Below are 50,917 nucleotides of genomic sequence, written 5' to 3'. Positions count from 1 at the left end.
AGCGCCGTGGAACCACCTGATCCCATGCCGAACTCAGAAGTGAAACGCGGTAGCGCCGATGGTAGTGTGGCATTCGCCATGCGAGAGTAGGACACTGCCAGGCACCCAATTTCAAGATTACGCCCAGCGTGGTCTTTACCGGTTAGTGTGCTGATATGGCTCAGTCGGTAGAGCGCATCCTTGGTAAGGATGAGGTCCCCAGTTCGATTCTGGGTATCAGCACCATTAAATAGAAAGCCTCCCTGAAAAGGGAGGCTTTTTTGCATCTGTCAGTTTTCTTATATCCCCCTACATTCCCTATTCCCGCAACCCCCCTCTGCTTGCAGTCGACACAGTTTATCTGCTATTTGAGTCCCTGTGTGTTACTCATTTGACTGCTATTGATGGTTTTATCCAGAGATTTAACCATGATTGATTGACGTAAAACGTTTTACATGTAAAATCCGGCGCGTTTTGCCTATTACGTGGAGAGAGAGCATGGCGCAGGATAACGAATACTGTTTGGGGGCGGTACCCGCCAAAGGGCGCAAAGGTGTGCTTTCGCTGATGCTGGTGATGCTCGGCCTGACCTTCTTCTCTGCCAGCATGTGGACCGGTGGTGCGCTTGGTACCGGGCTGGTATTCGATGACTTCATCAAGGCAGTACTTATCGGCAACTTGTTGCTGGGTATCTACACCGCTTGTCTCGGTTATATCGGTGCCTCAACCGGCCTCTCTACCCATCTGCTGGCTCGTTATTCCTTTGGGGTGAAAGGTTCCTGGCTGCCATCCCTGCTGCTCGGCGGTACTCAGGTCGGCTGGTTTGGTGTTGGCGTGGCGATGTTTGCCCTGCCGGTGCAGAAGGCGACCGGCATAGATGTGAACTGGCTGATCGCCATTTCGGGCATGTTGATGACGGTGACCGTCTACTTCGGCATCTCCGCCCTGATGGTGCTGAGCTTTGTGGCCGTGCCAGCTATCGCCCTGCTCGGTGGCTACTCGGTCTGGCTGGCGGTGACCTCGACCGGTGGCATGGCTGCACTGCAGCAGGTACAACCAAGCAATCCCATCGAGTTCACCACGGCGTTGACCATGGTGGTCGGTTCCTTTATCAGTGCAGGAACCCTGACCGCCGACTTTGTTCGCTTTGGTCGCAAACCCTGGGGCGCCGTCATGATTACCATGGTGGCGTTTTTTTTGGGCAACACGCTAATGTTCGTCTTCGGTGCTGCCGGTGCGGCCGTGACCGGTCAGGCCGATATCTCGGAAGTGATGCTGATGCAGGGGCTGTTGATCCCCGCCATTCTGGTGCTGGGCCTCAATATCTGGACTACCAACGACAACGCTCTCTACGCCTCCGGCCTCGGTTTTGCCAACATTACCGGTCTCAAGAGCAAGCCACTCAGCGTGATCAACGGCCTCATCGGTACGGCTTGCGCCCTCTGGCTTTACAACAACTTTGTCGGCTGGCTGGCCTTTTTGAGTACGGCAATTCCGCCGATCGGTGGCATTATCATCATGGATTTCCTGCTCAATCGTGAGCGTTACCGTCAATTTGCCGATCAGCAGTTCGAGACGGTGCGCTGGCAGGCGCTGGTCGCCACGGCAGTCGGGGTGGCTGTCGGCAAGTGGCTGCCGGGCATAGTGCCACTCAACGCGGTATTGGGCGCCGCCTTCACCTATTTCATTCTGGTTCGCCTCACCCAGCGGCCGGTTCTGGTACAGGAAGCTAGCAAATGCTGATTCAACATATTCGTTTGGCCGATCGGGAAGGGTTTTGGCAGATCCGCTGTCAGGATGGGGTCATCACCGCCATCGAACCCGATGACGAGCATGCCGTCGCCGGTCGGGTGCTGGACGGGGAGGGCGGTCTGGCGATCGCCCCCTTTATCGAACCCCACATTCACCTCGATACCACCCAGACGGCGGGTGAGCCGAGCTGGAATCTCTCCGGCACTCTGTTCGAGGGGATCGAGCGCTGGGCCGAGCGCAAGGCGCTGCTGACCCATGAGGATGTGAAACAGCGCGCCATCCAGACGCTGAAGTGGCAGATCGCCAACGGCATCCAGTTCGTCCGTACTCACGTCGATGTCTCCGATCCCAATCTGGTGGCGCTCAAGGCGATGCTGGAGGTGCGGGAGGAGATGAAGGAGTGGGTGGAGCTGCAGATCGTCGCCTTCCCGCAGGAGGGGATCCTCTCCTACCCCAATGGCAAGGCACTGCTGGAGGAGGCACTCAAGCTGGGTGCCGACGTGATTGGCGCGATCCCCCACTTCGAGTTTACCCGGGAATATGGGGTCGAAAGTCTGCACTACATCTTCGATCTTGCCGAGAAGTATCAGGTTCTGGTCGATGTGCACTGCGACGAGATCGATGACGAGCAGTCCCGCTTTATCGAGACGCTGGCAACCCTGGCCTACGAGCGGGGTATCGGCCATCGGGTGACGGCCAGTCACACCACCGCCATGCACTCTTACAACGGCGCTTATGCTTCCCGCCTGTTCCGGCTGCTGAAGATGGCGGACATCAACTTCGTGGCCAATCCGCTGGTGAACATTCACCTGCAGGGGCGGTTCGATACCTATCCCAAACGCCGTGGCATTACCCGGGTGAAGGAGATGCTGGAGGCGAACATCAACGTCTGCTTCGGTCACGACGACGTGTTCGACCCCTGGTACCCCATGGGCACTGCCAACATGTTGCAGGTGCTGCACATGGGGCTGCATGTCTGCCAGATCATGGGTTACGAGCAGATCAACGACGGTCTGAAGCTGATCAGCAGCCACAGCGCCCGCACCCTGAATGTGCAGGATCGCTATGGTATCGAGGTGGGCAAACCGGCCAACCTGTTGATCCTGCCTGCCGAGAACGGCTTCGATGCGGTGCGCCGTCAGGTGCCAGTGCGTTATTCAATTCGTCACGGTAAGGTGATTGCCCAGACCCGCCCGGCCCAGACCGAAATCGTGCTGGGTCAGCCCGAGCCCATCGATTTTCGCCGCTGAGATTTCAATCAGGCTGGATGTCGATTAGTTCCGCCTCTGGGCACAAGGGCCGCCATTGCGACATAATGGCGGCCTGACCCTGAGGGAGTGACACCATGCAAACCTGGTTCTATGTTGCTGCAGGGGGCGCCATCGGCGCCTGCCTTCGTTTTGGAATTGCCGAACTGATGGCCTTGCTGCTGGGGCGCCACTTTCCTTACGGGACTCTGGTGGTCAACGTGGTGGGCTCTTTCATCATGGGGGTGGCGTTCGCCCTCATCAGTCATGGTCATGTGGTAGAACACCCGATGAAGCCGCTGCTGATGGTGGGGATCCTCGGTGCCCTGACTACTTTCTCTTCCTTTGCCCTCGATACGGTAGTGCTGGCTCAACATGGAGCCTATCTGAAAGCGCTGCTCAATATCGGTCTCAATCTCTTCCTCTGTCTGGCCATGGTGGTGCTGGGCATGCAGTTGGTTGCGAGCCGGGTTTAAGGTGTCCGGACGCCAGTGGCTCTGGTAAACTGGCGGCCATTCTTTGCTCTATGGGTGTTTAAGGGATGTCAGAACAAGCAACGACAACGCATTTTGGCTTTAAAACCGTGGCCGCGACCGAGAAGGAAACTCTGGTAGCAGGTGTCTTCCATTCGGTGGCAGCCAAGTATGATCTGATGAACGATCTGATGTCGTTCGGCATCCACCGCCTGTGGAAGCGCTTCACCATCGACTGTTCCGGTGTACGCAAGGGCCAGAAGGTGCTGGATCTGGCCGGTGGTACCGGTGACTTGACCGCCAAGTTCTCCCGCATCGTCGGCGAGACCGGTCAGGTGGTGCTGGCGGATATCAACGACTCCATGCTGAAAGTGGGCCGCGACAAGCTGCGCAATCTGGGGGTCGCCAACAACGTCTCCTACGTGCAGGCCAATGCCGAGGCGCTCCCCTTCCCGGATAACCACTTCGACGTCATCACCATCGGCTTCGGCCTGCGCAACGTCACCGACAAGGACAAGGCGCTCGCCTCCATGTTCCGGGTGCTCAAGCCGGGTGGCCGTCTGCTGGTGCTGGAGTTCTCCAAGCCGGTCAGCGAAGTGATCGCCAAACTCTATGATCTCTACTCCTTCAAATTGCTGCCGAAAATGGGCGAAATCGTCGCGAACGACAGTGAAAGCTACAAATATCTGGCAGAGTCCATCCGCATGCACCCGGATCAGCAGACCCTGGCTGGCATGATGGAAAATGTCGGGTTCGAGCAGGTGGAGTACTTTAATCTGACTCAGGGTGTGGTCGCCCTGCACCGCGGTTACAAGTTTTAAGGTTGCCTATGCCGATGGATGCCATGGTCACCGCGGTGATCGAAACCAGCCTCAACCAGTTGCTGGCGCTGGACAAACAGAGCCCGGAGCGGCTGCGCAAACTGGTGGGCAAGGTGCTCAAGCTGGAGCTACGTGAACTCAAGCCGCTCTGGTTTGTCTTCTCCGAGCGTCGGCTGGATGTGCTGGCCCAGCATGAAGGGGAGGCCGATGCGGTGCTTAGCCTGTCGCTGACCGCCCTCGGTCTGCTGAAAGACCCGTCCGCCCTGACCCGTTATATCCGCGAGGAGAAACTGGATCTGAGCGGTGATCCCCAGCTGGTACAGGCATTCAGCGTGCTGCTGGGTGAGCTGGATATCGACTGGGAAGAGGAGCTGTCGCGCTATACCGGCGATGTCGTTGCCCACACCCTGTTCAGCGGTGCCCGTCAGGCGCGTCGTCTGGTCGGCCGCGAGCTGTGCCGTACCCGCAGCCAGCTGGCGGAATATCTGACCGAAGAGGCCCGCCTCGCCCCCGGCCCGCTGGAAGTGGCGAGTTTCAATGATGATGTCGAGGTGCTGGCCCAGCAGCTCAAGGCCGTCGAACTGCGGCTGGCCCGCTTCGAACAGCAGGTGACCTGATGACCCCGAAGGAGTTCAAACGCCTCTATCGCATCATCACCATCCTGCTGGAGCAGGGCATCGACGAGCTGGTGCCCGCCCGCTATCAACCCTGGCCGGGTCGTCTGGCCCGTCGCTCCCTGTTCTGGCTCAAGAACAAACAACCGGATCTCAGCCGCGGTGCCCGCATCCGCCTCGCCTTCGAGGCCCTTGGCCCCATCTTCATCAAGTTTGGCCAGATGCTCTCGACCCGCCGCGACCTGCTGCCGCCGGATATCGCCGAGGAGCTGGCCCTGCTGCAGGACAGGGTGCCCCCCTTCTGTGGTCAGGCGGCGCGTCAGCAGATTGAGCTGAGCCTGGGTTGTCCCATCGAAACCCTGTTTGACGACTTCGACGAGACGCCGCTGGCATCGGCCTCCATCGCGCAGGTGCATACCGCCCGGCTGAAGGAGAGTGGCCGCGAGATCGTCATCAAGGTGATCCGTCCCGACATCGAGCCTGTCATCGAGGCTGACCTGCGGTTGATGCAGGCGCTGGCCCGTCTGGTGGCCCGCTTCGTGCCCCAGAGCGCGCGACTGCGCCCCATCGAGGTGGTGGAGGAGTATCGCAAGACCATCCTCGACGAGCTCAACCTGATGCGCGAAGCGGCCAACGCCATCCAGCTACGGCGCAATTTCACCGGCTCCGAGGCGCTCTATGTGCCTGAAATCATCACCGACCTCTGCCGCGAGCAGGTGCTGGTGATGGAGCGCATCTACGGTATTCCGGTCTCCGACATTCCAGCGCTGGAAGCCAACGGCACCAATATGAAGCTGCTGGCCGAGCGCGGGGTCGAGGTCTTCTTCACTCAGGTGTTCCGCGACAGCTTCTTCCACGCCGATATGCACCCGGGCAACATCTTCGTCTCTTACGAACATCCGGAAAACCCGCTCTGGATCGGCATCGACTGCGGCATCGTCGGTACCCTCAATCGGGAAGACAAACGCTATCTGGCGGAGAACTTCCTCGCCTTCTTCAACCGAGACTATCGTCGGGTGGCGGAGCTGCATGTGGAGTCGGGCTGGGTACCGGCAGACACCAAGGTGGACGAGTTCGAGTTTGCCATCCGCACCGTGCTGGAGCCCATCTTCGAGAAGCCGCTCTCCGAGATCTCGTTCGGTCACGTGCTGCTCAACCTGTTCAACACCGCGCGTCGCTTCCATATGACGGTGCAGCCGCAGCTGGTGCTGCTGCAAAAGACCCTGCTCTATGTGGAAGGGTTGGGGCGTCAGCTCTACCCGCAGCTCGATTTGTGGCAGACCGCCAAGCCGTTCCTCGAAAACTGGATGCATGAACAGGTCGGGCCCAAGTCGGTATTGAACGCCATCAAGGAGAAGGCGCCATTCTGGGCGGAGAAGCTGCCGGAGCTGCCGGAGCTGGTCTATGAGACCCTGCGTCAGACCCGTCATCAGCAGCGTCATTTCGACCAGATGTTTGCCGAGTTCCGCCGTCACAGTCGTCGGCAGGGGCAGGCCCGCTACCTCTTAGGGGTTGGAGCCAGCCTGCTATTGGCGGGTGTATTCTTGCTGACCCAAAAACAACACATTGAGTGGGGACAAGCCAGTCTCGCCGGTGCAGCCCTCTGCTGGCTGGTCGGCTGGTTGCGAACCCGTTCCCATTAATCAACAACCGCGCCGTCAGGCGCCTGTTCTGGAGAGAAAATCATGGGTGGTATCAGTATTTGGCAATTGTTGATCATTGCAGTCATCGTCGTGCTGCTGTTCGGTACCAAGAAACTGCGCGGCATTGGCGGTGATCTGGGCGCGGCGGTCAAAGGGTTCAAGAAAGCCCTCTCCGACGAGCCGGCTGATGCCAAGGCCGAGCAGAAAGATGCCGAGTTTCCCCCGAAACAGCTGAACGAAGCGGCCACTCAGAGCAGTGAGACCGCCAAACAAAAAGACAAAGACCAGGCCTAAGCCATGTTCGATATCGGTTTTTGGGAGCTGGTCGTTATCGGTGTGGTAGCACTGGTGGTATTGGGGCCCGAGCGGCTGCCGGTTGCCATCCGCACGGCTACCCACTGGATCCGCCTCATTCGTTCGACCGCGAACTCGGTCAAGTCCGAGCTGGAGCAGGAGCTCAAGTTGCAAGAGCTGCACAACGACCTCAAGAAGGCGGAGCAGTTGCAGATGAGCAATCTGAGCCCAGAGCTGCAGGAGTCCATCGAACAGCTCAAGGCGGCGGCCCAGTCGGTCAATCGCCCTTATCAGGTGGAGAACGAGATCCGTCCGCCGCGCCCCGATCCGGTCGCCCAGGCTGAGCCTGCCACGCCGGTTGAGCCTGCGGTGCAGCTGAGCCACGACGTGCCGCCGGTCAACAGCCAGCGGGAGAGCGAGCCGGTGCCGGTCAGCGACTCCGCAGTAAAAGGGGAGGTGAAGCCATGAGTCAGGCCGAACAACCCTTGATCAGCCATCTGGTTGAGCTGAGAACCCGTTTGCTGCGCTCCATTACCGCCATCCTCGTGGTGTTTCTGGCGCTGATCTACTTCTCCAACAACATCTACGACTTCGTGGCCCAGCCGCTGCTCAGCCAGCTGCCGGAAGGGACCAGCATGATCGCGACGGATGTGGCGACCCCCTTCCTGACGCCGATCAAGCTGACCCTGGTGGTCTCCTTCTTCGTGGCGATCCCCTATCTGCTCTATCAGGCCTGGGCCTTTATCGCCCCCGGTCTGTACCAGCACGAACGGCGCCTGATCATGCCGCTGGTGGTCTCCAGTGCCCTGCTGTTCTATGCGGGGATGGCGTTTGCCTACTACGTGGTGTTCCCGCTGGTGTTCGGTTTCTTCACCAGTACCGCCCCTGCCGGGGTGACGGTGGCGACCGACATCGCCAGCTATCTGGACTTCGTACTGACCCTGTTCTTCGCGTTCGGGGTGGCGTTCGAAATTCCGGTGGCGACCATACTGCTCTGCTGGACCGGCGTGACCACACCGCAAAACCTGAAGGAGAAACGTCCCTACGTCGTCGTCGGGGTGTTTGTGGTCGGCATGCTGCTGACGCCGCCTGATGTCTTCTCCCAGACCCTGCTCGCCATCCCGATGTGGGCGCTGTGGGAGATTGGTCTGTTCTTCGCCCGCTTCTACGTGAAGAAAGAGGATGAAGAGCAACAGGAACAACCGGATGTGGAGAGCTGAGGCTCTGTTCGTCACCTGTTTGCCGGACGGCGAGAAGATGACGAAGTCCGCAGGAATAGCAGAACGAGGGGAGCTGAGGCTCCCTTCCTCTTTTCATGCTCCCGTTCGAGGCGTATGGTAAGACCCCATTCGGTAGATGGTTTTCAAATACCTGATATGCATTCCTTTTGTTCGGAACGTCTCATCCCATGATCGATATCGGCTTAAATCTGACCAGCAGCCAGTTCGCCGGTGAACAGCCTGAGCTGGTGGCCCGTGCCCGCGCCGCCGGAGTGGACGCGCTGATCCTCACCGGTACCGATCTGGCTGGTAGCCGCGAGAGCGCCGAGTTGGCCGCCCGCTGGCCGGGCTACTGCTTCTCCACCGCCGGGGTACACCCTCACGATGCCAAGAGTGTCGATGCGGCGACCCTACCCGCCTTGCGCGAGCTGGCAGCCTTGCCGCAGGTGGTGGCTATTGGCGAGTGCGGCCTCGACTACAACCGCGACTTCTCACCCCGTCCGGTGCAGGATGCGGTATTCGACGCCCAGCTGGCACTGGCCGCCGAGCTTGGGATGCCGGTGTTTCTCCACTGCCGCGATGCACACGCCCGTTTTATCGAGATCCTCCGTCCCTGGTTGCCGAAACTACCGGGAGCCGTGCTGCACTGCTTCACCGGCTCCGATGAGGAGCTGGACGAGTGTCTGGCGCTGGGGCTGCATATCGGGGTGACTGGCTGGCTCTGCGACGAGCGCCGTGGTCAGCTGCTGCGCGAACAGGTGGCCCGCATTCCGGCCGGTCGGCTGATGATCGAGACCGATGCCCCCTATCTGGTGCCGCGGGATCTGAAACCGCGCCCGAAACGCAATGAACCCGCTTTTTTGCCGCACATCGCCCAGGTGGTGGCGGCCTGTCGTGGTGAAGCGCCCGAGGCCTTGCTGGCCCATACCCGGGCCACCTCCGCCGCGTTCTTCCAACTTCCTCTCCAGGAGTGATTCATGGCTACAACTCTTCCGGGCGCCTTTCCGGGCCGCCGCCTGCGCCGTCTGCGCAAACATGATTTCAGCCGTCGTCTGGTGCGCGAGAACGTACTGACCGTCAACGATCTCATCTATCCGGTGTTCGTGCTGGAGGGGGAGAACCGTCGGGAAGCCGTTCCCTCCATGCCGGGGGTGGAGCGTCTTTCCATCGATCTGCTGCTGGAGGAAGCCGCCGAGCTGGTGGCGCTGGGCGTACCTGCTATTGCCCTGTTCCCGGTCACTCCGCTGGAGAGCAAGAGCCTGATGGCGGAGGAGGCCTACAACCCGAACGGGCTGGCCCAGCGAACCGTACGTGCCCTCAAGGCCCGCTTCCCGGAGCTGGGGGTCATCACCGACGTGGCGCTCGATCCGTTCACCACCCACGGTCAGGACGGCATCATCGATGATGAAGGCTATGTGCTGAACGACATCACCACCGAGATCCTGATCAAGCAGGCGCTCTCCCACGCCGAGGCCGGGGTCGATATCGTCGCGCCGTCCGACATGATGGATGGCCGCATCGGCGCCATCCGCGCGGCGCTGGAAGAGAATGGCTTCATCAACACTCAGATCATGGCCTACTCGGCCAAGTACGCTTCCTGCTACTACGGCCCATTCCGCGATGCGGTTGGCTCTGCCGGCAACCTCGGCAAGAGCAACAAGGCCACCTATCAGATGGATCCGGCCAACAGTAACGAAGCCCTGCATGAAGTGGCGCTGGATATTCAGGAAGGAGCCGACAGCGTGATGGTCAAGCCGGGCATGCCCTATCTGGACGTGGTTCGTCAGGTGAAGGATCAGTTCGGTGTGCCGACCTTTGCCTATCAGGTCAGCGGCGAGTACGCCATGCACATGGCGGCGATCCAGAATGGCTGGCTGAAAGAGAAGGAGACCATCATGGAGTCTCTGCTCTGCTTCAAGCGGGCCGGGGCCGATGGCATCCTCACCTACTTCGCCAAGCGCGTAGCGCAGTGGTTGAAGGAAGATGCCCGTTAAGCCGGGTTGAAGAGAAAAACGAGAGGGGGAGCCGATGGCTCCCCCTCTGTCGTTATGGCTCTCTTTTGGTAACGAGCGGCTGATTACAGCTTGATCCAGGCATCGCTCCAGGCGCTGCCGGTACCCGGTGCATAGTGGCTGGTCGAGCCGCTACACCAGCCGCTGTAGGGCCAGGGTTTGCACTCGTAGTTGCCACCGGCATTGCTGACCCGTTCGCCACTCTGATAAGCGGTGCCCGCAACATAGGCCGGGTAGCTGCCGTTACCACCGTCACTGTCACCACCCGGAGCCTGTTCCACCAATGCCAGGGTGAAGCGGCGCTCGAAGCCCTGCTTGCTCCCCTCAGCCATGCCCGCCAGCAGCAGCTCGTAACTGCCGGCCGCTAGGCCCGACTGTGCCAGCTGCAGGGAACCCTGACCATCGATCAGGGCGCTGCCGGTGGCGACCGGATTGCCATCCTGCAACAGGGTCGCGGTGACGGTCACCGGGTTGGCGGTGGTCAGCGTCAGGCTGAAGTCGATCGCGCCGTTGACGATGAGATATTCGGCCGCCAGATCGGTGACGGTGAAGTCACTGCTGCTACCGGTCGTGGGCAGAATGAAGTCTCCGCTCAGGTAGGTCAGACCGGTCCAGCCGGAGCTGGTCAGCCAGTGCTTGCCATTGGTCTGATAGACGTTGGGCAACTGGGTGCACTGTTTGTTGTCATTGACGAAGCCGATACCGTAAAAGCCCGCCACATTCTTGTAGCAGAGCTGGCGACCATTCTGGTGCAGCACTGGCTGATCCAGCTTGCCCTTGTGGTGGAGTGACAGCCAGTCAAACTGGTTGATGGCCGAGACCAGCGGCACAAACTGGCCATCGGGCTGACGATAACGGATCAGGGATCCGGCATCACAGAGCAGACCATCAGCCTGCTGTTCGACGTAGCCGTAGTACTGCTCGCCATCCTGGAAGGTGAACCGGCAGAGATTGCCTTTCTCCGACTCCTTGGGGATCCAGCCCATCAGCAGTCGCTCCTGATTGTTCAGGGCTGCCAGCTGCCCGGCACTGAAGTCGCTGCCGTTGGCTACCCAGCCTTGCGGCATGGTGGAGAATTGCATGAAGTAGTGGTCGGTATAGTACATGTGGCTGTCAGCGCGGTGCTTGCGAGCCCCCTGGCTGACCGAGTTGTAGCGATAGATGTCGTTTTCCGGCTTGTGGAAACCGTTGAGATCATCGTCCAGATAGGGCAGGTCGCCCTTGCGGATATGGTAGTTGGCCATGCCCGTCATCAGGGGATGCCAGCCATGGCTGCCACGGGCAAACGCGCTCTCATGGCTGTAGGACTTCCCATCGAAGCCGTGGCCAAATTCGTGGGCAATGATGCCCCAACTGCCGTAGTAGTGGCTGACAAAGTTAAAGGTATCGACCCCGGTGATGCCACCACTCCCCAGCCCGCCCCCCATGGCGGTGATCCCCAGGTTGAGGTAGGGGCGCTTCATCAGGCTGTGGTAGTAGTAGTCATAATCGGCGGCCGTAAAGATCCCGTTCGGCACATAGCTGTTGCCGCCATTGCCGAACATCTCGTAGCCGTTCACCGCCTTGAAGTTGTACCAGACGTGTTTGAACTCCTCGGTCGAGACCATGTAGGCCAGGTTGGTGGCGATGATCAGCCACTCGCGTGCGTAGAGGGCATTGATGGGGCGCTAGGAGCCGCTGGTGTTGGTGGCGAAGCGCACGTTCCAGCTTGGCTTGAGGCGTGCCAGCTTCTGGGCAAACGGATCCGAGTTGGAGCTGAACCTGTGCTCGAACTGGGCAGGCAGATTGATGCTGTTGTCGAGCAGGTTGTTGAGATCAAACACTCCGTCGCGGCTGGCGCTGTTGAAGCGTCCCTGCTCGCTAAAGGCGCTCAGTGGCAGGGTGATTTGGGCATAGGCGGGCAGGCGATCGAGCTGGCCCAGGATCAGCCACTTGTTGATACCGTTCAGGCGTGACTCGATATTGATGTCATGCAGCTCTCTGGCGGCATAGTTGGTGATGCGCACCGTGTCGTTATCAAGCAGCTCGGTCTTGACCAGCGAATTGATGTTGACCGAACGCTGGGCGCGATCGATCAGCACCTCGTAGGGTTCGTCATTGCGCAGTATGTAGCTGACTGCGGCCGGCATCAGCTGATCGAAGATCAGCGGGCGAGCCGGCAACTGCTCGTCGGCCGTGAAGCTGATCTCCTTGCTCAGCAGCTGGTTGAAACCCAGGCCGCGTTCGTTGGCGGTGACAAGCGCCGAGCCCGCCAGCTGGAGATCTTTCAGCGCCGCCACAGGCTGCTGGTTGATCTCCCGGACAGTAAAGGTCGGGTTCTTGAACTGAAAGTCGTTGGCGATCAGGGTATCGACATCATGCCATTCGATGCGGTCCTTGAAGTTCACCACCAGTCGATCGCCATCCATGTCGATTTTTTGCAGATTGCTGTCGGCGATCACCTGCTCAGGCGCCAGCGGGGTGTTGCTGGCGATGGCATCAGCCAGTTTGCGCAGGTCATAGATGTAGTAGTTTTTGCCGGCGGTGTGGGCCAGCAGATAGTCACCCACCTGATGGAGTTGCACCAGACGGTGGCTGTATTTTCCTTCAAAGGCGAGCCGACCGGCGATGGGGGTCTTGAGGCTGTTCTCCGGCGTCACATCCTGCTGGCGGTAGACCTTGATCTCGCTCAGCGCATCGGCCACCAGCACGTAATCCTGATTGGCAAAGATGGCCTGGGCGCGGTGCAGGCTGTTGCTGCCGGAATCCCGACCGGTTCCCAGGGTGGTGACATAGCGATGCTCGTCGGCCAGATCGAAGATATCGACCCGGTGCGAGTAGCGCGAGACCACGTAGAGCAGGTTGTTGCGGACAAACAGTTCGCTGACCTGGTTGTAGGCCGTGGCACTGCCGGTTTCGGTGCCGCGGATCTCGCCAATCTGCTGGCGGCTCGGGATATCGATAATGGCCACATGGCCCGGATTGCCGTTCTGGCTGACATAGAGCCGATCCTGATAGCGCTCGACCGCCGTGATCAGGCTGGCGTCCAGCCCCAGCTGGTCGGCCGTCAGCTCCTCGCCTTTGTCCAGATATTGCAGCGAGGTGGCAAACGAGTTGACGCTGCAGGAGCTGGTCTCCATCACCACCCGGGTGCGTTCGCCATTCTGGATCTGGCCGTGGGGGAAGTACTCCAGCAGACAGCCGTTGCCGTAGTCATAGTTGCCAAAGCGTTTGTTGACCGCTACGACCCCACCGTCGTACCAGGTCAGCTCCCACTCCTCATCAAAGAAATCAAAGACGTTACGAATGGCTGTTTCGTCGAAAAAGTGGGGTTTGGGCAGATCAAACAGGATGTGGTTATCCGCCGTCAGCGGGTAGAGCAGGCCGTTGATGGCAAGGTGGCGCTTGCCATCCTTGATGATCACGTTCTGCTCGTCAGCCGCACTCTGATGCAGCGCGGCGAGGCGCGCCGTCATCTGCTCGTAGTGCTCCTGATAGGTTTGTTTGAAATAGGCTTGTTCGCGCTCATCGGCCACGACATGGGCCGACAGCAGCAAACCGAGCAGGGTGGCAAGCTTGGTGGTTCTTGGCATGGTGATTTCCTTATCTTGGTTGTTGTTGGATGTTTTTTTGGTGGTTGGCAAGCATGTAAAAGAGAGGGGCTAACCCGTCCGGGTCAGTGCATCCTGCCCATCGGCAGCGTGGCCGACGGGCAGGATATGGGCGGGGGCCTGTCGGCCCCCGTTAGTGGTTGGGGCAAGGTCAGAGCTTGATCCAGGCATCGCTCCAGGCGCTGCCGGTACCCGGTGCATAGTGGCTGGTCGAGCCGCCACACCAGCCGCTGTATGGCCAGGGTTTGCACTCATAGTTGCCACCGGCATTGCTGACCCGATCACCGGCCTGATAGCCGGTGTTAGGGGCATAGGCCGGGTAGTCGCCATCGCTGCCGCCGTTGTCGCTCTCTTCGGTCAGGGTGACCGGGAAGCGTTGCACCACCGGCTGCTGGCCATCTGCCAGACCGGTGATGACCACGTCGTAGCTGCCATCGGTCACATTGCTGCCCTGTAGTACCAGGGTGCTGGAGCCGTTCACCTGGCTGCTGCTGGTACCGTGGCTGTGGCCGCTCTGCTCCAGAGTCGCGGTGATTTGGACCGGGTTGGCGGTCGTCACGTTGAAACGGATGCTGACCTGACCGTTTACTATTGTGTAGTCGGAGCCCATGGCGCTGACGGTGAAGTCGCTGCTGCCTTCCGCGGGTGGCGTTGTGCCGCCGCAGTCGCTGTCGCCCTGTACGCGCCAGACGCCCCAGTCACCCGTGGTGCCCGGCTCTTCGTTCTGGGTCCACCAGCCTGCCAGCCAGTTCTTGCCGTTGTGGCTGACGATGTCGCCGCCCACGTAGACCTTCTTGGCATCCCAGCTGTTTTCACAGACGGCGCCCTGCTCCCTGACAGTCACGTTGCGCTGCTGGGTTACCTGCTGACCGGCGCTGTCGCTCACCTGATAGGTGAGGGTGTAGCGGCCGACCTTGCTGCTGTCGACGCTGCCGTTGACCTTGATTTGGGCGGTCAGGTCGCCATCTTCTTCATCATGGGCGCTGACGCCTGTCATCGGATCGAAGGGGGTACCCAGTTCCAGCGTGGTGTCGGTGACGCCGCTGAACACCGGCTTCATGCTGTAGACCTCGATGGTACGTACCTGCTCGGTGACGTTGTTGTCGCGATCGCTCACCTTGTAGGTGAGGGGGTAGAGGCCGATGCGCTGGCTGTCTACCGAGCCTTCCACCTGGATTTGGCCAGTCAGGTCGCCATCTTCCTTGTCGTTGGCGCTGACACCGGCCAGCGGATCAAAGGCGGTGCCCTGCTTGATGCGGGTATCGCTCAGGCCGCTGAACACCGGCTTGCCGTTGTCGACCGGGGGCGTGATCTCCTGATCGTGGATGAAGGGGCCGTAGCTCTTGATGAAGGATTCGTTGTAGGACTGACCGGCGGCGTTGCGGCCCATGTCCCAGTTGATGGACCAGGTCATCACGCCACGCAGCGGTTGCCCCTCGCTCTTCAGGCGGTTGAAGGCGTTGTAGAGCTTCTGCGGATCCTGCACATAGCCGGTGGCGGCGGCGTCGATGTTGGTCGGAATGCCGAACACCAGCTTGTCATGGGGGATCTTGTAGAAGCCGCGGGTGCCGTTGCTCAGCGAATCCGCCATGTAGTAGATGAACTCTTCTTTCAGGGCATCGTTGTTCTGGGCAATCCAGCCGATCCCATCGATGTAGATACCATCGCCACCCTGGTTGTAGAACTGGGGGTTGATCCAGTCGTAGTATCCTTCCAGATTGCGGATATAGGGGATGTAGGCGCCAGTCTGGGTCAGATAGGGGAACTCCGGCGCCATGGTGATGAGGAAGTTTTTCCCCTGGGCGCGGTAGTGATCCTTGACCAGACGCAGGGCCGCCGGGATCACGGTCTGGTTGTCGGCGGCAGTGATGGCGGCCTGTTCCAGATCGATATCCAGCCCGTCGAAGCCATAGGTCTCCACCAGACGGATGATCTCGTCGGCAAAGGCCTGCTCCTGACCCTTGCGCAGCTCGATGTGCGCATCGGCACCGCCCAGCGCCAGCAGCACGGCACGGCCCTGACGGTTCAGTTCGGCGATCTGCTCGATAAACTGGCTTTCGCTCATGCCGATGGCCGGGTCGAGTTTGAAGGTGGGGATGGGATCGCTGCCATAGACCTTCATGAAGGAGACATCGACCACGTTGTATTGCGGGTTGACCTGATCGAGCTTGACGCAGGGGGCGATACCGCCCTTGTAGCCCGAGCCGTCACACCAGTTGTGCCAATAGCCGACCACTACGCCGGACTGGGGGTTGACCATCGCCTGACCGGCACTGGTGGCATATGCCATGGGGGCGCCCATGCCGAGCAGGCAGCCAAGCAGGGATAATTTGAGTTTGTTCATCGTCTCTCCGTACGGTGCAAATGGGGCGTCGGTTGTGACCGGACGTCCCCGGGGGCAGCCCCGCTGTCATAGGTGTTTTCCCTTAGACCGGTGGCTTTGCGTCGCGCCCTTTCGGGTCACTTTGCCTTTTTCACCCGATTTCTGTGCAGCACAGAGAATCAAGTGACCTGCATGGCAGGTTGCCTATGATAGATGCTTGAAAATAAATTAATCAATAGTTGGTTTTGATTCTAATTAACTGAAAAATATTGATAATTTGTTACAGCTACCACATTTTGTCAGTTTCCATGATTGAGCATGACGGTACTTGGCTGGCAGCTGTGGCGCCGGTAAATGGCGACTTTTTGCCCCTTGAAAGTAGCGGTAAGAGCCAAAAAAGGCCCACAGATTCATTCTGTTACTGGCTGTTGATGGCAAAACTGCAGCAACGGCAGAGATCCGGGTCGCAATGGCTGGAAAAGTACAGGGTTGCGGCGGATTCCCGCTTGATTATTGCGTGGCTTGGCCACATGTTAGAAAGCCATACAGAGCTGCTAAAGCGGTCTGTTCAAGACCAAACAAGAGGTAACCGGGATGAATAACCCTTTGCTGACAATGGATTCGCTGCCCCCTTTCAGCCAGATCAAGCCGGAGCAGGTTCAGCCTGCCGTGATTCAGGCGATTGCTGACTGCAAGCAGAAGATCAGCGATGTGCTGGCCCAGCGTGATCCCCATACCTGGGATAGCCTGATTGCCCCGCTGGAAGAGGTAAATGACCGCCTGTCACGGATCTGGTCACCGGTCAGCCACCTCAACTCCGTACTCAACAGCGAAGCGCTGCGCGAGGCCCATGATGCCTGCCTGCCGCTGCTCTCCGAATTCCAGACCTATGTCGGTCAGCATGAAGGGCTCTATCAGGCCTATCTGGCCCTCTCCCAGAGCGATGATTTCCCGCTGCTGAGCGGCGCCCAGCGCAAGGAGATCCAGAATACCCTGCGTGACTTCCGTCTCTCCGGCATCGGTCTGCCTGCCGAGGCGCAGCAGCGTTACGGCGAGATTCAGGCCCGCCTCTCCGAGCTGGCCTCCCGTTTCAGCAACAACGTGCTGGATGCGACCCAGGGCTGGCACAAGCTGGTGGTCGATGAAGCCGAATTGGCCGGTCTGCCCGATAGCGTGCGTGCCGCTGCCCGTCAGATGGCTGAACTTAAAGGCAAAGAGGGGTGGCTGTTCACGCTGGATATCCCCTCTTATCTGCCGGTGATGATGTATGCCGACAACCGCGAGCTGCGGGCAGAGATGTATGAGGCCTTCACCACTCGCGCCTCCGATCAGGGCCCCAATGCGGGCAAGTGGGACAACTCCGCCATCATGAGCGAGCTGCTCACCCTGCGCCGCGAACTGGCTCAGTTGCTGGGGTTCGCCAACTATGCCGAGCTCTCCCTGGCCACCAAGATGGCGGACAAGACCGAACAGGTGGTGAGCTTCCTCACCGATCTGGCGGCCAAATCCCTGCCACAAGGCAAGGCCGAGCTGGAGGAGATCCGCGCCTTCGCCGCCGAGCAGCACGGTCAGAGCGAGCTGGCCGCCTGGGATCTCGCCTACTACGCCGAGAAGCTCAAACAGCACAAGTTCTCCATCTCCGATGAGCAGCTGCGCCCCTACTTCCCCGCCAGCAAGGTGGTGAAGGGGTTGTTCGAGGTGGTGAAGCGGGTGTTCGGCATGAAGGTGCGCGAGCGCCTCGGCATCGACACCTGGCACCCGGACGTGCGCTTCTACGACATCTTCGATGCCGACGACGAGCTGCGCGGCAGCTTCTACCTCGACCTCTACGCCCGCGAGCACAAGCAGGGCGGGGCCTGGATGGATGTCTGTCTGGGTCGTCGCTACCGTCAGGATGGCTCGCTGCAAAAGCCGGTGGCCTACCTGACCTGCAACTTCAACGGCCCGGTGGATGGCAAGCCTGCGCTGTTCACCCACAACGAAGTGGTCACCCTGTTCCATGAGTTTGGCCACGGCATCCACCACATGCTGACCCGCATCGATGTGGCCGGCGTGGCCGGTATCAACGGCGTGGCCTGGGATGCGGTCGAGCTGCCGAGCCAGTTCCTGGAGAACTGGTGCTGGGAGTCCGAGGCGCTGGCCTTTATCTCCGGCCACTACGAGACCGGCGAACCGCTGCCAGCCGATCTGCTGGAGAAGATGCTGACCGCCCGCAACTTCCAGGCCGCCATGCAGATGCTGCGCCAGCTGGAGTTCGCCCTGTTCGACTTCCGCCTCCATCAGGAGTTTGATCCGGCCAATCCGGCACAGCTCCCGGTGCTGCTGGATGAGGTGCGTAGTCAGGTAGCAGTGATGACGCCACCGGCGTTCAATCGCTTCCAGCACAGCTTCTCCCACATCTTCGCTGGTGGCTATGCGGCGGGCTACTACAGCTACAAGTGGGCCGAGGTGCTCTCTGCCGATGCCTTCTCCCGCTTCGAGGAGGAGGGGATCTTCAACCCGGCGACCGGCCAATCCTTCCTGAAGAATATTCTGGAGAAGGGGGGATCGAAGGAGCCGATGGAGCTGTTCCGAGCCTTCCGTGGTCGTGAGCCCAAGGTGGATGCACTGTTGCGACACAGCGGGATCGCTGCCTGAGATTCCTGACCCGCCGCCTGTGTGAGCTTCAAGCAGGTACACTGTTTTGCGGCATAGTGGGATCGAGTCGTGATTTCTGCGACAAAAAGGGACCTTTTGGTCCCTTTTTTCAAGGCTTTTTAATATCTTGCTGATTGCATATTTGCACTGATCACAGCTCTTCAGTAGAGTCGTGTTCTAACCTTCAAGGAGAGAAAGCCACTTGCCATGAGGCGAGCACTCGATTCCGTCTATCAAATCATCTCAAGTCTGGCTCATTCGAGCGGCCAGGGATATTTCGATACCTTTGTGAGTGAAATCGCCGCTGCTGTGATGGCTGATGTCGTCCTTATCGCCAGCAGGGAATCAAATGCTTCCCATCTTACGGTTCAGGCTGCCCATCCCTCCTCTCTTGACCCCGATACCCTGACGCTGCCACTGACTGACTCTCCTGATGCCATTACCTGGCAGGAGGGGGAAGCATGGTTCAGCGATCGTCTGTTGCAGCTGTTCCCCGCGATGCCACTTGCCGATGCGTGGCAAGCCCAGGCCTACGCCGGGATCGCCCTCAAGGATGCGGATGGCGAGACCATAGGCATCTGCTGCCTGCTCTATCGTCAGCCGCAGGCCAATATGACCAAGGTGATGGGGCTGCTCCGGTTGCTGGGGCCGCTGGCCGGTCGCGAACTGGCGTTGATGCTGCAACGCCAGCTGCCGCAACTCTTGCCTGATACCCCTCATGTGCTGCAGAGCATGCTGTTTCAGGCCCCGGTGGGGATCGGCAAGCTCGATCTCACCGGCCGCATTCTCTGGGCCAACCCGGCCATCGAGAAGATGCTGGGTTATCCCCTCGACGAGCTGCTTCATCGCTCCATCTCCGACATCAATCACCCGGAGGATTGGCAGCGCAGCCTTGAGTGCTACGAAGAGATCCGGCGCGGCGAGCGCAGCAGTTTCACCCAGGAGAAGCGCTACTTCTGCAAGGGGGGCGAGATCCTGTGGGGGCGGGTAACTGTCACCCTGATCCGCGACGAGCAGCAGCAGCCGGACTACCTGATGGTGCTGCTGGAGAATATCGATCCCCTCAAGCGCCATGCGGAGCAGCTCAAGCTCTCTCACCGGGTCTACGACAACCTCTCCGAGGCCATTCTGGTGTGCGATGCCGACAGCCGCATCATCTCGGTCAACCCGGCCTTCGAGCAGATCACCGGCTACAGCAGCGACGAGGTGCGGGGCCAGCGTCCCAGCATGCTCAAGTCCGGGCTGCACGATCAGACCTTCTATGCCGACATGTACCATGCGCTGGAGCGGGTGGGGGTGTGGCGTGGCGAGGTGTGGAACAAGCGCAAGAACGGCAAGCTCTATCCGCAGCAGCTGATGATCAGCACCCTGCGCGAAGCCGGCAAAATTCAGCAATATATCGCCATTTTCAGCGATCTTTCCCAGACCAAGGTGGCCGAGCAGAAGATCGCTACCCAGGCCAACTACGACAACCTTACCAGCCTGCCCAACCGCTGGCTGTTTGGCCGCTGCCTCACCCGCTTCTGCGAGCGGGGCGAGCGCTTCGCGCTCATGGTGCTCGACCTCAACAACTTCAAGGCGGTCAACAACAGCATGGATCACCATGCGGGCGATGCCCTGCTGCGGGAGGTCTCGGATCGACTGGTGAGCCGGGTGCGCACCGAAGATCTGGTGGCCCGCATCGGCGGTGACGAGTTCGCGTTCTTGGTGCCCGGCATCGTCACCCGCCGTCAGGCCGAGGTGTTTGCCAAGCAGGTGATCGGCAGCTTCGCCCGCCCCTTTATGCTGGCCAACCAGCATCTCTATGTGACCGCGACCATCGGCATGACCCTCTGCCCGGTCGATGGCAGCGAGAGCGACGAGCTGCTGCGCAATGCCGAACAGGCGCTGTTTGCGGCCAAGCGGCAGGGAAGGTTGCTCGGTGCCTACTGCTCATCCATGCGGGAAGAGGTGCGCCAGCGCCACCAGATGCAGCAGGATTTGGCCGAAGCGATCAAGCTGGAGCAGCTGACAATGGCCTACCAGCCGATCTGGGACAATCGCAGCGGACGGGTCGCCAAGCTGGAGGCGCTGGTGCGCTGGTATCACCCCCACTGGGGGCAGGTCTCCCCTGCCGAGTTTATTCCGCTGGCGGAAGAGGCAGGTCTGATTCAGGGGCTGGGGGCGCTGGTATTGTGGCAGTCGTGCCGGGATCTGGCGCGGTTGCAGCAGTCCGGTTTTCCGGATCTGCAGATGTCGATCAACCGCTCCACCATGGAGTTCCAGACCATCGACCCCGAGGCGAGTGAGTGGCTCAAGGTGATCCAGCACTTCGGGCTCGATCCTGCCGACATCGTCATCGAAATCACCGAATCTCTGCTGATGGAGAGCAGCGATCAGCACAGAGTGCGGATTGATGCCCTGCGCGAGGCGGGCTGCAAGCTGGCCATCGACGATTTCGGTACCGGCTACTCGGCCCTCAACTATCTGCGCACCTTCCCGGTCGATCTGGTCAAGATCGACCGCTCCTTCGTGCGCCATATCCCCTTCAATGAGCAGGATCGGATGCTGCTCGACGGCATCATCAACATAGTGCACAACCTGGGCATGCAGGTGGTGATCGAGGGGGTTGAGACCCGCGAGCAGCTCAACTTCCTCTGCCAGAAAGGGTGCGCCTTCACTCAGGGTTATCTGCTCAGCCGCCCGCTGGCCTATGACGATCTCACCGAATATCTGCAGCTCAATGACAAAGGGATGTTTCTGCAGATCAGCTAGTGGCGCTTACTCCTTCGATGTCATCTGTTCCTGTTTGGTTTTCAATGTCCGGTAATCCTCGCCGAGATAGCGCAAATAGATGCGATCCAGTACTCCCTCATCCTGCATCTGTTGCAGCGTCTTGTTGTAGGCAGGCAGCAGGTCAGCCTTCTGTTTGCCAAAACAGAGGTAGAGCGGCGTGGAATCGATAAAGGGGGTGAGGGCGCGGATCCTGACGTCCTGCTCCCTCGACAGAATGGGGGCAGAGAAGTAGTCCAGGATGATCATATCGACCCGGCTCTTTTCCAGCATCAGTAGCAGCTGTTTGTCGGAGTGAACCTTGATGGGCTCCCAGCCGGTGAAGTTCCTGATCTTGGCCGTGTAGTCATACCCCCTGACCATCCCTACTTTCAGCCCCTTGGCCATCTCCCACGAGAAGTTCTGTAACGGACTGTCGGTACGCACATAGGCGGCCAGAGGATAGAAGGCGGTGGCAAGGTCAGAGTGATAGCAACCGGGGAGAGGGGCATTGTCGAGAATGCCATCCGCCAGCTGGGTGCTGACATACTGCTCGCAGCGTCCCCAAGGCAGTTCAAGCAGAGTGAGGTTCATGCCAAGGCGGCGCGCCACCTCTTGATGGATCTCCACCGAAATGCCCTCTTTCAGGTTGCCCTGTTCTGCATAGGAAAAGGGAGGCCAGTCTACGCCGCAGACCTTCAGGTTTGTGCCGCTCTGGGCGGCGAGGAGCAGGGCAATGAACAGGTTCATGGGATTTCCTCCCTACAGCGACTTGAAGGGGCTGTGGTACACTCGGTTCACTGAACTTAGAACGCATCCAAAGACCATGCAAATCCTCCTCGAAGACCCCGCCAAGGCCGCGCAGGCAGACGCGCTGGCCAGCCAGCTTGCCCAGCTCGACCTTCCCCAGTTTGCCCTGGTGTTTACCCCGGAACGGTTGGAACTGCGCAAGCTGGATGAGCCCAAGCTGGGTGCTGTCTATGTGGACTTCGTGGAAGGGGCGGTGGCGCATCGCCGCAAGTTTGGCGGCGGTCGGGGCCAGTCCATCGCCAAGGCGGTGGGGCTCAAGGCCGGTGCCACACCGACCGTGGTGGATGCCACTGCCGGTCTGGGGCGCGATGCCTTCGTGCTCGCTTCCCTTGGTTGCAAGGTGACCCTGATCGAACGAAGCCCTGTGGTGGCCGCTCTGTTGCAGGATGGGCTGGCGCGGGCGGCACAGGATCCCGAGATTGGCCCCTGGGTCAGTGAGCGGATGCACCTGCTGCAAGGCCCGGCGGTGGACAATCTGCTGGCGCTGCCGGAGCGGCCCGAGGTGATCTACCTCGACCCCATGTTCCCCCACAAGCAGAAGTCAGCGTTGGTGAAAAAGGAGATGCGGGTGTTCCAGTCGCTGGTGGGGCCGGATCTTGATGCTGATGCTCTGCTGCCAGCTGCGCTTCAAATGGCAGAGAAACGGGTGGTGGTGAAGCGGCCGGATTACGCCGGCTGGCTCAACGAACAGAAGCCCAGCATGGCTATCGAGACCAAGAGCAACCGCTTCGATGTCTATGTGATGGCGGCGCTGGCTGCGGGTTAAAAGCCGGTGCGAGTTGCGGATGCAAAAAAGAGGGCCAACGTCATGTTGGCCCTCTTTTGTCTTACTGGATTCAGTTGGTTGGCGCGAAGCGGATCAGCTTTTCTTCCCCTTGCCAGTTCAGGCGCAGGGTCGCCAGATCCGCCAGACTGAGCCGCTCGCCACTGTGCAGCAGCAGATACTCGACCCCTTCGCTGGCTTCGATAGTGCGGATCTTGTCATCCCATTGGCGATCATCGCGGCTGGTGAGGGTCACCGGTAGTTGCCAGCTGGCAGCAATTTCGAGCCAGTCGTAGAGATCGCAGCTGATGGGTTGATAATCCGGCATGATCGGCTCCAAAACAGCCAGGTTGCTGAGTCAGGCTTCCTGTACGCGGGTCGGCCAGCCCATCTTCTGCTGGCGTTCCACTTCAAAGCGCAGCTCGCTGGCGCGCAGGTAGTGTTCATCCATCCAGCCCTTGGGCAGGGTCAGAGTCAGTGACTCCTCTTCTGCCTGCAGGGTGAAGCTGGGCACTGTGCCCTGGGTACGGCGCATGCAGAGGATCAGCGCGATGCGCAGGATACGGGCCAGCCGGATCGCCTGACGACCGGTGACGGCACCCTGTTTCTCCAGTGGTTCCAGCTTGAATTCGTCCCGCTGGTTGAACAGCAGGGCCGACAACAGCTTCTTTTGCGCAGGGGTAAAGCCCGGCATGTCGATGTTGTCGATGATGTAGGCGGCGTGTTGCGGCGCCTTCTTGTATTCGATACAGAGGCCGATCTCGTGCAGCAGGGCGGCATAACGCAAGATTGGGCGACCGTAGCGTTTGGAGAGTCGCCAGGCCGGTTGCAGCTGGTTGAACGCCTCGACAGCGGTATCGCGCACCCGTTCGGCGTGCTCTTTATCCAGCTGATAGCGGCTGATCAGGCTGTCGGCTGTGCGATCCCGGGCATCACAGTCGTGATTGTTACCCAGCAGACCGTAGATCAGTCCTTCACGCAGGGCGCCACCCGCGAGGGTCATGCTCTCGATATCGAGGGTTTCGAAGATGGCGATCAGGATGGCGAGACCGGAGGGGAACACGGTCAGCCGCTCGGCCGCCAGCCCTTCCAGTTGCAGCCGGTCTAGCTTGCCGCAGGCGATGGCCTGACCCATCAGCTCCTGCAGTTTCGGCAGGGTGACCCGTTCGCTCTTCCCTTGTGCCAGCATGATCTCTTGCAGCGCCTGCACCGTGCCGGAGGCGCCGACACAGGTACGCCAGCCAAGGGCGCGGTAATCTTCCGCCACCTTCTCAAGCACCGCCTTGGCGGCAGCAATCGCCTGCTCGAAACGGGCTTCGGAGAGCTCGCCATCACCGAAGTGATTGTTGAGCCAGGTAACGCAGCCCATGTGCAGGCTGTTGAGCAGTTTTGCTTCGCTATGTTCGCCGATCACCAGTTCGGTACTGGCACCGCCGATGTCGATCACCAGCCGGTTGCCTTCCCCGGCAGAGGTCCAGGAGACCCCTTCATAGATGGTCTTGGCCTCTTCCTCGCCCGAGATGATCTCGATGCTGTGGTTGAGTACCCGTTCCGCTTCGCTGAGGAACTCGTCGACGTTGGTGGCAAGGCGCAGTGTGGCCGTGCCCACCACTCGTATATTGTCGGCCGGGATGTCCTGCAACTGTTCGGAGAAGAGACGCAAACAGTCCCAGCCCCGCTCCATGGCGGCACGGCTGAGACGAAATTCCGGATCGAGCCCGGCGGCAAGGCGAACCTTGCGCTTTACCTTGGCGACGGTGCGCAGGGCACCGGCGACCTCGCGCACCACCAGCATATGAAAGCTGTTGGAGCCGAGGTCGATGGCGGCATAGAGAGGCGAGTTGTGCAACGGGCCTGTCCTTAGCTCTTGCGCGGCGGACGATGACGGTTGTTGCTGTTGCCACCGCCCTGACGATCCCGCATGTTGCGGTTCACCGGCTGACGGTTGCGGAACACCCGTTTCGGCGGGGTCACGTCATCCAGCAGCGCTTCGCGATCATATTTGCTGACCGGAATGGCATGGTGGATGTACTCCTCGATGGCTGGCAGGTTGAAGGCATAGTCTTCACAGGCCAGGCTGATGGAGTGACCGCTCTTGCCGGCACGACCGGTACGACCGATACGGTGTACATAGTCTTCGGCGTCGTCGGGCAGGTCATAGTTGAAGACGTGGGTCACGTCAGGGATGTGCAGACCACGGGCGGCCACGTCGGTGGCGACCAGAATATCGAGCGCACCCTTGGTGAAATCCTCGAGGATCTTCATCCGCTTCTTCTGCGGCACGTCACCGGTCAGCAGGCCGACGCGGTGGCCGTCATTCTCCAGCCACGCATGCACGTCTTCACAGACATGCTTGGTGTTGGCGAAGACGATGGCTTTTTCCGGCCACTCCTCTTCCATCAGGGAGAGCAGCAGCAACATCTTGTCTTCGTTGGAGGGGTAGAACAGCTCTTCCTTGATCCGCACGCCGGTCATCTGCTCAGGCTCTACCTGCACATGTTCCGGATGGTTCATGTGTTCGTAGGCCAGCTCCTGCACGCGCAGGGAGAGGGTGGCTGAGAACAGCATGCTCAGACGCTCGGTCGCGGGCGGCATGCGGCGGAACAGGAAGCGGATGTCCTTGATGAAGCCCAGATCGAACATGCGATCAGCTTCGTCCAGTACCACGACCTGAATGTTGCTCAGATCGATCACCTTGGATTTGAAGTAGTCGATGATGCGGCCGGTGGTGCCGATCAGGATGTCGACGCCCTGCTCCAGCACGGCTAGCTGCTTGTCGTAACCTTCGCCACCGTAGGCGAGGCCGAGTTTCAGGCCGGTAGAAGCGGCGATGCTGTCGGCATCGTTATAGATCTGTACTGCCAGTTCCCGGGTGGGTGCCATGATGATGGCTCTGGGTTGGTTAACCAGACGGGGCTTGGTCAGCGGGTGAGTCAGCAAATAGTTGAATGTCGCGGCCAGGAAGGCAATGGTCTTGCCGGTTCCTGTCTGGGCCTGACCGGCGAGGTCATGACCTTCTACCAGTAGTGGCAGAGACAGTGCCTGGATGGGCGTGCAATAGTGAAATCCCTTTGATTCCAGACCAGCCAGAACTTCGGGTTCGAGGCCCATTTGGGCGAATTTGTCGGTCGTTAAGTGTGTTTTGCTCATGGCGGTAGGTTATCAGGTTAGGCTTGCAATAATAAACAGGATCATTTCAAATAGGGCAACTATTGCCTTTGTTGATATGTCAATAAAGCCTTAATTACTGACTGGAGTTGGAGATGAGTGACAAGATTGTTCAGCTGAGCGATGCCAGCTTCGAGGCAGATGTAATCAAAGCCGATGGCGCCGTTCTGGTCGACTTCTGGGCCGAGTGGTGTGGTCCGTGCAAGATGATTGCCCCGATCCTGGAAGAAGTTGCCCAAGAGTACGAAGGTCGCGTGACCGTAGCCAAACTGAACATCGACCATAACTCTGATACTCCGCCCAAGTACGGCATTCGTGGTATCCCGACCCTCTTGCTGTTCAAGAATGGCGAAGTGGCAGCGACCAAGGTCGGTGCACTGTCCAAGACTCAGCTGAAAGAGTTCCTGGACGGCAACCTGTAATAATTAAAGAGGAGCGCATTGCAATAATGCGCTCCTTGTGTTTTATCACCTAGACGCTCATCCCGATTGGTGCTAGTTTATCGCTCGTTTGCTAACCTTTTTGCCTGACTCTTTGCTAACCACAGCCTGGCAATCAAATCCGATCAGCATCAATCCAGCAGACTGTCTCCTCATTTCAATCCTTGCTTACAGACTTTCACCACTATGAATCTGACTGAATTAAAGAACACTCCTGTGTCCGAGCTGGTCAAGCTTGGCGAATCCATGGGGTTGGAAAATCTGGCTCGGGCGCACAAGAAAGATATTATTTTTGCAATCCTCAAGGCGCATGCCAAGGGTGGTGAAGATATCTTTGGCGACGGTGTGCTGGAAATCCTGACCGATGGTTTCGGCTTCCTGCGCAGTGCAGACGGCTCCTATCTGGCAGGTCCTGACGATATCTATGTCTCCCCGAGCCAGATCCGCCGCTTCAACCTGCGTACCGGCGATACCATCTCCGGCAAGATCCGGCCACCGAAAGAGGGCGAACGCTACTTCGCACTGCTCAAGGTCAATGAGGTCAACTACGACCGTCCGGAAAACTCCCGCAACAAGATCCTGTTTGAAAACCTTACCCCCCTGCATGCCAACGAACGTCTGCGTATGGAACGGGGTAATGGCTCTACCGAAGATATCACCGCCCGTGTACTGGACCTGGCTTCCCCCATCGGTAAAGGCCAGCGTGGCCTGATCGTGGCGCCGCCCAAGGCCGGTAAGACCATGCTGCTGCAGAACATCGCCCAGAGCATCGCCTACAACCACCCGGACTGTGAACTGATCGTTCTGCTGATCGATGAGCGTCCGGAAGAAGTGACCGAGATGCAGCGCATGGTGAAAGGTGAAGTGATCGCTTCCACCTTTGACGAACCTGCTTCCCGTCACGTTCAGGTTGCCGAAATGGTGATCGAGAAGGCCAAGCGTCTGGTCGAGCACAAGAAAGACGTGGTGATCCTGCTGGACTCCATCACCCGTCTGGCCCGTGCCTACAACACCGTTATCCCGTCATCCGGCAAGGTACTGACCGGTGGTGTGGACGCCAACGCCCTGCACCGTCCCAAGCGCTTCTTCGGCGCCGCGCGTAATGTTGAAGAGGGCGGCAGCCTGACCATCATCGCCACCGCGCTGATCGATACCGGCTCCAAGATGGACGAGGTTATCTACGAAGAGTTCAAGGGTACCGGCAACATGGAACTGCACCTCTCGCGCAAGATTGCCGAGAAGCGCGTCTACCCGGCCATCGACATCACCCGCTCAGGCACCCGTAAGGAAGAGCTGCTCACCTCAGGTGACGAGCTGCAGAAGATGTGGATCCTGCGCAAGATTGTCCACCCGATGGGCGAGATCGACGGTATCGAATTCCTCATCGACAAGCTGGCGATGACCAAGACCAACGACGAGTTCTTCGACGCCATGCGGCGCCAGCAGAAGTAAGTCCGGTCAGAAAATGACGAAACCGCGGCCCTGGTCGCGGTTTTTGTTTATCTGTTTTCCGGTCGCCCTAGTAGTATGAGATCCCGATGTCACATGGATGGAGACGTCATGAAGCCTGTTTTCTGGTTATTGCTGGGGTTGCTGAGTGCAATGCCAGCCTGCGCGCAGAGTGCTCCGGTCGCGGTGACAGCCGAGACGTTGCAGACGCACCAGCGCTATCTGGCGGGCCGTCTGCAGGAGGGGCAATTTGCAGCCATCGACTCTCTGCTGGCGACCCTGAGTCGCGAGCGGCGGGAGTTCCTGCTGTTGCAGCTGCTGCGGGATATTCCCGCTACCTCCCCTGCATCCCCTGCGTTGCAACAGTGGGTCGAGGCTCAGGCTGACAAGGCACCCGAGTGGCTCATGGAGCAGCAGGTCGACGGTTTTCTGGTGCAGCAACCTGTCTATGATTTTGCCGCGCAGGCCCGTCAGCTGCTGGGGGAGTGGCAGCTGCAATCACTGATGCAGCGCTATCGGCAGCAGCTTGCCCAGGGCAGCTTCCAGCTAAAGTCCATCTACTACAGCAGTAACCCCGATCTCGCCATGCAGCAGCAAGCCCTGTTGCTGGCCCTCGACACCTTGCCGCAACCGATCTGGATGCGGGAGGCGCAAGCGCTGGCCAGCCAGAATATCTATCTGCCCGACAATCATCTGTTGTTCCATCTGTTGCAGCGCACCGGCGAACCGGCGCTCTATAGCATGCTGTGGCGGCGGCCGGCAGATCAGGATGCGCTGCGCGCACTCTCCACCATCAGCCGCTTTCATCACGGCAGTGCTGCCAGCGATCTGCTGATTGCCGCCAGTGGCAATGAGGGATTGAAGGGAGCCGCCCTGCGCCAACTGAGCGCACTCTCGCCCTTGCCGCCGCAAGCCCAGAAATACCTGCTGGCGGAACTCTCTAACCGTCAATACGGGGCGCTGGTGGCCGGTCTGTTGATGGAGGTGGACGAGCCCCAGCTGCTCTCTGCGCTGGCCAGACGCCTCGGCCAGCGTGACGTGCCACCCATTGCACCGAGTCTGCTACCCGATTCGGGTACACCCGATGGGCAGCCAGGGTTATAATGCGTGACCTCCTGAACCCGGTTGGGAACTTGCATGAAATACAAGGATTTGCGTGATTTCATCGCGCAGCTGGAACAAAACGGACAACTCAAGCGGATCACCCGCGAGATAGATCCCTATCTGGAGATGACCGAGATCAGCGATCGCACCCTGCGTGCGGGTGGCCCGGCTCTGCTGTTCGAAAATCCCAAAGGCTACACCATGCCGGTGCTGACCAACCTGTTCGGTACCCCGGATCGGGTTGCCATGGGCATGGGCCAGCCCGATGTGGGCGCCCTGCGTCAGGTCGGGGTCTGGCTCTCCTATCTCAAGGAGCCCGAGCCGCCCAAGGGATTCAAGGAGCTGATGGAGAAGCTGCCGATCTTCAAGCAGGTGCTCAACATGCCGACCAAGCGCCTCTCTTCCGCCCCCTGCCAGCAGGTGGTGCAGGAGGGCGATGCGGTCGATCTCGACCAGATCCCGATCCAGCACTGCTGGCCCGGCGATGTGGCGCCGCTGGTCACCTGGGGCCTCACCATCACCCGTGGCCCCTACAAGAAACGCCAGAACCTCGGCATCTATCGCCAGCAGAAGATCGCCAAAAACAAGCTGATCATGCGCTGGCTTGATCACCGTGGCGGTGCCATCGATTTTCGTGAGTGGCAGGAGGCCCATCCCGGTGAGCGCTTCCCGGTGGTGGTGGCGCTCGGTGCCGATCCCGCGACCATTCTCGGCGCGGTGACGCCGGTGCCGGATACTCTCTCCGAATATGCCTTTGCCGGTCTGCTGCGCGGCAGCCGTACCGAGGTGATCAAGGCCATCAGCTGCGATCTGGAGGTGCCCGCCAGCGCCGAGATCGTGTTGGAAGGCTATCTTGAGCCGGGTGAGATGGCGCCGGAAGGGCCCTATGGCGATCACACCGGTTACTACAACGAGGTGGACGAGTTCCCGGTCTTCACCATCACTCACATCACCAAGCGGCGCGATGCCATCTATCACAGTACCTACACCGGCCGTCCGCCTGATGAACCGGCGGTGCTGGGTCTGGCGCTGAACGAGGTGTTCGTGCCGCTGCTGCAGAAGCAGTTCCCCGAGATTGTGGACTTCTATCTGCCGCCGGAGGGGTGCTCCTACCGGATGGCGGTGGTGACCATCAAGAAGCGTTACCCGGGCCATGCCAAGCGGGTGATGCTGGGGGTCTGGTCCTTCCTGCGCCAGTTCATGTACACCAAGTTCGTGGTGGTGTGTGACGATGACGTCAACGCTCGCGACTGGAAGGATGTGATCTGGGCCATCACCACCCGGATGGACCCGGCACGGGACACCACCTTGATCGAGCACACCCCGATCGACTATCTGGACTTCGCCTCGCCGGTCTCCGGCCTCGGCTCCAAAATGGGGCTGGATGCCACCAACAAGTGGCCGGGCGAGACCAATCGGGAGTGGGGTCAGCCCATCGTGCAGGATGAGGCGGTGAAGCAGAAGGTCGATGCCATCTGGGATGAGCTCAATATCCTCGGATGAGGCAAACATGACAGCTTTGCTGCAAAAAGTGATGCGATCCGCACTGATTTGAGTATTCTCGACTGACGGGGCCAGGGCTGCTGGTCGTCACTCCATAGTGAAACAATGAGCGAAGCGGGCCGAGCGAGCCCGCCACAAGGACAAGAATGCAACGTATCAAATGCCGCGTAGAGGAACTGCGCGAATATGTCGACACCATCTGGCATGTGGCCCTGACGCCGCAGCAAGCGATCAGCTTCAAGCCGGGCCAGTATCTGCTGGTGGTGATGAGCGATTCGGACAAGCGCCCCTTCTCCATCGCCAACTCGCCGACCCGCCCGGGCGTGCTGGAGCTGCAGATCGGCGCCACTCCCGAGAACGCCTACGCCGGTCAGGTGCTGGCCCGCATGCGTGAGCAGGGGGAGATCGAGGTCGAATTGCCGGCTGGCAAGGCGTTCCTGCGCGATGAATCCCCCCGTCCACTGATCCTGATGGCGGGCGGCACCGGTTTCTCTTACGCCCGCTCCATTCTGGAGTACCTGATCGACACAGGCAGCAAGCGCCCGGTGTTCTTCTACTGGGGGGTGCGTCAGGCTCACTGGCTCTATGAGCTGGAGCAGATGCAGCAGTGGGAGCGTGACTACGCGCCGCTCACCTTTATTCCGGTGGTGCAGGAGCCTGAGGCTGACTGGACCGGCAAGAGCGGGCTGGTACACAAGGCGATCATGGATGACTTCGTCAGCCTCCACGACTACGACATCTATGTCGCCGGCCGTTTCGAGATGGCGGGTGCCGCGCGTGAGGAGTTCAAGATCCTCGGCGCCGAGCCGGAGCGCATCTTTGGTGACGCCTACGAATTTATCTGACGGGATCCCCGCTTGGATGACGCAGCCCCCGGTTTTGCCGGGGGCTTTTGTTTTTAGGGCTCCCGCATTACCTGATCGTGCCGAATGGTTGGATTATCGCGGCGTTATCCCATTATTTTTCAATATTTTGGCTATGAGTGGCTACTAATCGAGCCTAGCTGATGGCATCTTTGTGGGGGATTGACAAGAGCATCCATAGAGCAAGCACAAGGAGGCGCAGTGTTGAGTGAAGAGGGCAGGGCATCTGCGGAGGATGACAGGGGAGAGACCGGCTCTGTCGAGCGGGTCGCAACGCTGATCCCGTCCCCTCATGGCGGTGAAATGGCCCGTTTGCAGGCAGAGATCGCCGCTTTGCAGCATGAAAACGACCTGTTGCAGGAGAAGCTCAATGCCGCCCTCGATGGCACCGGCATCTGTCTCTGGCAGGGCACCATTCCCACCGGTGAGCTGCGAGTCTTCAACCTGCAGAACTTTCAGGCCGGTGACATGGCCCCTCATTTCGATCAGTGGAGCGCCAAGCTCCATCCCGACGATCGCGCGCATGCCATGGGCAGCTACTTTGCCCACCTTGAGGGCAAAACTCCCTTCTACGAAGCCGAATACCGCACCATCAACCCGCAAGGCGAGGTCACCTGGCTGTGGGATAGGGGTCGGGTCGTCGATCGGGATGGCGATGGCAAGCCGCTGCGGATCATGGGCTCCCATATCGATATCACCCAGCGCAAGGCTTATGAGCAGCGACTGGCGGAGCGCGCCAACAGCGACGCGCTGACCGGCTTGCTCAACCGGCAGGGGTTTGGCAAGGCGTTTGCCCAACTGCAGCCGCAAGGGGCGGGGGCGCTGCTCTTTATCGATCTGGATGATTTCAAGGGGATCAATGACCAGCTGGGCCATGCCTGCGGCGATCTGGTGTTGCAGCAGATGGCGGACTGGCTGCGCCTTATTATGCCTGGCTCGGCTCTATGCGGCCGTTACGGCGGCGACGAGTTTGTGGTGCATCTGCACCGGGATGTGTCGAGCCATGGCCTGGCGCAGCTGGCTGACGCCCTGATCAGCCGGATGCACGGCTATGTGCCCAAACCCGGTTGCCCGCAACGGGTGGGGCTGAGTATCGGCATCGCCCTGTGGGAGGAGGAGCCATTGAGCTTCCGACAGGCATTGGAGGTTGCCGACAGGGCCATGTATGAGGCCAAGGCCCGCGGCAAGCGGGCCTGGTATCTGCTTCAGGTGTGATGCTTTTTACAGGTTCAATTCAAAGCAAAAACCCCAGCCGAGCTGGGGTTTTCGTTATTCGCCTTTGGCGCCGAGCTGCTGCTCGAGCTGAGCCAGCTTGCTTTCGAGGGCGGCCAGTTTTTCACGGGTACGCAGCAGCACCTTGGTCTGTACGTCGAACTCTTCGCGGCTGACCAGATCCAGCTTGCCCAGCTGGGCTTGCAGTACCTGACGCATCTTCTTCTCGGCCTCTTCACCCATGCTGCGAATGCCGGGCGGCAGGGAGTTGTGCACCTGCTTGGCGATCTCTTCCAGTTTCTTCGGGTCGATCATGATGTCCTCCTTAAGCGTTGGCGGACATTCTACCGACAATTCCCTCACTTTGCCGAGATCGCGGCGGCTTTTTAGTCGTGATGGTGCCCGCTGGCTGGTCGGGTCTGGTGATGGGGCCACAACTGCTACCCTTGCGCCCCTTTGTTAACCTGAAACCATGACATGCACCACAAAGCTGAGCCGGAACTGTCCGGCATGAGTCTTATTTGGTGTTGGTTTTATGTTAACGTTTTGCAGTCGAGGTCGTGATGACCCCGTTGGCTTGTGATGGATAACAACCTTATAAAAAGAGAATAAAAAATGAAGAAGAAGCTAATTTATGCAGCTGTTGTCAGCGCCCTGCTGGCCGGATGTGGTGGAGATGACAACAAGGGAGACACCACCAGCTCCCTCGATTATGCCTTGAGTGGCGCCAGCGGTATTCGACCGAGCGTGCTGGCCCCCCGTGCCAGCGACGGTACCCTGAAGTTTTCGACAGAAACTGCTGATCTGTCGAACCCGGTATCTGCCCTCTCCACCCTGGATGGCTGGTCAACCACCCAACCCGTCCAGCTGGTACCGGCGACCGTGACCGGTGTCTCTGTGCCAGCACCGGCGGCCAGCGAGTATGCCTCTGCCGTTGCGCCCCTCTACCTGCTCGAGCTCACGCTGGATCCGGTCACTCTGCAACCCAACGGAGTCAAGGGCGGCAAGCCACTGGTTTATGGGACCGACTTTGTGGTCACTGGCGGGGACGGCAAGCTCAATCTGGTTCCGCTCAAGCCGCTCAATCCCTCTTCTTACTACATGATCGTGGCGACCGATGCCCTCAAGGACAGTCGTGGCACTCCGCTCAAGGCGGGCGGCGATTACAGCAGCTTCAAATCGACAGCTGGCGCAACCACTCAGGAGCAGACCATCAACGGCCTGATCTCGCTGCAGGAAGGTCTGTTCAAGGCGGCCACCGGGATCACCAGCGATCGGGTGATCTTCTCCGACTGGTTTGCCACCCAATCTGGTGCCGATGTGCTGCTGGCGGTGAAGGGGGCAGCAGCTAAGGTAGTCGAAAATGGTCTGGATGCTGCGTTCGTCTGGGAACAGGATGCCAAGGGCAACACCAGCCTGCCGGCAACCTATACCATCAGCGGTCTTAATGGCGGGGTGGATTTTCTGACCCAGCTGGCGAATGAGCCATTCTTGCCGCAGAAAGATCGTGATGCGATTGCTGCCGCTGTGGCGGCGAATGCCACCCTAAACGGAGTTGCAGCGGTGACCAAGGTATATACCGGCACCGTCAAACTCCCTTACTTCCTCTCTACCCCGGCGATAGCTGGCTCATGGGACAAGGCCAAGACCCAATCTTGGCACGGCGCCATTCCCAGCCTCTATGCCATCGCCAACGCGCTGAAAGCGGGCGATACCGAGGTGATCGGTGGACTGGTCGGGGCGGGCGTGGACCCGGCATTGCTGGGTGAGCTGATCGCCGACCCGAGCCGTCAGAGTGAACTGCTGACCGAGGCAAGCAAGCTGATCGGGGTGACCCTCACCTCCGGTGGCAAGCCGCTGGATGCCGAGCGCAATATCGGCCGTTTCAACCCGTTGCCGACCCTGACCGAAGTACAATCGGTACCGCTGCGGATCTTCGCCGCTGCACCGCTCAATACCATTACCGATGTGATCATCTATCAACACGGGGTTACCTCCATCAAGGAGAACGCCTATGCGCTGGCGCTGGGCCAGATTGGTGCTGGTCTGCAAGTCACACCAACAGCCAAAAATGTCGCTGTGGTGGTGATCGATCATCCGCTGCACGGCGAACGTGGCTACGCCTTGAGCGGCAGCATGGATACCGTCACCACCTCCGAGAACCCGACTCCTTATCTGAATCTGGGTTATCTGACGGTGGCGCGGGACAATCTGAAACAGAGCGTGGCCGATCTGCTGGGACTGCGACTGGCTGTCGGTCTGGCCAACACCCAGGGATTGGGTGGCCAATTGGGTGGTGCCGGTCTGAAAGTTCACTTCCTCGGTCACTCACTTGGTGCCATTACCGGGGCCAATCTGCTGGCTGTCGCCAACCAGACCACCGGCAGTGCTCAGGCTGATGCCTTGTTCAAGTTCGATACCGGTGGTCTGGCGATGCCGGGTGGCGGCATCGCGCCGCTGTTGCTCAACTCGCCGAGCTTCGGGCCGACCATCAAGATGAGCGTGCTTACCTCGGGCAGTCCGGCGCTGAAAGCGGGCTTTACCGCCTATGCACCGAATTGCAAAACGGCTGCCGCCACTTGCTTCGTCAACGAGTTCCTGCCCAGTCTGGATGCGGCCACGCAGGCGGGTGCGGCGAGCACCTTGCAGAGCTATACCTTTGCCGCCCAGTCAGTGCTGGACTCTGCGGACCCGATCAATCTGGGCAGTGGCGTCGCCAAGAGCTTCCCGCTGTTCGCCACCGAGATCGTGGGTGATGGCGCCCTCAATCTGCCGGATCAAGTGATCCCCAACAGCATCGCCTCTGCGCCGCTGGGTGGCACCGAGCCGCTGTTCCGGGTGTTGGGTTTGCAAGAGCTGAAAGGGTCCGGCGTGCTCCCGGCGGGTCACCATGCTGCGCGCTTCCTGAAAGGGGGCCATAGCTCGCTGCTGGCTCCTGACGAGAACTTCGATCAGGCTGGCGCGGTCACCACCGAGATCCAGACCCAGTTCGCCAGCTTCTTTATGAGTGGCGGTGCGGCGGTCAAGGTAACCGATGACACCCTGATCAAGCAGTAACTGCCAATCGCGTAAAAAAACGCCGCCCTTCGGGGCGGCGTTCTCGTTTCTGCGGCTGCTGAAAAATCAGGTCGGCTGGTGGTTGCGATCCAGCCAGCCTTGCAGCAGGCCGACCAGCAGACCGGTCAGGTGGGCGATGTTGGCTGTGCTGGTTCCGAGCATGTCGAAGAAGCCGAGCACCATCCAGAACAGCATAAAGCCCATCAGCGCCGGTGGCAGAGTCAGGCCACAGGCCGGTTGCAGCTTGCTGCGCAGCCAGCAGTAGCCGAGCAGGGCATAGACCACGCCGGAGAGGCCGCCAAACAGCGGGCCACTGGCAAAGAACTCGGCAATATTGGGTAGGGCGGCGCCCACCAGCAGCAGGATTAGCAGCTTGCCGCTGCCAAGGCGCTGCTCGATCTGGCCGCCGAGATACCACCACCAGAGCAAGTTGAACACCAGATGGAGCACCGAGAAGTGGATCAGGGCGGGGGTGAAATAACGCCACGCCTGCCAGTCGGTGAACTGGGCCAGCGTCGGGTGGAATGCCAGTTCATCGTAGATTGGCAGGCCGATGGCCTCGATCCCGTAGATGGCGAGACAGGCGATGATCACCACCAGCGTCAGTGGCCCCGCCTGATGGAGGAAGTCGGTGATAGGGTCCGTCATCCCCTTGCTGTAGTCGATGCGGGCATCGGCGCGGCCGGATTGCCAGGAGGCCTCCATGTAGCGCGGGTGGCCCGGCTCGGCCAGAAAGCGCTTCACCTCCAGCTGGGCCTGAGCGAGGCGTTGCTCGTCCGCCAGCCAGATGGTGACCCCCAGCTCGGACTGGGTCAGCTCGCAGGAGATCCCCAGGGTAGCCAGATAGTCCACCAGCGCCTGCGCCATGCGGGCGTTGTCGAGCACCAGCAGCTGGATCATGCCTCGCCTGCCTCGATGGGAAACTCCCGGCGCCACGCCTCGAAGCCGCCATCCAGACTGTAGACCTCGTCATAACCCTGTTGCAGCAGGTATTGGGCCGCCCCCTGACTGCTGTTGCCGTGATAGCACATCACGATGACCGGGGTATCGAAATCCACTTCATTCATAAAGCGCACCAGGGTGCCGTTGGTAAGGTGGAAGGCGCCGACCGCGTGGGCCGCTTCAAAGGATTGCGGGTCGCGAATATCCACCAGACGGGCTTCACCCGAGCTCAGTTTCTGGTAGGCATCATGGGCATTGATATGGGCAAACTGGTCCATCGGGATGTCCTGCGAATAGGTTGATTACGGGCCAGTGTACCGCAAGCTTGGGCGCAAACTAACCCCACAAAAGATAAGGGAGCCAGCGGCTCCCTTGTTGATATGGCATGCGGGGCAGTGGGTTAACCGCCCAGATAGGCCTGCCGCACTGCCGGGTTGGCCAGCAGGGCGGGGCCCGTGTCTTGCAGCACCACGTGGCCGTTCTCCAGCACATAGCCGCGGTCGGCCAGCTTGAGCGCCTGGTTGGCGTTCTGCTCCACCAGAAAGATGGTCATCCCCTTCTGCCGCAACTGTTCGATGGTGTCGAAGATCTGCTGGATGACGATGGGGGCCAGCCCCAGCGAGGGTTCATCCAGCAGCAGCAGGCGCGGCTTGCTCATCAGGGCGCGGCCGATGGCCAGCATCTGCTGCTCGCCGCCGGACATGGTGCCCGCCCGTTGTTGCAGGCGCTCGTGCAGGCGCGGGAACAAGGTAAACACCTGATCCAGCAGGCCATGCTGCTCGGCCTTGTCGACGAAGAAGGCACCCATCAGCAGGTTCTCCTCCACCGTCAGGCGGGCGAAGATACGGCGCCCCTCCGGCACCACGGCGATATCCTTGCGCATGATGCGGGCGGTGGTGAGGGAGCTGATCTGTTCCCCCTCAAACCAGATGGAGCCGCTGCTGGGCTTGGGTTCGCCGCAGAGGGTCATCAGCAGGGTGGTCTTGCCTGCGCCGTTGGCGCCGATCAGGGTGACGATTTCCCCCTCTTTCACCTCGACGCTGACATCGTGCAGTGCCTGAATTTTGCCGTAGTGGGTCGATACGTTGCGAAGTTCTAACATCGTGACTCCTTGGGTCCTACGATTCGCCCAGATAGGCCTTGATCACTGCCGGGTTGTTACGGATCTCATCCGGCTTGCCGTGGGCCAGCGGGGTGCCCTGACTGACCACGAAGATGCGGTTGGAGATGCCCATCACCAGCTTCATATCGTGTTCGATCAGCAGCACCGAGACCCCGAATTCGTCCCGCAGGCTCATGATCAGCTCGTCCAGCTCGTCGGTCTCCTTCGGGTTGAGACCGGCGGCCGGTTCGTCCAGCATCAGCAGCTCGGGACGGGTCGCCATGCAACGGGCGATCTCGAGCCGGCGCTGCTGACCGTAGGCCAGGTTGCCGGCGGCGCGGTTGGCAAGATCCTTGAGGCCCACTTTATCCAGCCAGAAGGCGGCCCGCTCCAGCCCCTCCTGCTCGGCACGGCGGAAGGCCGGGGTCTTGAACAGGCCGGCGATAAAGCTGGTGTTGAGGTGCTGGTGCTGGGCAACCAGCAGGTTCTCCACCGCCGTCATCTCCTTGAACAGCCGCACGTGCTGGAAGGTACGCACAATCCCCTTGCGGGCGATGAGATGGCCGGGCAGCCCCTGGATCTCCTCACCCTTGTAGCGGATGATGCCGCCGCTCGGGCAGTAGAAGCCGGTCAGGCAGTTGAAGATGGTGGTCTTGCCTGCGCCGTTGGGGCCGATGATGGAGATCACCTCACCCTTGTCAATATCCAGCTTGACCCCGTTGACGGCCAGCAGGCCGCCAAAGCGCATCGACAGATCAGAGACTTCCATTAACTTCTGATGTGTACTCATTTCTTCAACTCCAGATGCGGACGGGTCATCGGCAGTAATCCCTGTGGCCGCCAGATCATCATGAACACCATCAAGAGGCCGAACATCAGCATGCGGTACTCGTTGAATTCGCGGGCCAGCTCCGGCAGCACCGTCATCACGATGGCAGCCAGCACCACCCCGATCTGGGAGCCCATGCCACCCAGCACCACAATGGCGAGCACGATGGCCGACTCGATAAAGACGAAGGATTCCGGGCTGATAAAGCCCTGCCGGGAGGCAAAGAAACTACCCGCAAAACCGGCGAAGGTAGCGCCTATGGTGAAGGCGGTCAGCTTGATGATGGTGGGGTTGAGCCCCAGCGATTTGCAGGCGATCTCGTCCTCCCGCAGCGCTTCCCAGGCGCGGCCCAGTGGCATGCGCAGCAGGCGGTTGATGACGAACAGAGTCACCACCACCAGCACCAGCGCCATCAGGTAGAGGAAGATCACCTTGTGGTTGGCGTTGTAGGTAATGCCGAAGAAGTTGTGGAAGGTATCAAAGCCCCCATCCTTGACGGTGCGGTTGAACTCCAGACCCCCCAGGGTCGGTTTGGGAATGCCGGAGATACCGTTGGGGCCGCCGGTCAGGCTGGTCATGTTGTTGAGCAGAATCCGGATGATCTCGCCAAAACCCAGGGTGACGATGGCCAGATAGTCTCCCCGCAGCCGCAGCACCGGGAAGCCGAGCAGGAAGCCGAACAGGGCCGCCAGACCACCGGCGATGGGCAGGCACTCCCAGAAGCTCAGTCCGAAGTAGGTGTTGAGCAGGGCATAGCTGTAGGCACCGACCGCGTAGAAGCCGACATAGCCGAGATCGAGCAGGCCGGCGAGGCCGACCACCACGTTCAGCCCCAGCCCCAGCATGATGTAAATCAGGGTGAGGGTGGCGAGATCGATGGCGCCGCGAGAAGCCATAAAGGGCCAGCTCACCGCGAACAGCAGCACCAGCACGGCGGTGAGGTTATAGAGCTTGGGCGCCTCTTCCGGGCTCGGCAGCACCAGCTTGGTAAAGCCGACCGAGAAGCCGCTGATGGAGGCCTGAAACAGCTTGGCAATCTGGCCGCGCAGCATCTGGAACCAGAAAACGAGGGTGGCCCCCCCCAGCAGCCAGGCCAGCGACACATCGAGGCGGCTCACTACCTGCAGGCTGGAGCCATCGGTCTCCAGCTTGAAGCCGAGCAGCCAGAAAGAGAGCACCAGCAACACCAGGCTGGCGATACAGGCGTGGATAAATTGATGTTTCATCACACTTTCTCCACTTCCGGACGGCCCAGAATGCCGGTCGGCATAAAGAGCAGCACAAAAATGAGCAGGGCAAACGCCATCACATCCTTGTACTCGGTGCTGAGATAACCGGCGGTGAGCGCTTCAACCACGCCGAGCAGCAGGCCGCCCAGTACGGCGCCCGGAATGCTGCCGATACCACCCAATACAGCGGCAGTGAAGGCCTTCAGACCGGCCATAAAGCCGAGGTAGGGGTTGATGACGCCGTAATACATGCCGAGCAGCACCCCGGCGACGGCGGCCAGCGCGGCCCCCAGCACGAAGGTGATGGAGATGACTACATGGGTGTCTATCCCTAACAGGTTGGCCATCTTGATATCTTCCGAACAGGCGCGGCAGGCGCGGCCCATGCGGGAGCGGCCGATGAACTGGGTCAGCGCCAGCATGGTGATGAAAGTCACCACGAAGATGATCAGCTGCATATAGGAGAGGCTGGCCTGAAAACCATCCTCACCCCCCAGGGTCCAGCCACCTGAGATCAGGCTGGGCATGGCGATATCCCGTGAGCCCTGAGCCATCCGCATCATGTTCTGCAGGAAGATCGACATGCCGATGGCGGAGATGAGAGGGATCAGCCGGTTGCCACCGCGCAGTGGGCGGTAGGCGACCCGCTCGATGCTCCAGCCATAGGTGCCGGTGATGATGATACTGACCAGGAAGGCGCCTCCCAGCAGTAGAAAGGTGCTGTCGATGCCCATCATCATGAGCCCCGCCATCACCATAAAAGCGACATAGGAGCCGATCATATACACCTCGCCGTGGGCGAAGTTGATCATGCCGATGATGCCATAGACCATGGTGTAGCCAATGGCGATCAACGCATAGGTGCTGCCTATGGTTAATCCGTTCAGCAGTTGCTGAACCAGATAGAGGAGGTGTTCGGACATACTGCGTTCCCTGTACTTGCCCGCAAAGAGAGGAGGGGGTGAGCGTACTCACCCCCGATCGGCAGATTATTTGATTTGGCTGGAAGTACCGTCAGCGTGCCACTGGAACACACCGAATTCGAAGCCTTTCAGGTCACCGTTCGGTGCCCAGGTCAGGGGGCCCATCACGGTATCGATCGGCGCAGCCTTGATGGCGGCGGCAACGGCAGCCGGGTCATCTTCACCCGCCTTGGCGATACCGGCTGCCAGGGTTTGCACCGCGGCATAGGTAGTCCAGACGAACGGGCCGGAGGAGTCCTGACCCTTGGCCTTGAACGCCGCTACCAGCGGGGCGTTGGCAGGCACCAGATCGTATTTGTTCGGCAGGGTCACCAGCAGGCCTTCGGAAGCCGGGCCACCAATGGCGGAGATATCCTTGTTACCCACCCCTTCCGGGCCCATGAACTTGGCTTTCAGCCCCTTCTCGCCAGCCTGACGCAGGATCAGACCCAGCTCAGGGTGATAGCCGCCGTAGTAGACGAAATCGACGTTCTCTTTCTGCAGTTTGGCGATCAGGGCGGAGAAGTCCTTGTCACCGGCGGTGATCCCTTCAAAGGCCACCACTTTCACGCCAGCCTTGTCGAGCGCCGCTTTGACGCTGGAGGCGATCCCTTCACCGTACTGCTTCTTGTCATGGATAACGGCGACGCGCTGGGGTTTGACCTGCTCGATGATGTACTTGGCGGCAGTTGGGCCCTGATCGCTATCCAGGCCGATGGTGCGCAGGGTCAGCTGGTAACCGCGCTCGGTGATCTTGGGGTTGGTGGAGGCGGGGGTGACCATCAGGATCCCCTCGTCTTCATAGATGTCGGAGGCGGGCAGGGTGTTGTCGGAGCAGAGGTGGCCGACCACGAACTTGACGCCATCGTTCACCACCTTGTTGGCAACGGCCACCGCCTGTTTGGGATCGCAGGCATCGTCATAGACGACTGCTTCGATCTGCTTGCCATTGAGGCCGCCAGCCTTGTTGATCTGCTCTACCGCCATCTTGCCGCCGGTGAACTGCATGTCCCCGTACTGGGCAACCGGGCCGGTAACCGGGCCTGCGATACCTATCTTGATGGTGTCTGCCGCGTGGGCGATGGAGATCGATCCAAACAGAGCCAAAGAAACCGCTGCGCCAACTGTGATTTTGCTCAACTTATGCATTGATTCGTCCCTTAATCAGTGGATTGTTTCATTTCCGTGTACCATTCCGGATCTACATCCCGTGCATCCGGCTATAGGTATGGTTCTATCATTCCTCACGGGGCAATAACAAGCTGTTAAAGATACTAACCAGAGGGGGTTGGATGGGCGGATTTTGAAATAAATGACCTGTTATTTTCAGCTAATCAGAGCTTAATTTTGATTTGTTGACTTAACATCTTGGTAACGAGATGCGATTCTGACAAACGCCAGAGGATTAATCTGGCGATATTTTACTCTGACAGCGCTCCCATTTTGACCACAATCCATTTGCGCAAACAGAAATGAGCGCCTAAATTAGCCGGCATTGACAATTCCGTGGCAGAGCTCGTTAAAACCAAGCCTTTATTCGGGAAATCTGCTAATGTTCCGCCTTTGACAGTCAGGAGACAGAGATGGCCACTATCAAGGATGTCGCCTCGCGCGCAGGCGTATCCATCTCCACCGTCTCACATGTGCTCAACCACACTCGGCGGGTCAGCGAAGACGCGACCCAGAAAGTGATTGAGGCGGTGGCAGAACTCAACTACGCGCCCAACTCGGTAGCGCGCAGTCTTAAAATAAATTCGACCAAGACCATTGGTATGCTGGTCACCACCAGCGTAAACCCCTTCTTCGCAGAAGTGGTGCAAGGGGTTGAAGCGTACTGCTTCGAACAGGGCTACAGCCTGATCCTCTGCAACACCGAAAACCAGCCGCCTCGCCAACAGCATTACCTGAGAATGCTGATGGAAAAACGGGTGGATGGACTGCTGGTATTGGGTACCGATATCGACACCCCGTTGCGCGACATGCTGCGCATCCACAAGAACGTGCCGCAGGTGGTACTGGATTGGGGCACGGAGTGCGATTTCGCCAACGTCATCAACGACAACGCCCGCATCGGCGCCCGCATGGCCGTACGCCATCTGCTGGAGCTGGGGCACCGCGACATCGTCTGCATCACTGGCCAGCTCTCCAAGCCGACCACCCAGCAGCGACTGGACGGGGTACGTGATGCGCTGGGCGAGCACGGTCTGACCCTTAAAGATGAACAGGTCTTCGAAGGGGACTACGAGAGCCAGAGCGGCTTCGATGCCATGCAGCGTATCCTGGCCCTGCAGCCTCGTCCGACCGCGGTCTTTGCCTTCGACGACCCCATGGCGATCGGCGCGATTTGCGCTGCCTGGGAAGCGGGAGTCAAGGTGCCGGACGATATCTCCATCATCGGCTACGACGATGTGGAGATGGCGCGCTTCTCCAGCCCGCCGCTGACCACCATCCGTCACCCGAAGGCCGAACTGGGCCAGCTGGCGGTGAAGCATCTGGTCAGCCGGATCCGCAACAAGGAGCTGGAAGTGGAATCGATGACAGTACAGCCCGAGCTGATCGTCCGTCGCTCGGTCAAACCGTTGCGTTAATCCGCACCCGTTGCCAACACGAAAAACCCCCTCTGTCACGAGGGGGTTTTTGTTTATGGGCGGTTTATTTCAGTTCCGGCCAGTAGGCTTTGTTGGCCTTTATCAAGTCATCGAGAATGGACTTGGCCACCGATGCACTGGGCACTGTCTTGGAGAGGGTGATGGCTTGCCACAGCTTCTGGTAAGAGTGCTCGACCCAGGCTTCGACCACCAGTTTCTCGACCGCGACCTGCTGACCCATCATGCCCTGCTGGAACAGCGGGATGCTGCCCACTTGCAACGGCTCTGGCCCGCTGCTGCCGACCAGGCAGGGGATCTCGACCATGGCTTCCGGGTCAAAGTTGGGGATGGCGCCGCGATTGGGAACGATCAGCAGCATCCGCTCCTGAGTGTTGAAGGCGATGGCGGTTGCCAGGTCAACGATATAGGAGGCGTGTTCATCGATCTCCAGCTCGCCCGCTGCTGAATTGCCTGCCTTGACGATGTCGGTACAGGCGGTGAAGACCTGCTTCTCGCGGTGCTCCATCACCTCGTTTGCGCGGGTGTGTTCCGGGTTGGAGTGGGCCACCACATAGTCCGGGTAGAGGTAGTACTTCAGATAGGTGTTGGGCAGGGTATCCGGGTCGAGCGCCCACACATCCTTTGCCTTGGCGAAGGTATCGTTCCAGCTTGCTTCGGCATGGCTGGCGCTATTGGGCACATAGCCGTGGCGGGCGACGTGCTCCTTGATCTTCGGCATCAGGTCGTTACCTTCCAGATCCTCGATTCGGGTCCACCAGCCAAAGTGGTTGAGGCCGTAATAGCGTACCCGCATCTCTTTGCGGGATTTGAGACCGGCAATCTGGGCCATGCGCCCCTCGATCCCGATCGGCATGTCGCAGATGTTGAGGATTTTGGCGTTGGGACGCAGGCGACGGGTCGCTTCGGCCACAATGGCGGCCGGGTTGGAGTAGTTGAGCATCCAGGCATTGGGTGAGTACTGCTCCATATAGTCGACCAGCTCCAGCACTCCGCCGATGGAGCGCATGCCATAGGCTATACCACCCGGGCCGCAGGTCTCCTGACCGACCACGCCATGACGCAGCGGGATCTTCTCGTCCAGCTCGCGCATCGGATATTTGCCAACCCGGATATGGGCCATGACGAAATCTACATCGCTAAACGCTGCTTTGGGGTCGGTGCCATAGCTGAAGGCGATCTCGGGAGCCTTCTCTTTCAGCAAGATTTTGCAGGCTTCGGCGATGATCTCCTGACGGGCACCATCGTTGTCGTAGAATTTGATCTCCTTGAGCGGGAAGCGATGTTGATTTTCCAGCAACATCAGAACGATACCAGGAGTAAAAGTGCTGCCACCACCGGCAATGACTACAGAGAATTTTTTCATGATCATGACTCCATTACTAAAGACGATTGTTGATGACTGTTGTTCATAATCGATTCCATATTTTCACGTACCTGAGGTACATGCAGACCGATAATTACCTGGATACTATCGCCATGGCGGACGACACCATGGGCCCCTAATTTAATAAACTCCTCATCTGCAGCGGCTAGCTTGCTGTTAACCAGCGATATTCTTAAGCGGGTGGCACAATTATTCAGACTGCGTATATTTTTGACTCCACCAAGCGCTTCGATAATTTGTGTTGCACTATCACTGCCACGCTGGTTTTTGGCTGCCTGATAATCTGACTTGGAATAAAACTTTATTTCACTGTCTTCCCGCCCCGGTGTTTTAAGATTGAGTCTGATAATCAGCGCGCGGAATATCAGGAACCAGATTCCGGTAAAGACCAACCCGATAGCGATCTGGGTGAACATCATTCCCGCATGGTTGTGGAACATGGGTATCCAGTTCTGCGGCAGGAACTGGTCGAGCAGACCTCCACCCATGTTGCCGACCACACCAAACAGGTACATCACAGTCGACATGGTGGCTGCCAGCAGGGCGTGGATGGCAAACAGCAGCGGCGAGATGAAGAGGAAGGTGAACTCCAGCGGCTCGGTGATACCGACCAGAATGGCGGTCAGGGTGGCCGGGATCAGCAGGCCTGCCACCTTGGCCTTGTTCTCTTTGGCTGCCGTGGCATAGATGGCCAGAGCAATCCCCATGGCACCGAAAATCTTCGAGTTGCCGTGCAGGGCAAAGCCACCCTGAGGGAACTGTTCAATCAGCGGGCGAGTGCTCTGGCTGAACTCCAGCATGTGCTGTGCCCAATAGAGCTGAATGCCCCCCTCTACTGCCGCTGGACCGAAGATGAAGGGGCCGTAGATAAAGTGATGCAGGCCGGTCGGGATCAAAATCCGCTCGAGGAAGGTGTATACCCACACCCCGACCGGACCCGAGACCAGCATGAAATTCTGCAGGGAGGCGATGCCCATCTGTACTTTTGGCCAGCCAAGCAGGGTCAGCCAGGCGCAGGGGATCATCACGAAGAAGGCGACAATGGTGACAAAGGAGCTGCCCTGAAAGATGCCGAGAAAGACCGGTAGCTGGCGATCAAACAGGCGGTTGTGCAGTGCCGTCACGATGCCGGAGATGACGATGGCCCCTATGATGCTGGTATCCAGGGTCTTGATCCCCGCCACCATGGCGAGGCCACTCTCACCCCCCACATCCTGACTGAAGTCGACCCCGAAATAACTGCCCCAGGTCATGCCCATGGCGTTGATAAAATAGTTCTAGGTCATGAAACTGACCAATACAGCCAGACAGGCTCTGGCTTGTGCCTTATTTGCCAGGCCGATTGGCAGGCCAATCGCAAATATAAGCGGCATATTCCTGAATACTGTCCAGCCACCCTCTTCAATAATATGGATGATCTGGAAGAATAATCCTTGTTGGTTTGCCAGTGATTCACCGACAAACATCGGGTTTTTCAGCATAATTGCAATGCCTACTACCATACCTGCAAAAGGAAAAAGCAGTACAGGAGTGAACATTGCTCCGCCAAAACGTTGAATTTGACTGAGCATATATTGTCCCTTGGTTGAAATAGCTAATCGAATCCTTGCCGGTGTTGCCAGATGCAAATTAGCAACGATAAAAAGAGACCTCATGAAGTATCTTGGAATAATGTGATCTGACGCATGCAGTTATTTAGACAAAGATGTCTAATTTTTGCGATATTGTTGTACCTCTTGGTTTCGTGATGTTCTTGCAGCTTTAGTTGAAAGTTAAGTTATTGTTTTTAAGCAATTTAGCCACTTGATTGAGAATAAGATGGTTGGCGTTGTGACCACAGGAGATGTCTAGCAGTGATCTATAAATCGGTGGCTGATCGACTCAGGATCAGGGTAAACGGTGCCGAGTGCCGGGTGGGAGATGTGTTGCCGGGCGAAAAAGCGCTGGCAGAACAGTATGGTGTCTCCCGCATGACCATTCGCAAAGCGGTAGACATGTTGATCGAGTGGGGATTGGTCGAGCGGCGCCACGGCAGCGGCACCTATGTGACGAAAAAGGATGTCCAGCATGAGACCAAAGGGCTGAGCGGGTTTACCGAACTGATGCGCGAGCAGGGGCGCACGTTGACCAGCCAGGTGTTGGAATTTCGCACCATGCCTGCGCCACCGGCCATCGCCAGTCAGCTGAGGGTGAAGGTGAATGAACCCGTCTATTACTCCAGCCGGATCCGCTCGGTGGATGGTCGGGCTCTGCTGCTGGAAGAGAGCTATATGCCGGTCAGACTGTTTCGCAATCTGTCGGTCGCCCATCTGGAAGGGTCCAAATTCGACTACATCGAACGGGAGTGCGGCATCGCGATTGCGGGTAACTATGAGTGCTTCAGTGCCGTGCTGGCGGATCGGGTTACTGCCGAGCTGCTCCATATCGAGCAGGGGGCCCCTATCCTGCGGCTCACCTCGCTCTCATACAGCGAGAGCGGAGAGTTCCTCAACTACTCCATCATGTTCCGCAATGGTAACGACTACCATGTCGACTACCACCTGCACCGTTTTCGTTAATCCGCTCGCCAGCCTGCGGGTTGGTTATTGGCTGGATGCAGGGCCTCTCACGAAGCAGGGAATGGCCCTCTATCTGGTGGATATTCCCCCCGTTTGACCCACCTCGCATTTTGCTTGTTAATCGTTTGATCAATATCAACAAAGGGTTAAGTTCTGATGGACTCCCGACTTAACCGTTCCATCCTGTAGGTTGGATATGACTGTCAAGGATGGTGTCTTATGTTCCCCCCTCGCAAGCTGGGTCACCAGATCACGCTGCTGGCAATCGGCGGCATCGTATTGCTCGCCGTGGTGCTGCTTACCTTTAATCTGTTTGAAAATCGCCAGCGGGCGCTCGCGGCCGAGCAGGCTGCACTGCGGAGCCAGCTCCAGAACGTGGAAGCGGTGATCAAAAACACCAGCCATGAAACCGTGCTGGCGGCGACCCTGATCGCCCAGCGGCCGGATGCAGCAAAGGCGGTGGCCGACAAGGATTGGCAGACCCTCGCCAATCTGTTTGATCCGCTCTGGCCCGCCATCAAGGCGCAGGGGATCGAGCAGTTCCAGTTCCACCTGCCGCCAGCCACTTCCCTCTATCGGGTACACAAGCCTGAAAAACACGGTGATGACCTCTCTGCCATTCGCCCCACTGTGGTTGAGGTGAATCGCGAGCATCATGCCGTTGGCGGACTGGAGATTGGCGTGGCTGGTACCGGTTTGCGCGGGGTCGTGCCGGTCACCTTCAACGGGCAGCCGGTTGGTTCGGTGGAGTTCGGTCGTGCCCTGGATGAAAAGCTGTTTGGCCAACTGCTGGACAAGCAGGTGCAGCTCGCCATCTATCTGTTTGAGCAGGGCAAGCTGGTGACGCTGGTTGGCACATCCCGGCTTGGTGAGGTGATGGAGTGGTATCAGCCGGTACTGGCCGGTGAGGAACGCTTCGTCAATATGACGCAACAGGGGAGTGATTTGCTGGTGATGGCGGCACCCCTGCGCGATTACTCCGGCAAGGCGGTCGGTATCATCGAGTTGACTCGGGATCACAGTCTGGTCGCGGCCGATCTGGCGCGTCAGGGCTGGCAGATGGCGATCATCTCTCTGATAGGGGCTCTGGTGATTGCCATGGTGATGGCGTTCGCACTCAATCGCATCAATCGACCGCTGCTCGACAGCGTCAAGGCGCTGGAGGCGCTGGCCAATGGCTCCGGCGATCTCGGCAGCAAGCTGCCGGTGGCGGGGCCGGAGGAGATCCGCCGCCTCGGGTCGGCGTTCAATGGCTTTGTTGCCAAGATCCGCGACACCATCAGCCAGCTCACCGCCACTCTGGGGGAGCTGGCTGGCGAGAGTGAGCGGTTGTCGCGCAGTGCGGCCGGCAACCTTGGTAGCATGACGCGCCAGCAGGAGCAGACCACCCAGCTCGCCACCGCGATGACCGAGATGACCAGCACGGTACACGAGGTGGCCAACAACACGGCACAGGCGGCCGAAGCGGCCAACGAAGCGGACAATCAGGCGGTCACCGGCGATGAGGTGGTGCAGCAGAGCGTCAACATGATCGAACAGCTGGCGGAGGAGATCGCCAGCGCGGGCAACACGGTGAAAGAGGTTGCCAAGGCCAGCGAGCAGATTGGCTCGGTGCTGGCGGTGATCCAGTCCATCGCCGAGCAGACCAACCTGCTGGCCCTCAACGCTGCCATCGAGGCGGCCCGGGCCGGTGAACAGGGTCGTGGTTTTGCGGTGGTGGCCGACGAGGTGCGCTCGCTGGCCGGGCGCACCCAGCACTCCACCGCCGAGATCCGCGGCACCATCGAGCAGTTGCAACGGGCGGTGGGCACCACGGTGACCATGATCGAACACAGCGTCTCGCGGGCCGGGGAGTCGGTGGAGCGGGCCAATCAGGCGGGAGAAGCCCTCGGCCGGATCAAGGGGGCGGTCAACAGCATTCGCGACATGAACACCCAGATCGCCGCGGCCTCGGAGGAGCAATCCTCGGTGAGCGACGAGATCACCCGCAATATCGTCAGCGTCCACGAGATCTCCCAGGCCACCACGCTGGTGGCGCGGGATACCGCCCATATCGCCAGCCATGTGGCGACCCTGGTAGACAAGCTGGGGGATCTGGCCGGGCAGTTCCAGGATGGTTCCAACGTGCGGATGGTGCTGAGTCGCGCCCGTGCCGCTCACATGGGCTGGAAGACCCGTGTCCGAGCCTATCTGGATGGGCAGGAGGGGCTGTCGCGCAGCGAGGCGGTCAGTGACAAGGAGTGCCGCCTTGGTCACTGGTACTTCAGTGAAGGGCAGGCATGCTGCGGCGATCAACCGGCCTTCAGGGCGATGGCCGCCCCCCACGCCAGACTGCATCAGGTGATCCAGCAGGTTATCGAGCTGAAAAATCAGCACAAGCATGAAGAGGCTGAGGCGCTCTACCGCGAGATCGAGCAGAACTCAGAGCAGGTAGTGGGCTGCATCGATCAGCTGCTGCGGGAGATGACCACGCCGGAGCGTTAATGACGAGCGGGCAGGATAGCAAAAGGGCTGGCAGCGATGTCAGCCCTTTTTCATGGTGCGGGTCTGGGGCGAGGTTACTGCTCCGGGCGCAGATCCTGATAACGGGCGGCGGTGATGAACTGGCCGAAGGTTTCACACCAGACGATCACGCTGCTGTAGCGGGCCGGATCGAGCGTGGCGGGCAGCGGCACGATAAAGTTGTCGAAGGTCTTCACCGGCCCGACTCGCACCATCTGATCCTTGAGGCGGGCAAAATCGGCTTCGGTCTCGACAAACTCGGGGGAGAGGTAGAGCTGGTAGTCCGGCCCGGGGGCCAGCTTGCCCATCAGGCTGACGGCATCCGGCCCTATGCTCACCTTGCCCTCCCCCCAGTGCAGACGATCGCTGTCTTTCAGATCCCGGCGAAAGGTGCCGTGGAATCTCGCCTGCTGCTGGCTGGCCGCGACCAGCTCGGTATCAGGGGCGGGGGGCGCGATCAGGATCGGCAGGGTGTAGACACCAGCGGCAAAGCCTGCCGCCGCGACCAGCAGATGGGTGCCCAGCAGCAGGGCCATGGTTTTGCGTTTCATGATATCTCGGTCGTTGATGAACAGGTGCCAGCATCATAGCAGTGGTGCTGGCTAAAGCGCTTGTCGTCCAGCGCAATGGAGCCGGATGTTTGCACAGCCGCGGTTGATATGGCTTACAGGTTGGCGAAATCTACCTCGGGCAGGGTTTCAAAGCCGGGGCGGGCGAACAGGTAGCCCTGCATCAGGCTGACGCCCATCTCCCGCAGGCAGGCCATCTCTTCGCGGGTCTCGACCCCCTCCGCCAGCGGGGTGATCTGCAACTCGGCAAGCAGGGCCAGAGAGTGGCGCACAATGGCTTGCCGGGTCGGGTCATGGTCGATGCCGCGCAGTAGGTGCATATCGAGCTTGACGATGTTGGGGTGAAAATCGGCCAGCAGGTTGAGGCCCGAGTAACCGGCGCCAAAGTCATCGATTGTAGATTCAACCTGTCAACGCAACACCCTTTTCAATAACTTCTTTAGGTGTTTTAAATTTCAGGGTCTTCCTCGGCCTGCTGTTTAGTTGGGCTGCAACCTTATCCAGCT

42 protein-coding genes, 1 tRNA gene, 1 rRNA gene, 1 pseudogene and 1 riboswitch are annotated in these 50,917 nt (G+C 59.5%); of the genes and pseudogenes, 26 read left to right on the top strand and 19 right to left on the bottom strand.

Annotated elements, in window-relative coordinates; all coding sequences use genetic code 11:
* From rrf to hemB, 13 genes are all read left to right on the top strand, one after another.
* Nucleotides 1-103 (top strand): 5S ribosomal RNA (gene rrf / locus ACB035_RS19230); the annotation flags it as partial.
* Nucleotides 104-149: 46 nt separating this feature from the next.
* Nucleotides 150-225, top strand: a tRNA-Thr gene (locus tag ACB035_RS19225).
* Nucleotides 226-477: 252 nt separating this feature from the next.
* Nucleotides 478-1,722, top strand: coding sequence for a cytosine permease (codB, locus tag ACB035_RS19220; RefSeq protein WP_139410868.1), 1,245 nt, complete (start codon nucleotides 478-480; stop codon nucleotides 1,720-1,722).
* Complete coding sequence (locus tag ACB035_RS19215; protein ID WP_139741738.1) at nucleotides 1,716-2,981, top strand: cytosine deaminase; 1,266 nt, start codon at nucleotides 1,716-1,718, stop codon at nucleotides 2,979-2,981. Before codB ends, ACB035_RS19215 begins: the two co-directional genes overlap by 7 nt.
* 95 nt (nucleotides 2,982-3,076) lie before the next feature.
* On the top strand, nucleotides 3,077-3,454 hold the full coding sequence (crcB, locus tag ACB035_RS19210) for a fluoride efflux transporter CrcB (protein WP_005339378.1): 378 nt from the start codon (nucleotides 3,077-3,079) through the stop codon (nucleotides 3,452-3,454).
* Nucleotides 3,455-3,519: 65 nt separating this feature from the next.
* A complete protein-coding gene (ubiE, locus tag ACB035_RS19205) occupies nucleotides 3,520-4,272 on the top strand; it encodes a bifunctional demethylmenaquinone methyltransferase/2-methoxy-6-polyprenyl-1,4-benzoquinol methylase UbiE (RefSeq protein WP_005342396.1) in 753 nt (250 codons plus the stop codon).
* Between the two features lie 8 nt (nucleotides 4,273-4,280).
* Nucleotides 4,281-4,889: an SCP2 domain-containing protein gene (locus ACB035_RS19200; protein WP_021230987.1), complete on the top strand. Its 609-nt coding sequence runs from the start codon at nucleotides 4,281-4,283 to the stop codon at nucleotides 4,887-4,889.
* Complete coding sequence (gene ubiB, locus ACB035_RS19195) at nucleotides 4,889-6,529, top strand: ubiquinone biosynthesis regulatory protein kinase UbiB (RefSeq protein ID WP_005339383.1); 1,641 nt, start codon at nucleotides 4,889-4,891, stop codon at nucleotides 6,527-6,529. The genes ACB035_RS19200 and ubiB overlap by 1 nt, the downstream gene beginning before the upstream one ends.
* Before the next feature lie 42 nt (nucleotides 6,530-6,571).
* The gene (tatA, locus tag ACB035_RS19190; protein ID WP_005339385.1) at nucleotides 6,572-6,823 is read left to right on the top strand and encodes a Sec-independent protein translocase subunit TatA; all 252 of its coding nucleotides are present in this window, start codon (nucleotides 6,572-6,574) and stop codon (nucleotides 6,821-6,823) included.
* A gap of 3 nt (nucleotides 6,824-6,826) precedes the next feature.
* Entirely contained in the window at nucleotides 6,827-7,291 is a 465-nt protein-coding gene (gene tatB, locus ACB035_RS19185; protein ID WP_005339387.1) for a Sec-independent protein translocase protein TatB, read from the top strand.
* Nucleotides 7,288-8,043: a twin-arginine translocase subunit TatC gene (gene tatC, locus ACB035_RS19180; protein WP_005342401.1), complete on the top strand. Its 756-nt coding sequence runs from the start codon at nucleotides 7,288-7,290 to the stop codon at nucleotides 8,041-8,043. Before tatB ends, tatC begins: the two co-directional genes overlap by 4 nt.
* Before the next feature lie 188 nt (nucleotides 8,044-8,231).
* Nucleotides 8,232-9,017, top strand: a complete 786-nt coding sequence (locus tag ACB035_RS19175) for a TatD family hydrolase (protein ID WP_201954485.1) — start codon at nucleotides 8,232-8,234, stop codon at nucleotides 9,015-9,017.
* Between the two features lie 3 nt (nucleotides 9,018-9,020).
* Nucleotides 9,021-10,037: a porphobilinogen synthase gene (gene hemB / locus ACB035_RS19170; RefSeq protein WP_139405502.1), complete on the top strand. Its 1,017-nt coding sequence runs from the start codon at nucleotides 9,021-9,023 to the stop codon at nucleotides 10,035-10,037.
* An 83-nt stretch (nucleotides 10,038-10,120) separates the two neighbouring features.
* Here hemB and ACB035_RS19165 read toward each other — a convergent pair whose 3' ends face one another.
* The 3 genes from ACB035_RS19165 to ACB035_RS19155 form a co-directional block, all read right to left on the bottom strand.
* Entirely contained in the window at nucleotides 10,121-11,662 is a 1,542-nt protein-coding gene (locus ACB035_RS19165) for a hypothetical protein (protein ID WP_371167935.1), read from the bottom strand.
* 60 nt (nucleotides 11,663-11,722) lie between these two features.
* Nucleotides 11,723-13,627 (bottom strand): YncE family protein, encoded by a 1,905-nt coding sequence (locus ACB035_RS19160; RefSeq protein WP_371167934.1) that lies wholly within the window; start codon nucleotides 13,625-13,627, stop codon nucleotides 11,723-11,725.
* A 169-nt stretch (nucleotides 13,628-13,796) separates the two neighbouring features.
* On the bottom strand, nucleotides 13,797-15,989 hold the full coding sequence (locus ACB035_RS19155) for an immunoglobulin-like domain-containing protein (RefSeq protein ID WP_371167933.1): 2,193 nt from the start codon (nucleotides 15,987-15,989) through the stop codon (nucleotides 13,797-13,799).
* Between the two features lie 50 nt (nucleotides 15,990-16,039).
* Nucleotides 16,040-16,125: riboswitch (cyclic di-GMP riboswitch) on the bottom strand.
* Nucleotides 16,126-16,562: 437 nt separating this feature from the next.
* Here ACB035_RS19155 and prlC point away from each other — a divergent pair.
* Together prlC and ACB035_RS19145 are read left to right on the top strand one after the other, a co-directional pair.
* Complete coding sequence (gene prlC, locus ACB035_RS19150; protein WP_371167932.1) at nucleotides 16,563-18,605, top strand: oligopeptidase A; 2,043 nt, start codon at nucleotides 16,563-16,565, stop codon at nucleotides 18,603-18,605.
* A 207-nt stretch (nucleotides 18,606-18,812) separates the two neighbouring features.
* Nucleotides 18,813-21,359 (top strand): bifunctional diguanylate cyclase/phosphodiesterase, encoded by a 2,547-nt coding sequence (locus tag ACB035_RS19145; protein WP_167570565.1) that lies wholly within the window; start codon nucleotides 18,813-18,815, stop codon nucleotides 21,357-21,359.
* A 6-nt stretch (nucleotides 21,360-21,365) separates the two neighbouring features.
* Here the strand turns inward: ACB035_RS19145 and ACB035_RS19140 are convergent, their stop codons facing one another.
* On the bottom strand, nucleotides 21,366-22,106 hold the full coding sequence (locus ACB035_RS19140; RefSeq protein ID WP_236269594.1) for an ABC transporter substrate-binding protein: 741 nt from the start codon (nucleotides 22,104-22,106) through the stop codon (nucleotides 21,366-21,368).
* A gap of 76 nt (nucleotides 22,107-22,182) precedes the next feature.
* On the opposite strand from ACB035_RS19140, the gene ACB035_RS19135 reads away from it, so the two are divergent.
* A complete protein-coding gene (locus ACB035_RS19135; RefSeq protein ID WP_076493766.1) occupies nucleotides 22,183-22,932 on the top strand; it encodes a class I SAM-dependent methyltransferase in 750 nt (249 codons plus the stop codon).
* A 70-nt stretch (nucleotides 22,933-23,002) separates the two neighbouring features.
* Here ACB035_RS19135 and ACB035_RS19130 read toward each other — a convergent pair whose 3' ends face one another.
* The 3 genes from ACB035_RS19130 to rhlB are packed head-to-tail and all read right to left on the bottom strand — an operon-like array spanning nucleotide 23,003 to nucleotide 26,079.
* The gene (locus ACB035_RS19130; protein ID WP_040069895.1) at nucleotides 23,003-23,257 is read right to left on the bottom strand and encodes a Rho-binding antiterminator; all 255 of its coding nucleotides are present in this window, start codon (nucleotides 23,255-23,257) and stop codon (nucleotides 23,003-23,005) included.
* A 30-nt stretch (nucleotides 23,258-23,287) separates the two neighbouring features.
* Entirely contained in the window at nucleotides 23,288-24,778 is a 1,491-nt protein-coding gene (gene gppA / locus ACB035_RS19125; protein WP_005355894.1) for a guanosine-5'-triphosphate,3'-diphosphate diphosphatase, read from the bottom strand.
* 11 nt (nucleotides 24,779-24,789) lie between these two features.
* A complete protein-coding gene (gene rhlB, locus ACB035_RS19120) occupies nucleotides 24,790-26,079 on the bottom strand; it encodes an ATP-dependent RNA helicase RhlB (protein ID WP_371167931.1) in 1,290 nt (429 codons plus the stop codon).
* A 113-nt stretch (nucleotides 26,080-26,192) separates the two neighbouring features.
* Between rhlB and trxA the strand changes: the two genes are divergently transcribed.
* The 6 genes from trxA to ACB035_RS19090 all read left to right on the top strand — a co-directional run bounded on the left by trxA (nucleotide 26,193) and on the right by ACB035_RS19090 (nucleotide 32,671).
* A complete protein-coding gene (trxA, locus tag ACB035_RS19115; protein ID WP_005339416.1) occupies nucleotides 26,193-26,519 on the top strand; it encodes a thioredoxin TrxA in 327 nt (108 codons plus the stop codon).
* A gap of 204 nt (nucleotides 26,520-26,723) precedes the next feature.
* Entirely contained in the window at nucleotides 26,724-27,989 is a 1,266-nt protein-coding gene (gene rho / locus ACB035_RS19110; RefSeq protein ID WP_005339417.1) for a transcription termination factor Rho, read from the top strand.
* A 108-nt stretch (nucleotides 27,990-28,097) separates the two neighbouring features.
* Nucleotides 28,098-29,090, top strand: coding sequence for a hypothetical protein (locus ACB035_RS19105; protein WP_371167930.1), 993 nt, complete (start codon nucleotides 28,098-28,100; stop codon nucleotides 29,088-29,090).
* A gap of 33 nt (nucleotides 29,091-29,123) precedes the next feature.
* Nucleotides 29,124-30,593 (top strand): 4-hydroxy-3-polyprenylbenzoate decarboxylase, encoded by a 1,470-nt coding sequence (ubiD, locus tag ACB035_RS19100; protein WP_005339421.1) that lies wholly within the window; start codon nucleotides 29,124-29,126, stop codon nucleotides 30,591-30,593.
* Nucleotides 30,594-30,739: 146 nt separating this feature from the next.
* Nucleotides 30,740-31,438, top strand: a complete 699-nt coding sequence (gene fre / locus ACB035_RS19095; RefSeq protein WP_005339423.1) for an NAD(P)H-flavin reductase — start codon at nucleotides 30,740-30,742, stop codon at nucleotides 31,436-31,438.
* A gap of 219 nt (nucleotides 31,439-31,657) precedes the next feature.
* Complete coding sequence (locus ACB035_RS19090) at nucleotides 31,658-32,671, top strand: GGDEF domain-containing protein (RefSeq protein ID WP_371167929.1); 1,014 nt, start codon at nucleotides 31,658-31,660, stop codon at nucleotides 32,669-32,671.
* Between the two features lie 54 nt (nucleotides 32,672-32,725).
* Here the strand turns inward: ACB035_RS19090 and ACB035_RS19085 are convergent, their stop codons facing one another.
* Entirely contained in the window at nucleotides 32,726-32,983 is a 258-nt protein-coding gene (locus tag ACB035_RS19085) for an accessory factor UbiK family protein (RefSeq protein ID WP_005339429.1), read from the bottom strand.
* A 300-nt stretch (nucleotides 32,984-33,283) separates the two neighbouring features.
* Between ACB035_RS19085 and ACB035_RS19080 the strand changes: the two genes are divergently transcribed.
* A complete protein-coding gene (locus tag ACB035_RS19080) occupies nucleotides 33,284-35,725 on the top strand; it encodes a VolA/Pla-1 family phospholipase (protein WP_371167928.1) in 2,442 nt (813 codons plus the stop codon).
* Nucleotides 35,726-35,791: 66 nt separating this feature from the next.
* On the opposite strand, the gene glpG is transcribed toward ACB035_RS19080, so the two are convergent.
* The 7 genes from glpG to ACB035_RS19045 all read right to left on the bottom strand — a co-directional run bounded on the left by glpG (nucleotide 35,792) and on the right by ACB035_RS19045 (nucleotide 41,938).
* Nucleotides 35,792-36,625, bottom strand: coding sequence for a rhomboid family intramembrane serine protease GlpG (gene glpG, locus ACB035_RS19075; protein ID WP_005339431.1), 834 nt, complete (start codon nucleotides 36,623-36,625; stop codon nucleotides 35,792-35,794).
* A complete protein-coding gene (gene glpE / locus ACB035_RS19070) occupies nucleotides 36,622-36,945 on the bottom strand; it encodes a thiosulfate sulfurtransferase GlpE (protein WP_201948262.1) in 324 nt (107 codons plus the stop codon). Before glpE ends, glpG begins: the two co-directional genes overlap by 4 nt.
* A gap of 122 nt (nucleotides 36,946-37,067) precedes the next feature.
* Nucleotides 37,068-37,769: an ABC transporter ATP-binding protein gene (locus tag ACB035_RS19065; protein ID WP_371167927.1), complete on the bottom strand. Its 702-nt coding sequence runs from the start codon at nucleotides 37,767-37,769 to the stop codon at nucleotides 37,068-37,070.
* Nucleotides 37,770-37,785: 16 nt separating this feature from the next.
* Entirely contained in the window at nucleotides 37,786-38,559 is a 774-nt protein-coding gene (gene livG, locus ACB035_RS19060; RefSeq protein WP_219296971.1) for a high-affinity branched-chain amino acid ABC transporter ATP-binding protein LivG, read from the bottom strand.
* Nucleotides 38,556-39,824 carry a high-affinity branched-chain amino acid ABC transporter permease LivM gene (locus ACB035_RS19055; protein WP_064339037.1) on the bottom strand — a complete coding sequence of 423 codons (1,269 nt, stop codon included), beginning with the start codon at nucleotides 39,822-39,824 and terminating at the stop codon, nucleotides 38,556-38,558. Before ACB035_RS19055 ends, livG begins: the two co-directional genes overlap by 4 nt.
* Nucleotides 39,824-40,750 (bottom strand): high-affinity branched-chain amino acid ABC transporter permease LivH, encoded by a 927-nt coding sequence (livH, locus tag ACB035_RS19050; protein ID WP_005339439.1) that lies wholly within the window; start codon nucleotides 40,748-40,750, stop codon nucleotides 39,824-39,826. The genes ACB035_RS19055 and livH overlap by 1 nt, the downstream gene beginning before the upstream one ends.
* Before the next feature lie 66 nt (nucleotides 40,751-40,816).
* Entirely contained in the window at nucleotides 40,817-41,938 is a 1,122-nt protein-coding gene (locus ACB035_RS19045) for a branched-chain amino acid ABC transporter substrate-binding protein (protein ID WP_371167926.1), read from the bottom strand.
* Between the two features lie 434 nt (nucleotides 41,939-42,372).
* Here ACB035_RS19045 and ACB035_RS19040 point away from each other — a divergent pair, with 434 nt between their 5' ends.
* Nucleotides 42,373-43,377, top strand: coding sequence for a substrate-binding domain-containing protein (locus ACB035_RS19040; protein WP_005355925.1), 1,005 nt, complete (start codon nucleotides 42,373-42,375; stop codon nucleotides 43,375-43,377).
* Between the two features lie 64 nt (nucleotides 43,378-43,441).
* Here the strand turns inward: ACB035_RS19040 and ACB035_RS19035 are convergent, their stop codons facing one another.
* Nucleotides 43,442-44,767, bottom strand: a complete 1,326-nt coding sequence (locus ACB035_RS19035; RefSeq protein WP_232489819.1) for a 6-phospho-alpha-glucosidase — start codon at nucleotides 44,765-44,767, stop codon at nucleotides 43,442-43,444.
* Nucleotides 44,764-46,353 (bottom strand): annotated as a pseudogene (locus tag ACB035_RS19030) (alpha-glucoside-specific PTS transporter subunit IIBC). The gene ACB035_RS19035 and the pseudogene ACB035_RS19030 overlap by 4 nt, the downstream one beginning before the upstream one ends.
* 282 nt (nucleotides 46,354-46,635) lie before the next feature.
* Here ACB035_RS19030 and ACB035_RS19025 point away from each other — a divergent pair.
* Entirely contained in the window at nucleotides 46,636-47,340 is a 705-nt protein-coding gene (locus ACB035_RS19025; protein WP_005357335.1) for a GntR family transcriptional regulator, read from the top strand.
* A 219-nt stretch (nucleotides 47,341-47,559) separates the two neighbouring features.
* Complete coding sequence (locus ACB035_RS19020) at nucleotides 47,560-49,824, top strand: methyl-accepting chemotaxis protein (RefSeq protein ID WP_371167925.1); 2,265 nt, start codon at nucleotides 47,560-47,562, stop codon at nucleotides 49,822-49,824.
* Between the two features lie 74 nt (nucleotides 49,825-49,898).
* On the opposite strand, the gene ACB035_RS19015 is transcribed toward ACB035_RS19020, so the two are convergent.
* On the bottom strand, nucleotides 49,899-50,393 hold the full coding sequence (locus tag ACB035_RS19015; RefSeq protein ID WP_371167924.1) for a DM13 domain-containing protein: 495 nt from the start codon (nucleotides 50,391-50,393) through the stop codon (nucleotides 49,899-49,901).
* Between the two features lie 113 nt (nucleotides 50,394-50,506).
* Entirely contained in the window at nucleotides 50,507-50,806 is a 300-nt protein-coding gene (locus tag ACB035_RS19010) for an EAL domain-containing protein (RefSeq protein WP_371167936.1), read from the bottom strand.
* Nucleotides 50,807-50,917 lie beyond the last annotated feature (111 nt).

The sequence above is a fragment of the Aeromonas sp. S12(2024) genome (genome assembly GCF_041402305.1).
Classification (GTDB): Bacteria; Pseudomonadota; Gammaproteobacteria; order Enterobacterales; family Aeromonadaceae; genus Aeromonas; species Aeromonas veronii.
This window is presented reverse-complemented; position numbering and strand designations above follow the sequence as displayed.

Coding starts and splice junctions, on each gene's coding strand:
- codB (WP_139410868.1), top strand. CDS start 478: ATGGCGCAGGATAACGAATACTGTTTGGGGGCGGTACCCGCCAAAGGG.
- ACB035_RS19215 (WP_139741738.1), top strand. CDS start 1,716: ATGCTGATTCAACATATTCGTTTGGCCGATCGGGAAGGGTTTTGGCAG.
- crcB (WP_005339378.1), top strand. CDS start 3,077: ATGCAAACCTGGTTCTATGTTGCTGCAGGGGGCGCCATCGGCGCCTGC.
- ubiE (WP_005342396.1), top strand. CDS start 3,520: ATGTCAGAACAAGCAACGACAACGCATTTTGGCTTTAAAACCGTGGCC.
- ACB035_RS19200 (WP_021230987.1), top strand. CDS start 4,281: ATGCCGATGGATGCCATGGTCACCGCGGTGATCGAAACCAGCCTCAAC.
- ubiB (WP_005339383.1), top strand. CDS start 4,889: ATGACCCCGAAGGAGTTCAAACGCCTCTATCGCATCATCACCATCCTG.
- tatA (WP_005339385.1), top strand. CDS start 6,572: ATGGGTGGTATCAGTATTTGGCAATTGTTGATCATTGCAGTCATCGTC.
- tatB (WP_005339387.1), top strand. CDS start 6,827: ATGTTCGATATCGGTTTTTGGGAGCTGGTCGTTATCGGTGTGGTAGCA.
- tatC (WP_005342401.1), top strand. CDS start 7,288: ATGAGTCAGGCCGAACAACCCTTGATCAGCCATCTGGTTGAGCTGAGA.
- ACB035_RS19175 (WP_201954485.1), top strand. CDS start 8,232: ATGATCGATATCGGCTTAAATCTGACCAGCAGCCAGTTCGCCGGTGAA.
- hemB (WP_139405502.1), top strand. CDS start 9,021: ATGGCTACAACTCTTCCGGGCGCCTTTCCGGGCCGCCGCCTGCGCCGT.
- ACB035_RS19165 (WP_371167935.1), bottom strand. CDS start 11,662: ATGGTCTCGACCGAGGAGTTCAAACACGTCTGGTACAACTTCAAGGCG.
- ACB035_RS19160 (WP_371167934.1), bottom strand. CDS start 13,627: ATGCCAAGAACCACCAAGCTTGCCACCCTGCTCGGTTTGCTGCTGTCG.
- ACB035_RS19155 (WP_371167933.1), bottom strand. CDS start 15,989: ATGAACAAACTCAAATTATCCCTGCTTGGCTGCCTGCTCGGCATGGGC.
- prlC (WP_371167932.1), top strand. CDS start 16,563: ATGAATAACCCTTTGCTGACAATGGATTCGCTGCCCCCTTTCAGCCAG.
- ACB035_RS19145 (WP_167570565.1), top strand. CDS start 18,813: ATGAGGCGAGCACTCGATTCCGTCTATCAAATCATCTCAAGTCTGGCT.
- ACB035_RS19140 (WP_236269594.1), bottom strand. CDS start 22,106: ATGAACCTGTTCATTGCCCTGCTCCTCGCCGCCCAGAGCGGCACAAAC.
- ACB035_RS19135 (WP_076493766.1), top strand. CDS start 22,183: ATGCAAATCCTCCTCGAAGACCCCGCCAAGGCCGCGCAGGCAGACGCG.
- ACB035_RS19130 (WP_040069895.1), bottom strand. CDS start 23,257: ATGCCGGATTATCAACCCATCAGCTGCGATCTCTACGACTGGCTCGAA.
- rhlB (WP_371167931.1), bottom strand. CDS start 26,079: ATGAGCAAAACACACTTAACGACCGACAAATTCGCCCAAATGGGCCTC.
- trxA (WP_005339416.1), top strand. CDS start 26,193: ATGAGTGACAAGATTGTTCAGCTGAGCGATGCCAGCTTCGAGGCAGAT.
- rho (WP_005339417.1), top strand. CDS start 26,724: ATGAATCTGACTGAATTAAAGAACACTCCTGTGTCCGAGCTGGTCAAG.
- ACB035_RS19105 (WP_371167930.1), top strand. CDS start 28,098: ATGAAGCCTGTTTTCTGGTTATTGCTGGGGTTGCTGAGTGCAATGCCA.
- ubiD (WP_005339421.1), top strand. CDS start 29,124: ATGAAATACAAGGATTTGCGTGATTTCATCGCGCAGCTGGAACAAAAC.
- fre (WP_005339423.1), top strand. CDS start 30,740: ATGCAACGTATCAAATGCCGCGTAGAGGAACTGCGCGAATATGTCGAC.
- ACB035_RS19085 (WP_005339429.1), bottom strand. CDS start 32,983: ATGATCGACCCGAAGAAACTGGAAGAGATCGCCAAGCAGGTGCACAAC.
- ACB035_RS19080 (WP_371167928.1), top strand. CDS start 33,284: ATGAAGAAGAAGCTAATTTATGCAGCTGTTGTCAGCGCCCTGCTGGCC.
- glpG (WP_005339431.1), bottom strand. CDS start 36,625: ATGATCCAGCTGCTGGTGCTCGACAACGCCCGCATGGCGCAGGCGCTG.
- glpE (WP_201948262.1), bottom strand. CDS start 36,945: ATGGACCAGTTTGCCCATATCAATGCCCATGATGCCTACCAGAAACTG.
- ACB035_RS19065 (WP_371167927.1), bottom strand. CDS start 37,769: ATGTTAGAACTTCGCAACGTATCGACCCACTACGGCAAAATTCAGGCA.
- livG (WP_219296971.1), bottom strand. CDS start 38,559: ATGAGTACACATCAGAAGTTAATGGAAGTCTCTGATCTGTCGATGCGC.
- ACB035_RS19055 (WP_064339037.1), bottom strand. CDS start 39,824: ATGAAACATCAATTTATCCACGCCTGTATCGCCAGCCTGGTGTTGCTG.
- livH (WP_005339439.1), bottom strand. CDS start 40,750: ATGTCCGAACACCTCCTCTATCTGGTTCAGCAACTGCTGAACGGATTA.
- ACB035_RS19045 (WP_371167926.1), bottom strand. CDS start 41,938: ATGCATAAGTTGAGCAAAATCACAGTTGGCGCAGCGGTTTCTTTGGCT.
- ACB035_RS19040 (WP_005355925.1), top strand. CDS start 42,373: ATGGCCACTATCAAGGATGTCGCCTCGCGCGCAGGCGTATCCATCTCC.
- ACB035_RS19035 (WP_232489819.1), bottom strand. CDS start 44,767: ATGATCATGAAAAAATTCTCTGTAGTCATTGCCGGTGGTGGCAGCACT.
- ACB035_RS19020 (WP_371167925.1), top strand. CDS start 47,560: ATGTTCCCCCCTCGCAAGCTGGGTCACCAGATCACGCTGCTGGCAATC.
- ACB035_RS19015 (WP_371167924.1), bottom strand. CDS start 50,393: ATGAAACGCAAAACCATGGCCCTGCTGCTGGGCACCCATCTGCTGGTC.